This window comes from Spongiivirga citrea, from assembly GCF_010671565.1.
Lineage (GTDB): Bacteria > Bacteroidota > Bacteroidia > Flavobacteriales > Flavobacteriaceae > Spongiivirga > Spongiivirga citrea.
In genome coordinates this window covers 1-57,671 of sequence record NZ_JAABOQ010000008.1, presented here as the reverse complement: position 1 = coordinate 57,671, position 57,671 = coordinate 1, and the positions used below count along the sequence as shown (strand labels likewise).

General features: G+C 35.0%; 47 protein-coding genes and 3 tRNA genes (1 of these 50 running past the window's edge). 13 read left to right on the top strand and 37 right to left on the bottom strand.

Features of this window, described 5'->3' with window-relative positions; genetic code table 11:
* The 6 genes from porW to GWK10_RS17075 form a co-directional block, all read right to left on the bottom strand.
* Nucleotides 1-1,737 carry the 5' portion of a type IX secretion system periplasmic lipoprotein PorW/SprE gene (gene porW, locus GWK10_RS17100; protein ID WP_204263166.1) on the bottom strand. The gene continues 813 nt to the left of window position 1, outside the view, so 1,737 of the gene's 2,550 nt are visible here — the first part of the coding sequence; its start codon is at nt 1,735-1,737; its stop codon lies beyond the left edge, outside the window.
* A 310-nt stretch (nt 1,738-2,047) separates the two neighbouring features.
* A complete protein-coding gene (locus GWK10_RS17095) occupies nt 2,048-2,743 on the bottom strand; it encodes an ABC transporter ATP-binding protein (RefSeq protein ID WP_164033619.1) in 696 nt (231 codons plus the stop codon).
* A gap of 7 nt (nt 2,744-2,750) precedes the next feature.
* Nucleotides 2,751-4,217, bottom strand: a complete 1,467-nt coding sequence (locus tag GWK10_RS17090) for a DUF5687 family protein (RefSeq protein WP_164033618.1) — start codon at nt 4,215-4,217, stop codon at nt 2,751-2,753.
* A 65-nt stretch (nt 4,218-4,282) separates the two neighbouring features.
* Complete coding sequence (locus GWK10_RS17085) at nt 4,283-5,026, bottom strand: hypothetical protein (RefSeq protein WP_164033617.1); 744 nt, start codon at nt 5,024-5,026, stop codon at nt 4,283-4,285.
* A 1-nt stretch (nt 5,027) separates the two neighbouring features.
* Nucleotides 5,028-5,750 (bottom strand): hypothetical protein, encoded by a 723-nt coding sequence (locus tag GWK10_RS17080; protein WP_164033616.1) that lies wholly within the window; start codon nt 5,748-5,750, stop codon nt 5,028-5,030.
* A 2-nt stretch (nt 5,751-5,752) separates the two neighbouring features.
* Nucleotides 5,753-6,091, bottom strand: coding sequence for a PadR family transcriptional regulator (locus GWK10_RS17075; RefSeq protein ID WP_164033706.1), 339 nt, complete (start codon nt 6,089-6,091; stop codon nt 5,753-5,755).
* Nucleotides 6,092-6,350: 259 nt separating this feature from the next.
* On the opposite strand from GWK10_RS17075, the gene GWK10_RS18715 reads away from it, so the two are divergent.
* Nucleotides 6,351-7,400 (top strand): ferredoxin--NADP reductase, encoded by a 1,050-nt coding sequence (locus GWK10_RS18715; RefSeq protein ID WP_164033615.1) that lies wholly within the window; start codon nt 6,351-6,353, stop codon nt 7,398-7,400.
* Between the two features lie 30 nt (nt 7,401-7,430).
* Here the strand turns inward: GWK10_RS18715 and GWK10_RS17065 are convergent, their stop codons facing one another.
* From GWK10_RS17065 to GWK10_RS17055, 3 genes are all read right to left on the bottom strand, one after another.
* On the bottom strand, nt 7,431-8,483 hold the full coding sequence (locus GWK10_RS17065) for a glycosyltransferase family 9 protein (RefSeq protein WP_239540789.1): 1,053 nt from the start codon (nt 8,481-8,483) through the stop codon (nt 7,431-7,433).
* The gene (locus GWK10_RS17060; RefSeq protein WP_164033614.1) at nt 8,484-9,329 is read right to left on the bottom strand and encodes a TolB-like translocation protein; all 846 of its coding nucleotides are present in this window, start codon (nt 9,327-9,329) and stop codon (nt 8,484-8,486) included.
* Between the two features lie 64 nt (nt 9,330-9,393).
* Nucleotides 9,394-9,996 (bottom strand): DUF4254 domain-containing protein, encoded by a 603-nt coding sequence (locus GWK10_RS17055; protein ID WP_164033613.1) that lies wholly within the window; start codon nt 9,994-9,996, stop codon nt 9,394-9,396.
* Between the two features lie 79 nt (nt 9,997-10,075).
* Here GWK10_RS17055 and upp point away from each other — a divergent pair, with 79 nt between their 5' ends.
* Entirely contained in the window at nt 10,076-10,735 is a 660-nt protein-coding gene (gene upp, locus GWK10_RS17050; RefSeq protein ID WP_164033612.1) for a uracil phosphoribosyltransferase, read from the top strand.
* Here upp and GWK10_RS17045 read toward each other — a convergent pair.
* Nucleotides 10,724-11,653 carry a DUF6427 family protein gene (locus GWK10_RS17045; protein ID WP_262886667.1) on the bottom strand — a complete coding sequence of 310 codons (930 nt, stop codon included), beginning with the start codon at nt 11,651-11,653 and terminating at the stop codon, nt 10,724-10,726. The genes upp and GWK10_RS17045 overlap by 12 nt on opposite strands.
* A gap of 52 nt (nt 11,654-11,705) precedes the next feature.
* On the opposite strand from GWK10_RS17045, the gene GWK10_RS17040 reads away from it, so the two are divergent.
* Complete coding sequence (locus tag GWK10_RS17040) at nt 11,706-11,933, top strand: DUF6341 family protein (protein WP_164033610.1); 228 nt, start codon at nt 11,706-11,708, stop codon at nt 11,931-11,933.
* Between the two features lie 158 nt (nt 11,934-12,091).
* Here the strand turns inward: GWK10_RS17040 and purD are convergent, their stop codons facing one another.
* The 6 genes from purD to GWK10_RS17010 form a co-directional block, all read right to left on the bottom strand.
* Nucleotides 12,092-13,363 carry a phosphoribosylamine--glycine ligase gene (purD, locus tag GWK10_RS17035; protein WP_164033609.1) on the bottom strand — a complete coding sequence of 424 codons (1,272 nt, stop codon included), beginning with the start codon at nt 13,361-13,363 and terminating at the stop codon, nt 12,092-12,094.
* A 111-nt stretch (nt 13,364-13,474) separates the two neighbouring features.
* Nucleotides 13,475-14,734 (bottom strand): O-antigen ligase family protein, encoded by a 1,260-nt coding sequence (locus tag GWK10_RS18670; protein WP_164033608.1) that lies wholly within the window; start codon nt 14,732-14,734, stop codon nt 13,475-13,477.
* A 63-nt stretch (nt 14,735-14,797) separates the two neighbouring features.
* A complete protein-coding gene (locus tag GWK10_RS17025) occupies nt 14,798-15,781 on the bottom strand; it encodes a UDP-glucuronic acid decarboxylase family protein (RefSeq protein ID WP_164033607.1) in 984 nt (327 codons plus the stop codon).
* On the bottom strand, nt 15,778-17,091 hold the full coding sequence (locus tag GWK10_RS17020; RefSeq protein ID WP_164033606.1) for a UDP-glucose dehydrogenase family protein: 1,314 nt from the start codon (nt 17,089-17,091) through the stop codon (nt 15,778-15,780). The genes GWK10_RS17025 and GWK10_RS17020 overlap by 4 nt, the downstream gene beginning before the upstream one ends.
* Nucleotides 17,092-17,122: 31 nt before the next feature.
* Nucleotides 17,123-18,481, bottom strand: coding sequence for an exopolysaccharide biosynthesis polyprenyl glycosylphosphotransferase (locus GWK10_RS17015; RefSeq protein ID WP_164033605.1), 1,359 nt, complete (start codon nt 18,479-18,481; stop codon nt 17,123-17,125).
* Between the two features lie 36 nt (nt 18,482-18,517).
* Complete coding sequence (locus tag GWK10_RS17010; protein ID WP_164033604.1) at nt 18,518-19,702, bottom strand: O-antigen ligase family protein; 1,185 nt, start codon at nt 19,700-19,702, stop codon at nt 18,518-18,520.
* A gap of 52 nt (nt 19,703-19,754) precedes the next feature.
* Between GWK10_RS17010 and GWK10_RS17005 the strand changes: the two genes are divergently transcribed.
* From GWK10_RS17005 to GWK10_RS16990, 4 genes are all read left to right on the top strand, one after another.
* Nucleotides 19,755-20,675 (top strand): SDR family oxidoreductase, encoded by a 921-nt coding sequence (locus tag GWK10_RS17005; RefSeq protein WP_164033603.1) that lies wholly within the window; start codon nt 19,755-19,757, stop codon nt 20,673-20,675.
* Nucleotides 20,672-21,778 (top strand): DUF1972 domain-containing protein, encoded by a 1,107-nt coding sequence (locus GWK10_RS17000; RefSeq protein ID WP_164033602.1) that lies wholly within the window; start codon nt 20,672-20,674, stop codon nt 21,776-21,778. The genes GWK10_RS17005 and GWK10_RS17000 overlap by 4 nt, the downstream gene beginning before the upstream one ends.
* A gap of 61 nt (nt 21,779-21,839) precedes the next feature.
* On the top strand, nt 21,840-22,550 hold the full coding sequence (locus GWK10_RS16995; protein ID WP_164033601.1) for an FkbM family methyltransferase: 711 nt from the start codon (nt 21,840-21,842) through the stop codon (nt 22,548-22,550).
* Nucleotides 22,551-22,609: 59 nt separating this feature from the next.
* Nucleotides 22,610-23,809, top strand: coding sequence for a hypothetical protein (locus tag GWK10_RS16990; RefSeq protein ID WP_164033600.1), 1,200 nt, complete (start codon nt 22,610-22,612; stop codon nt 23,807-23,809).
* A gap of 20 nt (nt 23,810-23,829) precedes the next feature.
* Here the strand turns inward: GWK10_RS16990 and GWK10_RS16985 are convergent, their stop codons facing one another.
* The 15 genes from GWK10_RS16985 to GWK10_RS16915 form a co-directional block, all read right to left on the bottom strand.
* Nucleotides 23,830-24,465 (bottom strand): DNRLRE domain-containing protein, encoded by a 636-nt coding sequence (locus tag GWK10_RS16985; protein WP_164033599.1) that lies wholly within the window; start codon nt 24,463-24,465, stop codon nt 23,830-23,832.
* Nucleotides 24,449-25,147 carry an acyltransferase gene (locus tag GWK10_RS16980; RefSeq protein WP_164033598.1) on the bottom strand — a complete coding sequence of 233 codons (699 nt, stop codon included), beginning with the start codon at nt 25,145-25,147 and terminating at the stop codon, nt 24,449-24,451. Before GWK10_RS16980 ends, GWK10_RS16985 begins: the two co-directional genes overlap by 17 nt.
* Nucleotides 25,141-26,325 carry a glycosyltransferase family 4 protein gene (locus GWK10_RS16975; RefSeq protein WP_164033597.1) on the bottom strand — a complete coding sequence of 395 codons (1,185 nt, stop codon included), beginning with the start codon at nt 26,323-26,325 and terminating at the stop codon, nt 25,141-25,143. The genes GWK10_RS16980 and GWK10_RS16975 overlap by 7 nt, the downstream gene beginning before the upstream one ends.
* Entirely contained in the window at nt 26,306-27,493 is a 1,188-nt protein-coding gene (locus GWK10_RS16970; protein WP_164033596.1) for an oligosaccharide flippase family protein, read from the bottom strand. The genes GWK10_RS16975 and GWK10_RS16970 overlap by 20 nt, the downstream gene beginning before the upstream one ends.
* A gap of 85 nt (nt 27,494-27,578) precedes the next feature.
* Nucleotides 27,579-28,685 (bottom strand): glycosyltransferase, encoded by a 1,107-nt coding sequence (locus tag GWK10_RS16965; protein WP_164033595.1) that lies wholly within the window; start codon nt 28,683-28,685, stop codon nt 27,579-27,581.
* 12 nt (nt 28,686-28,697) lie between these two features.
* Nucleotides 28,698-29,912 carry a UDP-N-acetyl-D-mannosamine dehydrogenase gene (gene wecC, locus GWK10_RS16960; protein ID WP_164033594.1) on the bottom strand — a complete coding sequence of 405 codons (1,215 nt, stop codon included), beginning with the start codon at nt 29,910-29,912 and terminating at the stop codon, nt 28,698-28,700.
* Nucleotides 29,905-31,044: a non-hydrolyzing UDP-N-acetylglucosamine 2-epimerase gene (gene wecB / locus GWK10_RS16955; RefSeq protein ID WP_164033593.1), complete on the bottom strand. Its 1,140-nt coding sequence runs from the start codon at nt 31,042-31,044 to the stop codon at nt 29,905-29,907. The genes wecC and wecB overlap by 8 nt, the downstream gene beginning before the upstream one ends.
* Nucleotides 31,031-31,900, bottom strand: coding sequence for a dTDP-4-dehydrorhamnose reductase (rfbD, locus tag GWK10_RS16950; protein ID WP_164033592.1), 870 nt, complete (start codon nt 31,898-31,900; stop codon nt 31,031-31,033). Before rfbD ends, wecB begins: the two co-directional genes overlap by 14 nt.
* On the bottom strand, nt 31,897-32,442 hold the full coding sequence (rfbC, locus tag GWK10_RS16945) for a dTDP-4-dehydrorhamnose 3,5-epimerase (protein WP_164033591.1): 546 nt from the start codon (nt 32,440-32,442) through the stop codon (nt 31,897-31,899). Before rfbC ends, rfbD begins: the two co-directional genes overlap by 4 nt.
* Nucleotide 32,443: 1 nt before the next feature.
* Nucleotides 32,444-33,307: a glucose-1-phosphate thymidylyltransferase RfbA gene (rfbA, locus tag GWK10_RS16940; RefSeq protein WP_164033590.1), complete on the bottom strand. Its 864-nt coding sequence runs from the start codon at nt 33,305-33,307 to the stop codon at nt 32,444-32,446.
* Between the two features lie 18 nt (nt 33,308-33,325).
* The gene (gene rfbB, locus GWK10_RS16935; protein WP_204263165.1) at nt 33,326-34,384 is read right to left on the bottom strand and encodes a dTDP-glucose 4,6-dehydratase; all 1,059 of its coding nucleotides are present in this window, start codon (nt 34,382-34,384) and stop codon (nt 33,326-33,328) included.
* A 2-nt stretch (nt 34,385-34,386) separates the two neighbouring features.
* On the bottom strand, nt 34,387-35,448 hold the full coding sequence (locus tag GWK10_RS16930; protein ID WP_164033589.1) for a hypothetical protein: 1,062 nt from the start codon (nt 35,446-35,448) through the stop codon (nt 34,387-34,389).
* A gap of 6 nt (nt 35,449-35,454) precedes the next feature.
* Entirely contained in the window at nt 35,455-37,137 is a 1,683-nt protein-coding gene (locus GWK10_RS16925) for a DUF6909 family protein (protein ID WP_164033588.1), read from the bottom strand.
* Nucleotides 37,138-37,270: 133 nt separating this feature from the next.
* A complete protein-coding gene (locus tag GWK10_RS16920; protein WP_164033587.1) occupies nt 37,271-38,758 on the bottom strand; it encodes a GH3 auxin-responsive promoter family protein in 1,488 nt (495 codons plus the stop codon).
* 27 nt (nt 38,759-38,785) lie between these two features.
* Nucleotides 38,786-39,655, bottom strand: coding sequence for a M23 family metallopeptidase (locus tag GWK10_RS16915; RefSeq protein ID WP_164033586.1), 870 nt, complete (start codon nt 39,653-39,655; stop codon nt 38,786-38,788).
* Between the two features lie 154 nt (nt 39,656-39,809).
* Here GWK10_RS16915 and GWK10_RS16910 point away from each other — a divergent pair, with 154 nt between their 5' ends.
* Complete coding sequence (locus GWK10_RS16910) at nt 39,810-39,992, top strand: twin-arginine translocase TatA/TatE family subunit (RefSeq protein WP_164033585.1); 183 nt, start codon at nt 39,810-39,812, stop codon at nt 39,990-39,992.
* Nucleotides 39,993-40,157: 165 nt separating this feature from the next.
* Here GWK10_RS16910 and GWK10_RS16905 read toward each other — a convergent pair whose 3' ends face one another.
* Together GWK10_RS16905 and GWK10_RS16900 are read right to left on the bottom strand one after the other, a co-directional pair.
* Nucleotides 40,158-41,138 carry a DUF4837 family protein gene (locus GWK10_RS16905; RefSeq protein WP_164033584.1) on the bottom strand — a complete coding sequence of 327 codons (981 nt, stop codon included), beginning with the start codon at nt 41,136-41,138 and terminating at the stop codon, nt 40,158-40,160.
* Nucleotides 41,139-41,147: 9 nt separating this feature from the next.
* Nucleotides 41,148-42,716: a LysM peptidoglycan-binding domain-containing protein gene (locus GWK10_RS16900; protein ID WP_164033583.1), complete on the bottom strand. Its 1,569-nt coding sequence runs from the start codon at nt 42,714-42,716 to the stop codon at nt 41,148-41,150.
* Between the two features lie 193 nt (nt 42,717-42,909).
* On the opposite strand from GWK10_RS16900, the gene GWK10_RS16895 reads away from it, so the two are divergent.
* Nucleotides 42,910-43,584, top strand: coding sequence for a head GIN domain-containing protein (locus GWK10_RS16895; RefSeq protein ID WP_164033582.1), 675 nt, complete (start codon nt 42,910-42,912; stop codon nt 43,582-43,584).
* Nucleotides 43,585-43,674: 90 nt separating this feature from the next.
* Nucleotides 43,675-44,370, top strand: coding sequence for a LysE family translocator (locus GWK10_RS16890; RefSeq protein ID WP_164033581.1), 696 nt, complete (start codon nt 43,675-43,677; stop codon nt 44,368-44,370).
* 57 nt (nt 44,371-44,427) lie between these two features.
* On the opposite strand, the gene GWK10_RS16885 is transcribed toward GWK10_RS16890, so the two are convergent.
* The 4 genes from GWK10_RS16885 to folB all read right to left on the bottom strand — a co-directional run bounded on the left by GWK10_RS16885 (nt 44,428) and on the right by folB (nt 45,370).
* Nucleotides 44,428-44,500 (bottom strand) — tRNA-Cys (locus tag GWK10_RS16885).
* Between the two features lie 139 nt (nt 44,501-44,639).
* Nucleotides 44,640-44,711, bottom strand: a tRNA-Ala gene (locus GWK10_RS16880).
* Nucleotides 44,712-44,775: 64 nt separating this feature from the next.
* A tRNA-Cys gene (locus tag GWK10_RS16875) sits at nt 44,776-44,849 on the bottom strand.
* Nucleotides 44,850-45,007: 158 nt separating this feature from the next.
* Nucleotides 45,008-45,370: a dihydroneopterin aldolase gene (gene folB, locus GWK10_RS16870; RefSeq protein ID WP_164033580.1), complete on the bottom strand. Its 363-nt coding sequence runs from the start codon at nt 45,368-45,370 to the stop codon at nt 45,008-45,010.
* 215 nt (nt 45,371-45,585) lie between these two features.
* Here folB and GWK10_RS16865 point away from each other — a divergent pair, with 215 nt between their 5' ends.
* The 3 genes from GWK10_RS16865 to GWK10_RS16855 form a co-directional block, all read left to right on the top strand.
* Nucleotides 45,586-46,329 carry an alpha/beta fold hydrolase gene (locus tag GWK10_RS16865; RefSeq protein WP_164033579.1) on the top strand — a complete coding sequence of 248 codons (744 nt, stop codon included), beginning with the start codon at nt 45,586-45,588 and terminating at the stop codon, nt 46,327-46,329.
* A 391-nt stretch (nt 46,330-46,720) separates the two neighbouring features.
* Nucleotides 46,721-57,478 carry a T9SS type B sorting domain-containing protein gene (locus GWK10_RS16860; protein ID WP_204263164.1) on the top strand — a complete coding sequence of 3,586 codons (10,758 nt, stop codon included), beginning with the start codon at nt 46,721-46,723 and terminating at the stop codon, nt 57,476-57,478.
* A gap of 3 nt (nt 57,479-57,481) precedes the next feature.
* On the top strand, nt 57,482-57,671 hold a 190-nt coding region (locus GWK10_RS16855; protein WP_239540788.1), incomplete at its 3' end, for a type IX secretion system membrane protein PorP/SprF.

Genomic DNA, 57,671 nt, shown 5'->3' with positions numbered 1-57,671 from the left:
AAGTACTTTTTCTAATTTTTCAGCGGAAAGTTCATATTCTCTAAACTTCTCCTTGTATATAAGTCCTAGTTGATAGTTGGCAAAATTGCTCCCATTAAATATGCTATCTATTGCTTTAGGATCTACTGGAATTTTAGCTAAATAGAACTTAGGATCATACTTTTCCTGATCGGTAATGACTTCTTCTTCCGCAACAGCGAGATTCTCTATATCATTATTAGATCCCACCGAAGCTTTGCTCGACAGTCGCCAGTTGTCTTCTAACTTACGATCACCCCAAATACGTCTAAACTCATTTTTACCATAAGCTGTTATGGTCGTATTATAAAAGTAGAATTGAGTACTCGCATTTTGACCGCTCCCTGTTAAATTAGAAAGTGCCGCTCCTGCTTCTCCTCTGGCTGCTCTTTCTTCAGCTTGTTTTAAAGCTTCAGCATCTGCTTTTAGCCCTTCTATATACTTATTTACATAAGCCTCCTGTTCTTGTTCAGTCATATTTACCAAGGTCAGGATACTATCACTTTCCTTAACTATAGTTTCGTACTTAATAACATCTTGTAGGTTATCTCGTTTGCGTTTTATCGTTCGGAACTTTTTAGTGCTTTCGACCAAATTCAATAAGGTACTATCGTAATAGGCCCCAGCATCGATGTATGCGCGATCATCAAAGTTAATAGTCCCTAGATCTTCGTAGTTCATTGCTAGAAGAATCTTATCGTTATTCGTTTTCCTGATAGACTTATTCAAGTAATCAACTCCACCTTCAATTGAATCCGTCTTTAGATAAAACTCCGCTATTTGTCGGTATATCTTATCGAGATACGGTCGGTTTTCACGGCTTTCTTCCATTCGGGTAAGAAATTCACGTAGCTCTACCAAATCAGCTTCTTTTAAATCGACATTACGAACCTTTTGTAAATAAGCATTGATCAAATAGTTTCTTGGAATTTTTCTATTTAAATCAATTACACGGCCGAATGCCATATTCGCGGTGTCCTTATGGCCTAGCTCATTATATAATTGGCCTACAATGAAATTATATCGGCCTTTCTCTTCATTAATTTCGGTTAAGTTGGCTGCAAGTTTTAACGCTTGAACTGCACTGTCCTTATATTGTAAATTCACATAAGCTTCCGCTTGCGCAGCCTTACCATTTGCATATACTTGATTACTAAGATTTCCCGATTTAAAAAGTAGTTTCAAGTTTTCGATTGCTAGTTCGTGATAGCCAAGTCGCATATTGGTTTTTTCTCTCCAAACACGAGCTATGGGGAAATTATCACTTTCAGGATATTTATAAAGAATATAGTTGAAAGCCTCTAATGCAGGCACAAAGCGCTGATCGAAATATCTAGCCTTACCCAGTAACATATATGCATCGTCAATTTGCTTATTGCGTTGACGACCATTGATATTCATATTGTGTTTCTGAATAGCCTTTACTGCCTTTTCCTCGGCTCGAACAAAATTCGGATTGTTGTCTTCACTTTCAAGCTTTACCTCATCCTTTACTTCCATGCGTTCTACCGGAAGTAAATCCCAAAAATTTTCTTGGTATTGGGCAGCTAAAGTCGCTCGTCCTTCTGTTAGTGCATTGGTACCATTAAACAGCACATTATACTTGGTATTTACACTATGAAAACTTCGGTTCAGAAATTTGTCTTTCTTAGTTGAACAGCTATTCAACCCCAAAACGAAAACAATAGTAAGTAAGCAATATGTAGATATCCTATTCAAGGGCCAGTAATTACAGTATTTGATTAACTAAAATAGCAGTGATTTAGTATCTAAAACACTATAAAATTTTAACTAATGGCTAAAAATAAGATAGATTTTGGGAACTAGCGTGTGAAATTCTAAAAAAACAAAATTCCGATTTTTTCACAATTGTCAGATCGAGTGGTTTTCGACCGAAGTATGAGGACGAAAATTGTATCGAGATCCGATTTGTTAGCAATAAGCATCTCGATACAATTTTCATTTTCTCCCGAGTTCTCGGGATCAAATAAAAATCACTCGATGTGACATTTCTCTTTTGTCGCTCAAATCAAACCGTAAAAAACGCCTCTAACTCCTTTAGAGTCTCAGGTGTAGTTTTAATATCTTTTACCATTTCGCCTTTATTCAACACCACGATGCGCTCGCATACATCAGTAACATGCATTAAGTCATGACTAGATACTAAAACAGTAACATCTTTGTCAGCAGCAAGATCTTTTATAATACCTTTTAATCGTATTTGAGTAGTGGGATCTAAATTCGCAAACGGCTCATCTAAAATCACTACTTCAGGATTGCCTATAAACGAGGCAACAATGCCAACTTTTTTCTGATTTCCCTTTGACAAATCTCGTAGGTATTTCTTCTGTCCCAAAATTTCTCCATGGAAAAAATCATAAAAATTAGATAATAATGAATCAACGTCAGCTTTATTTTGATTTCTGATATCGCCGATAAAATAGAAATACTCTTCGGGAGTAAGATAACCCACCAAAAAGCTTTCATCGATGAAGGATGAAGTAAAGGGTTTCCAATCCTCACTTTCATCAACTCTAATTTCGTTGCTGGTAATATGCCCCGCAGTTGGCTTTATCAAATCTAAAAGCAAACTGAATAATGTCGTTTTTCCAGCTCCATTATTTCCTACAAGACCAAAACTTTCGCCCTTATTAATTGTAAGTGAATCGATATCTAAAACGGTTTTGCTTCCGTATGCTTTTTTTATGTTGTTTACTTGTATCATAGTTGTCTTAGTCTTTTTGTTGAAATCCGTGTACCATGGCGTATTTTTTCTTGCGATATAGCTCGGTAATAACTGTCATTAATTTTTCGCGAAGTAATAAGCCTGTTATACCAAGCACCACAAATACGATATTGGCTACCATCATCGAAGTTGTATAGTATAAAATGGCATATAATACCATAGGAAATATCATAAGAGGTATACCAACTAACCACTGGGCAGCACCCATACCCTGCATATTGCCTATGGAGCTTTTTACCAAGTCAATTCGTTTCTTGTTCATAGACCCAAAGAATAGGACGATGGGAATATTAATACCGGCATTATAAACTGCACAAGACAGGTTTACCATGAGCACATCCCAACCAAAATATACATAAGGAGTTGTGATTACTGCCATAAAAACCACACTCGCCATCATAAGGCCAGCTTTAGAATCGAGGTAGCGACGTAGCGGAATATTTTGTGCCATGATCATATTGTAATAGGCGCTATCCCAAGCGGGTATAAACTGCCCAAAATTGATCATAAAAATTCCAGTCATTAAAATGCCAATTAGCACCAGCATAACGGGCAGTTCTCTATTCATACCCGTCGTATACATAAATAGCCCATACAATGCAAAAGCAAAACACATTATTGCTTGTGTTCTTGGACGCTTATTTCTCCAAATAAGGCGAAGATCCATTTGAAGGAATGGTGCTATACTTCCAAAACGCTTTGTCCAGCTTAAATCGACAGTTTTGGCTTCTTTGGTTTTCTTTTTAAGCGTTTGATCTAGATATAATCTGCTTATTAAGTACTTAAAATTGATTCGATAAGTGATAAATACCAAGGCTGCAGGAATCAATACAAAAAGCGGATTTTCATACAACGCATAAAAATAGGGCGCAGTCAACTTCGGGATATCGACAACCTCAAAATATTGCAGCCCGATAATGGATGCAACAACAACCAAAACAATAATAAATGCCTTATCATTTTTATTAATAATAAAGTTGATGAAGTTGAGGGTTAATATGATAAAAACGATTGCAACAAACCACAACAGCACATTCAAAGCCGGATAGCCTTGAAAAAGTAGCACAACCGTAAACGGAATAAAAGCAAATAAGGGTAAGAAATTAAAAAACGAAAAAGCCGATTTCCCAAGAATGTAATTCGTGATTTTTTTATCAGAAATTGGCAGGACCAGAAAGGGTTTGATGTTTAGAACTGGTAGTTTTTGCATGAAATAACGCAGTAGCATTTCATACAGCACCCAATAGATCAGGAATTCTGACACCTTTAAAACGGGATTGATATCAGGAAATTGATCTTCTAGAATATAGAACAGTGCTACTCCTAATGAGATGAAGGAGATGGCCATATAAAATGCCATAAACACCATAAAGATTTTCATAGCGACATTCTTGCCAAAGCTTGCCGATCTAAAAAAGGATTTCCATTCTAGCGATAGAAAATGCTTTATCATTTGTAGTTAGTTTGATGTATAGGTAGTAAAGTTGATTGTTTTGTTACAAATGAAAACCAACTTGCTTAGTTCAATTCTAGTTTTTTAAGAAGGTTATTGCATTTGCTCAACTCATTTTTATAAACTATAAAACCTGACCAGCTTATTAGAACAGAAACTAAGATTATTAAAATCAATAAGAAAATCGGGTAAGCTGCTATTTCTATTGAAAATAGGTATTGTGGTATTGTTAATAAAGGATAACCAATCCATAATCCATTTACAGAAAGTAACATTGCCATTTCAAAATACAGTGATCGTTTATGTCTTTTTCTTACAAATCTAAATTGATGTATGTACATTAAAAGAGTTGGCAAGAAAACTAACAGTGCGGTAATAGCGTAACTAGCTTTTCCTGGTAGGATTGTAAAAATCAGATACAAAAGCGCGACAAGAGATACTAAAAACAAAACCTTAGAAGGAGACTTAATCCAGTTAATCGCTGTCCTGTTAATTTGTCTATTGTATTGTTTATGAAGCTCTTTTCGCTTAACGCCCAATAATTTTTGATAGCCAAAATTATCCACGTAAATGCCATTTTCCTTATTCCAACCACTAAAATCTTGTGCCAATACATACTTAGAAACTTTGTTTCCAAAGCTTTTATGAACCTCTAAAAAACTTTCGTCATAGCTCAAACCAGATCCCATTTTTTCTTCAATAGCATTTATAAAATGATCGGCTAATTCTAAGCGAATATCCCAATACTTTACTCCGCTTTTTATGAGGAACTTGTCAATGTTTTGTATTTGCTCCTGGCTTAGTTTCATTTTAGACATTTAAAAGTCGATATTCTTCGTATTCATTGCTTAAAAACTCATGTGCACGACCTGGCAGTACAATATGAACTATGTATAATAACACAATAAACAAGACCGTGATTATTGAAATAACAAGTATTATAGAACTGCTGGTTAAAGTGCTACCATGACCAAATATTAAGTTTGGCAATTGTACTAAACTTATACCAATAAAACCGACATTACCCGTTTTTGAAATAATATCTTCTAAAAGAAAAATAGGTTTTTTTACAACTTTATTATTTGCAATCATTGTCTTCCTCCTTCTCATACTTTTAATTAGAAAAACAAATCCAGTAAGCACCAAAATCATATAACAAATAACAATAGCATCAATTCTATACGGTGCTGAAATAATATTTAAACCACTAAATACTAAGGCGGTAAACAGGATTAAGACAATCACTTTTGGCCAAGAAAAATACGACTTAAAAAAAATCCAAATCAATTTGTAATATCGTTTATTCATCGCCTTAGTTTTCTCTGCAACAACATCAGCAAAACCGCAAACACCAAATTTTTTAAACTCGACTTGCAAAGCATTTTCAAAACTCAAATTGGGATTTCCTTGCCATTGCAACTCAATGCCATTCGCCAAATGATCAACCAATTCTGTCTGCACATCAAAATGCTCAACATAATGTTTGCTTGTAAAGTGGTATAGGTGATCGATATGTCGTTTAGTAAGTTTCATTTTTACTCAATACTCCATTTAGGATTCAACAATGTTTCCATATTCCTGATATATTCCTCTAACTCGCTGAGCCGATTGACAGTTTCCTTCTCACCACTTTCCGTAAGCTTATAATATTTGCGTACACGATTATCCACCTTTGCCATTTCGACATCTAGTAAACCTTCAGCTTCCAGCTTATGCAACGCGGGATACAAAGCACCTTCGGTAATGGTCAATTCTCCTTTGGTGAGTTCCTTTACTTTTTGAGTAATCTCATAACCGTACATCTTGTCAGTCCCTTCTAGCAACTTTAAGATGATGGTATTCAAACTGCCTTTATATAATTTAGAATTTCCCATGGCGATTGATTGATTTCTTAGTGCCAATATATACATAATTTTCTTATGCATAAAATTCTTAGGTATTATTTTTTGAGATTTGAGATTTTAGTATTAAGATTAGAAATCATCCATACTGGGAATACCCCTCACCCTAACCCTCTCCCCTAGGAGAGGGAACAAAATTCCTGACTTTCCACTTTAATCTTTCATCCTTTTCCTCTTCTAAACCTTTCCACTTCATCAAGCCGTTTCTTACTTTTGCATAAAATTGCATTGTATGAGTCAGTTTCACTCGTTAAGAGTTCAAGAAGTGCGTCGCGAGACACCTAGTTCTGTTTCTATTTTATTTGAAGTACCTGCGGAATTAAAGTCCGATTTCGATTTTAAAGCAGGTCAATATATTACCATAAAACATACTATTAATAATGAAGAAGTACGTCGTGCGTACTCGATTTGCAGCACTCCGCATAGTGGTGAGTTGCGAGTAGCGGTAAAAGAAGTTGCGGATGGAACTTTCTCAAAATATGCCAATAATCAACTTCAAGCTGGCGACAACTTAAAAGTAATGTTACCCGATGGACGATTCATTTTTGAACCATCTAGTGCTAGCAGAAATATTGCTGCCTTTGCCGCAGGAAGTGGAATCACTCCCATATTAAGTATTGCCAAAAGCGTTCTTGAAAAAGAATCAGAAAGTAATTTTGTGTTGGTTTACGGGAACAAAACTCCAGAAGAAACGATATTTCATAACGAATTGCAGCGATTAAAAGAACAATTTCCTGACCGCTTTTTTCTTCACCTTATCTATAGTAAAGCAAATGAGGAAAATGCCCTTAAAGGCCGTATAGAGAGCTCTACCGTTAATTATGTGCTGAAAAATAAGTATAAAGACATCACTTTTGATGCATTTTATTTGTGCGGACCCGAGCCGATGATTAACACTGTTTCTGAAAAATTGAAAGAAAATAATATCGCTGAAGAAAAGATATTTTTTGAGCTGTTTACGGAATCTACAGATACAGAAACCATAGAAGTTGCTGAAGATGGTATGACACAGGTTACGGTTTTAGTTGATGATGAAGAAACTTCATTTAGTATGGAGCAAACCAAAACTATATTAGAAGTTGCTCTTGAAAATGATGTTGATGCACCCTACTCCTGTCAAGGCGGCGTTTGTAGCAGCTGTATAGGACGAATCACTGAAGGAAAAGCCGAAATGCGTCAAAATAATATTCTTACGGATAGCGAAGTTGCTGAAGGTTTAATTTTAACTTGCCAGGCACAGCCGACAACTGCGGTTGTGAAGGTTGATTATGATGATGTTTAGTCAAATTCCAAGCACCACCAAAGCAAAGTTTTAGTTTAGTAGACTCACTATCTTATTCACCACATCACTAGGTTTAATACTAGCAATTGCCTTTTCGTAACCAGTAGGAAACTTATTGCCATAAATAGAGGTTGGAATTAACGGATATTGCGCTCTATCTGCTAACAACGTATTGCCTCTATCTTGACCAAAAGGTGCAAAACCTGCAAATGGATGTGTCACGCCCCAAAGTGTTATAGTAGGGACTCCGTACATAGCAGCAAGGTGGCCATTTCCTGAATCCATTGACAACATGAGGTCTAGATTGGAAATGAGTTGAAGTTCTTCTTGAAAACTTAATTTGCCAACTACATTAACTGCGTTTCCATATTTACTTGCAATATTATTGAGCAAATCAGCTTCTTTCTTACCGCCACCAAATAACAATAGCTTGTATTTCCTGGTTTCAGAAAGTGATGCGATTACCTGCATGAGTTGTTCCAGCGGATATGATTTTGATTCGTATTGTGCGAAAGGTGCAATTCCAATCCACTGTTTTCCATCATGACCAGCTAAATCTTGAATCGTAGGATTCAATTCCATTTTAGTTGGAAACTCATGTTTTGAAAGGTCCGCATGCAATCCTAGTTTACGAAATACATCGGCATAGCGTTCGTGGGTAGTTTTTAGTTGTTTAAAGGCTGAGATATTTCCGCTGGTCAACGCTTTTTTATCCGATCTCCCTTTATCTATTTGGACTACTTTGGTGAAGTATATTTTGAAAAATAGTTTTAGAATATTCGACCTAAGTACGTTGTGTAAATCTGCTACCGCGTCGAAACGAAGTAATCGTAATTCTTTCGAAAGTTTGAATAATCCCAAAAAACCTTTATGCCTTCCTTTTACATCTACTTCAATAAAAGAAACATTGGGAATCTCATTAAAAAAAGGTTTAAAAAACGCTCTGGATAGCACGGTAATTTGTACTTCAGGATTTTGCTGCACCACGCAACGAATAACCGGAACTGTCATAGCAACATCACCCATTGCCGATAGGCGAATGATCAGGATGTTTTTAGGTGGTTTTACAACAGATAATTTCATTTAAAAGAGCGCTTTGTTATTCTTTAATTCAGATTCTATATCAACCCATTTAACACTCCAATTATCTTTCGAATATTCGCCAGTAGTATAAAACAAAAATTTATTGTCGTTTGTTACATATGGATTTCCTTGCCCGGTATTATTGATTTTATTGTTCAGTTTTTTGGTATTTATCCATCCCCCATTTCCGTCATTATAGCTTACCATTAAGTCAAGCTGTTTTCCTATTGAAGCAAAAATCAGATAGTCCTCTTGAGGAGAAACGTAAGGTGTGCATTTTCCAGTTTGTGAATTCATCCAAATGGATGATTTTTCTGCGTCTTGAAACATACCATTCACTTGTTTTGAGTGATAAATATCCATTTCACTATAGTCCAAATTACTCATGTGAAAATATAATGTTCCTGAATTAGTAATGGTAGGATGAGAAACTAGTTTTTTTCTCAAATTAGGAATGTCTACAAAAGTTGGCTCTTTCCATTCTCCATTGACTTTATTTGATTTCCAGATATGCCAGGTTTCTGTAATGCCTTCAATATTTGTTGGTCGGGTTGAACTAAAATAAATTGAATTTCCATCGGGAGAAAAACTCATTCCGTGTTCATTATACTGGCTATTGAAAAAAGCCTTTTGAGGTTTAGTCCAACTTCCATTTAATTTTTTAATAGTATAAATATCGAATTGCTCAAATTTCGTATCAGATAAAGTATAATAATATGCTTCCAAGTCGGGGCTAAATATCCCTTTATGAATGAGTTTATCTTTAGGAGTTAAGCTTTCTTTAAAGTCAATGGGAGAATCAACAGGAACTATCCCCGTCAAAAACCGTATTTTGTTATTCTCCATTTCATTTTTGCAACTCAATAAGCAAACTAAAACTAGTATTATAATATTGAGTTTCCTCATTGCTTTACTTCTGTCCTCTAAGTACTGGATTTAGCTCATCGTCATTATACATCTTCATCTGCTTATAGACTTTCATATATTTATTTCCCACTTCGATATCGGCTAATAGTTGGTCGATTGCTGTTGAAAGGTCAACACGCTGTTCCAATAACACATCCAATTTTTTCTGACATGCAGCTTTATGCTCTGCAGAAGCATCCGTCCTGTTTACCTCTTCTTGCATATGGTAAATTTTTAATGCAAGAATCGAAAGACGATCGATCGCCCATGCTGGACTTTCAGAATTTATAGTTGCATCACTTTTAGTAGCAACATCTTTGTATTGATCAAGAAAATAACTGTCTATATACTCTACCATATCGGTTCGATCTTGATTTGAAGCATCGATCTGGCGTTTTAATTTCAACGCTCCAACCGGATCGATTTCTGGATCGCGAATAATATCTTCATAATGCCATTGTACAGTGTCTATCCAGCATTTTCTGTATAATAAATGTTCGATTGTATTAGCTGAAAACGGGTTTTCAAAAGGTTGATCAACAGAATCAATCTCGTGATATTTATCAATTACTTGTACAAAGGTATTATTAGCAAGTTCAGTAAACATAATATGGTATTTTCTTGGGTCAAAGATACTTTTAATTCTGTAATTTTAAGCGGACCATGCATCAACTTAAACCATCGCTATGATCGTTCATAATTTATCGGAGACTCCATCAATATTAAACACTTTTTTATCTGAATTAAGAGATACAGCTATTCAAACCGACAGGATGCGTTTTCGACGAAATATCGAACGAGTAGGTGAGATCATGGCGTATGAAATAAGTAAAACAATTTCGTATTCAAATCAAGCTACTACAACTCCTTTAGGTATATCAAATAGTAAGTTGCCTGATGAAGAAATTGTTATTGCCAATGTCTTGCGTGCTGGTTTGCCGTTACATCAAGGCATTCTAAACTATTTTGATAAGGCCGACAACTCCTTTATCTCCGCCTACCGTCATCATGAAGAAGATCCTTCAAAATTTGAAATTATTGTAGAATATCTAGCCTCACCATCATTAAAAAACAAAACATTAATCCTAGCCGACCCAATGTTGGCTAGTGGTAAGTCAATGGTTAATGTTCATAACGCATTATTGAAAATAGGAAAGGCCAAATCAATTCATCTAGCAGCTGTCGTTGCCGCCCCTGAAGGAATCGAATACATTAGCAAGCATTTTGATAGTAATACCCATTTGTGGGTTGCCGCGATCGATGAAAAATTGAATGATTATGGTTATATCATTCCTGGTTTAGGTGATGCTGGCGATCTTTCGTTCGGCACAAAATTACAGCACTAATAATACAATTGGTAGTATGACCATTAACCACAAAATCCCTTCTTGAAGCCAAATTCGTTTAAGGTTCTCTAAATAATTGGTCACAAAAACAGCTAGAGGAAAAATCATAAAAATAAGTTCTGATCCGTTTTTATCTGGTGCTACTAACGCAATCATAATCGCAATTGTAAACGAAACAAGAATCAAGAAAATTGAGTTTTGAATTTGATAGGTTTTTTTTCGTTGCTGTTTTAAATAAACTAATAAGGAAGCAGTAAATAACAAGACTAAAAATGCAAGTCCGATTGTGATATTTAAATTTGACAAATAAGGTGAAAAGTCAAAATTCTTTCGGTTGCCTAATAAGGTATCTATCAACTCTAAATTATTGCTTAAAAAAAGGATGGTGAAAATTAAAAAAGAGGTGAGCAGGACAGTCAATGGTGGCACCAACCAATTTTTATAGTCTTCAGAAACGTATAATAAAATGGTAATGAAAACAAGTAGCAGAAAAAGAATGCTCCAAAAATAAATAAGTGTTGCAAGTACAATCCAGAAAGTCGCATCAAACAACCTGCGCTTTACATCACTAAGGGATCTAATACTTATAGTACGACGAATTGCTAGAATGATTAAGATATTCGAAAGGATGACACGCCAATCCAAGAAAATAGATGGAAATAAAGCGATAAACAGCAAAAACAGTAAAATCACATAGGAGTTTTGTTTAGTAAGCGAATTACGCTTTGAGATAAAATCAATCAAGAAAATAGCAAATAACAAAGCCAAAAGTCCAACTGTCCATTGTAGTATTATTTGTGGTGTGACCAGCGTATCTAATAAAAAGATATTATATGACAGATGACCCAAGCCAATAAATACCAACACCAAGACAAAATTTATGGGTTTCGATTTACTAAATATGCTTGATATCAACATGTGTTTTTGTACTTTTGCAGGGTAAATATAGGTAAACCCTAATTTTAAAAGAATGAAAGATTTTTTTTACGCGATAGCTGACTTTTTTGTTGATTATGGTTTCGCACCTTACGATGCCTTGCGCGCTATGGAACTTGAAAACTGGTGGACAGCTAATATGTTTAGCTGGTTGTTTACGATTATTGGTTTCGCGGCATTCATTTATTGGATGAAAGAGTTAAAAACCTTTAATGATAATAACGAAGAAGATAAATCAGTTTCGGCTCACTCTTTTTTGTGAAATAATTTAAACTTTTTCTTTTACCTACGAACTTAACATTTTGCGCCTTAATTTTGCCATTTTTAAATACCGTAGCTGTGGCTATGCTATTAAAAAATGTCTTCATTAAAACACAAAAGCCAAAATTCTCGGTTTAAAATAAAAAATTGAAATTACTTCTATAAGTCAAAACCGATATCCTTACGATAATACATCTTATCAAATGATAGTTTTTCTAGATTTTGATAAGATTTTTTTATGGCTTGTTTGAAATCATCTCCAAAAGAAGTGACTGCAATTACACGACCGCCATTGGTTACAACCTTACCATCTTTTATTGTTGTTCCTGCTTGAAAAACAAGTGAATCTTCAATAGTGTCGATTCCCCTTATTTCTTTTCCTTTTTCATATGCGTCAGGATAGCCGCCTGATACAGCCATAATAGTTGAAGTAGAACGCTCATCAATATCTAACTTAATAGTTTCCAGTTTTTGATTAGCAACAGCTTCAAATAATTCTAATAGATCATTTTTTACTCTTGGTAAAACGGCCTCAGTTTCCGGATCACCCATTCGCACATTATATTCAATTACAAATGGATCATTCCCAACCTTGATCAAACCAATAAAAATGAATCCTTTGTAGGGAATATTGTCTTTTTGGAGTCCGTTTACAGTTGGTTTAATGATTCTTTCTTCAATCTTATGCATGAAATCAGAATCCGCAAATGGAACGGGAGAAATAGCACCCATACCGCCAGTATTTAATCCAGTATCGCCTTCACCAATTCGCTTATAATCTTTTGCTGTTGGAAGGGTCAAATAATTTTTCCCATCAGTTAAAACAAAAACAGAAAGTTCAATTCCATCTAAAAATTCTTCAATAACAACAGTTTGGCTTGCGTTTCCGAATTTTTGATCAATTAACATCGATCTAAATTCTTTTTTAGCTTCTTCTAAATTTTCGATTATTAAAACTCCCTTACCAGCTGCGAGTCCATCAGCTTTTAAAACGTATGGTGACTTTAAAGTTTCAAGAAAAGCACATCCCTGTTCGACAGTTTCTCTAGTAAAGCTTTGATATTCTGCAGTGGGAATTTCATGTCTAGTCATAAACTCTTTAGCAAACTCCTTACTTCCTTCTAGCGTTGCGCCAAGCTTTTTAGGTCCAATAACCGCGATATGCTTTAGCTCCAAATCAGCCAGAAAAAAATCATGAACACCTTGTACTAAGGGATCCTCAGGCCCCACTACAACCATTGAAATATCCTCACCTAAAACCAACCTCTTTATGGCATCAAAATCAGTTGGAGAAATTGCAACATTAGTTGCCACGTCTTTAGTACCAGCATTACCTGGAGCCACATAAAGATTAGTGCATTTTGCACTTTGGGCAATTTTATAAGCGAAGGTATGTTCGCGACCGCCTGAGCCTAAAATTAGGATGTTCATTGAAATTGAATTTATTGGCGTAAAAGTAACAGTTTATAAAAGTAAGTTCAAGTTACATCCCTTTAAATCTACCTTCAAAGAGATACTTTTTTATTTATTTCATTAAACCGCTTAATTCCTGATGATACGACTACTTAAAATACTCCGCTTTTTGAGTAATAGCGGGATGATAATCGAGAGAAAAACAATTCCGTTAAATCGCACCAACATCGACTCAAAAAACAATGAGGTAAATAAGATTAGAAATACGGCAAATTCATTTTTACTACGCCTTAAACGCCTTCCCAAAAGGAAGAAAATTGCGATTAACACTCCAGCGCCCAGAATTCCTGTTTGCAGCATAGTTTGAAGAAATTGATTATGGGCATTGTACTTTTCCATTTCATTTCTTTGATAACCAAGCTCTCGATATTTTTTAATCAGCATTGTGTTCGCATCTCCTAGTCCATACCCAAAAAGAGGTTGCTCTTTAATTAACCGTATACTTGCATCCCATGATTGTATTCTAGCCTTCTCAGAGGCTACCTCCTGATACATTTCTGTTTGATCATACTCCTTTATTCGTTGATAAAAATCAAATATTCTTGGGTTACTTAAGAACACAACTAATCCCAAAATCAAGATTACCGTAGCCATGTATTTCTGATTCTTGTCTTCAATCTTAATGATGAATAATACTGACATTATGGTCAACATTAGGTAGGCTGTTTTGGACGCTAAAAGAAATAGGTAAAGAAATAGAATAATAAGAACAGTAAGCCTTAGACCAGATTCAATTTTGTTTTTAAGATAATAACCTAGTACTAACAAGATATATAGTGACAAATAACTAGGGTTGACCAAACTCGAAAACTGTGCACCAATGAAGTTATCAAGCCCTTTTACAATGCTATCTATAAATCCATAAACACTATTGTAATTAACTTTATCAAGATCTTCCAATGATCCTTGTAATGCAATCCCAATATTGACGAAAAAGGAAATTACAAGGCCTACCAACAGGAAATCGAATAGCTTCTTTACTGATGATGCATCTTCTTTTACGAATAAAAAAATGATAGGGAAAAATAACAATGACAGCGACCTTATTAACAAATCAAATCCAGAAGAAAGATCCCTTGTATAAAACAAACTGATTGCAATTAATAAGAAGTATAGCGGTAGTAATAAAAGGGCTTTATTATCGGCCACAAAATCAGTTTTTGATTGAAAAATGTTCACAACACCAAGTATAATTGCCGCAACAAAGAATGGCGTAGGTAGATTAATTCCTAATGGCAATAAAAGAAAAGCAACATATAGGCTATTCCAAAATATAGTGCGAACCCAATTATTTTTTTCAAAATAGAATATGTCGGTTAGGTTGGGCACTAATAAAATTTATTATTTTATTCATGACAATTTCGGAATTGAATTCCGAAACTGCCATATTTTCTATCTAGAATATTTCTCAAAATCCTTATGCTCTTTTTTATTAAGTTCTTCGGAAGTGAGAGTTCTAAAATATTCAAAAGTCTTTTTCATTCCCTCTGCACGATCTACTTTAGGCTCCCATCCAAGAATTTCTCTTGCTTTTGAAATATCTGGTTGTCTTTGTAGTGGATCGTTTTGAGGAAGTGGTCTATAAGTAAGCTTTTGATCTGTACCCGTTAATTTAATGATTTCCTCGGCAAAATCCTTGATCGTAATTTCATTAGGGTTTCCAATATTAACCGGCAATACATAATCACTTAATAACAATCGATAAATCCCCTCAACCTGATCATCAACATAGCAGAATGATCTAGTTTGAGAGCCATCACCAAAAATAGTCAAATCTTCCCCTCTTAAAGCCTGTCCCATAAAAGCAGGTATTACTCGACCATCATTCAAGCGCATTCGTGGCCCGTATGTATTAAAAATACGAACGATGCGCGTTTCCAATCCATGATATCGGTGGTATGCCATTGTAATCGATTCTTGAAATCGCTTAGCTTCATCATATACACCGCGTGGACCAATAGTATTCACATTGCCATAATACTCCTCAGTCTGAGGATGAACTAGCGGATCTCCATAGACCTCTGATGTTGACGCAATTAAAATTCGAGCACCTTTTGCTCGCGCCAATCCGAGTAAATTATGAGTCCCTAAAGATCCTACTTTCAAGGTTTGAATTGGTATTTTTAAATAATCAATCGGACTTGCAGGTGATGCAAAGTGTAAAATATAGTCTAACCTTCCTGGGACATGAACAAAGGTGGAAACATCATGATGATAGAATTCAAAATGTTCATTCTTAAAAAGGTGCTCTAAATTTTTAAGGTCTCCTGTAATCAAATTATCCATCCCGATTACTTGGTAGCCTTCTTTAAGAAATCGATCGCATAAGTGAGATCCTAGAAACCCTGCTGCGCCTGTTATTAGTATTTTCTTCATGCTTTTATATCCTTTCTACCAATCGAATAATAGGTGAACCCTTCTTTTGATACATCATCTAGATCATACAGATTTCTGCCGTCAAAAATTAATGGATCTTTTAAATTATCTTTTAGCTTTTTAAAACTTGGTGTTCTGAAAATACTCCACTCCGTGCAGATCAATAAAGCATCAGCACTTTCCGTAGCCTCATACATATTTTCTGCAAAGGAAATTTTGTCTCCTAAAAGCCGCTTTACATTATCCATTGCTTCAGGATCGAAGGCAGTTACTTTTGCTCCAAAATTGAGCAACTCATCTATCATATATAGAGAAGGAGCTTCGCGAATATCATCCGTTTCTGGTTTAAATGCTAATCCCCATAAAGCTATCTTTTTGCCTTTTAAATTGCCATCAAAATGGTCTTCTATTTTAGGAAACAAAGCAGTTTTTTGAGATTGATTCACATTAACAACTGCATCCAAAATTGCAAAATCATAGTCACTATCCTTTGCTGATTTATAAAGTGCCTTTACATCTTTTGGAAAGCAGGAACCTCCGTAACCAATGCCTGGAAATAAGAATCGTTTTCCGATGCGTGAATCAGTTCCCATTCCTCTTCTTACCATATCGACATCGGCACCAACTTTCTCGCAAAAGTTAGCAATCTCATTCATGAAGGTGATTTTAGTCGCTAAGAAAGAGTTTGCAGCATATTTTGTGAGTTCTGCCGATTTTTCGTCCATCACAATGATTGGGTTACCAGAGCGCACGTAAGGTTTATATAGTTTTTCCATAAGGTCAATAGCCCTTTCAGAGCTTGACCCAATAACGATACGTTCTGGTTTCAGGAAATCATCAACAGCAAAGCCTTCACGAAGAAATTCTGGATTAGATACTACATCAAATTCAATATCAGTATTTTTTGATATAGCGGCCTCAACTTTTTCCGCGGTTCCCACCGGGACAGTACTTTTATCAACAATTACTTTATAATCTGTAATTATCTTCCCTATGTCATCTGCGACTCCTAGCACATATTTAAGATCTGCAGAGCCATCTTCGTCTTCAGGTGTTGGTAATGCTAAAAAAACAATTTCTCCATGATCTAAACCGTCTTTTAGCGAAGTGGTAAATTTTAACCTTCCTGCTTTAATATTTCTTTCAAAGAGTACATCTAGATGAGGCTCATAAATAGGAACCTCTCCATTTTGCATTTTTCTTACCTTACTCTCGTCAATATCCACACAAATAACTTCGTTGCCTGTTTCTGCTAAACATGTTCCTGTTACTAAGCCTACGTAACCTGTTCCTATTACTGCTATTTTCATTTAATAAATTATTCTAATTTCCATTTTGTTTTCAATAAGCTTTGTCTTCACCTTGAAAGATATTTAATACTGTTTGTATAATAATTCGAAAATCTAGGATTAAAGACCAGTTTTCAATATAAAAAATATCATATCTAATACGATTAATAATATCCTCGCTCCTTTCAATTTCTCCTCTGAAACCTCTTGTTTGGGCAAGCCCAGTTATTCCTGGTTTCACATAATGTCTTAACATATACTTTTTCACTTCCTCTCCATACTCCATATTCTGACGCCATAAATGAGGCCTTGGCCCCACTACCGACATGTCTCCCAACAGAACATTTATAAATTGAGGGAGTTCATCTAGGCTTGTTTTCCTCAAAAATGCCCCCACTTTGGTAATACGAGGATCGTTCCTAATAGCAGATTGTTCAGTAGATTTATTAGCCCTCATTGACCTAAATTTATAACAGTTAAATCCTTTCTCCTTAAATCCCGGTCTACTTTGCTTAAAAAATATTGGACCTTGAGAGTCCAGATAAATTATTAAACCGATTAACGGCATCAGCCAAGAAAGAAGACATACAAAAACTAATACCGAAAAAATGATATCAAAAGTACGTTTAATAAACCCGTTTATTGCATCATCCATAGGGATTTCGCGAAGGGACAAAATTGGTAGTACATCATAGTACTCAAATCGAAGTTTTCTGGTAAAAAGAACTCCGTTATCAGGAATAAATTTCAGTACTTTTATATTTATATCAGCAAAATCAATTAGTTGGCGCTGTTGATTAGCGGAAGTCCCATCAATAGAAACATAAATTTCATCGATATTATTAGAAATAACAAAATCAAATAAACCATCAATACTTTCAGCGGACTCTCCCTTAAGGATAAATTGTTTTTTAAAATTAAACCCAAAATCCTCTTTTGTTTTGAATATTTGAATAAGTTGTTTAGCCTTATTCCCCTTCCCAACTACTATTACGTTACGAATATTTCTTCTAAAAACTTGTCTATACTTTATTAATAAAAACCTAAATGCAAACTTAACCAGGATAATTAATAAGAAAACTGTAAGACAAAATGAAGCAAGATTTAGTCTACTAAGATCAAATTCTTTAAAAAAACCTATAAATCCATATAATCCAATAAAAAAGATGGAAAATTGTCGAATTATTAATGATAAAATCGATGTGATTTTTGAAAATCTGTAGACTTCATAAAATCTGTTTTTTACCGAAATAACAACCCACAAAATAATAATATATACGTAAAACAACTCGGGATTTCTAAGACTAAGTCCAAGTGGAAAAAAAACCGCAACAAGATTCAATATTGCTAAATCAATAGTAAATAGAAACGGTCTTATATACTTAGCATATCCTCCTCTTACCTGATTCATTTCAACGTTTTTAAATGATGCATATGAAATTCACAATTATCTTTCAACCATATTCAAAGACCTATTTACATTATTGAAAACAAAAAGACTTAGAAAAACTGAATAAAATAGAATCCCATACTGGCGTTCAAAAATACTTTCTGTAATCCCGAATAAAAAAATTATTATCATTAAAAATTTTAAAAAATATCCTTTTGATCTAATTGCTTCCCTAAAAACCAAAAATTGTGTGATAAAATATGTTATTAGACCAAATAATCCGCTTACAAGCCATATCTCTAAATATAGATTATGTGTATTGAATCCTTCCAAAGAAAATTTATATAACTCACTATAATAACAATAGTCTAATTTAGTTTGAAAATCCCCAATGGGAGTGAAATTAATATATGAATTTAATGATATTTGTTCCCAAACGCATTTCCAGATTACTAGTCGAGGTTCATCTCCTCCCATAAAATCTGAAAACCTAGCTAAAAAAGCTGGGAAAAAATTAAATATCAAAGAGCTTAGGATCAAAATTAAAACAAAGATTACAAAAGAGGCTTTTCGAAAACTAAATTTCAAGTAAAAAAAAAGAATCAGACTAATAACCAGAATTCCTAAGGCCATTTTAGAAGAAAGGAGGAGGAAACTAACCATATTAATAATATTAACTAGTACAATTATGGTTTTTAGGTTTTTCATTTGAAATGAAGAATAATAAAACAACGATCCAAAAAGAACAAAAACATTAAACGTAGCTAGATATACATGCTGTATTGTATAGAAATAAAATAGGTGATTTGGGTCAAAAAATGAGCCGGTCCTAAAAGAAAATATTATCCCATTAATAATTCCATACAGATTTGCAAATGAGCATCCAACTCCAAAGAAAAATAAAAGATGGACTAACTTTATTTTTGTCAAACTCCCGCATTGAATCACAATGAAAGGAACTAATAATAGAGGAACTCTTTTAACAACTTGCTTAGTGCTCGTAGCAATATCATATGAAAAAAAAGAACTGAAAAGTATTAATAAGAAAGGTGTGGATATTAGTCCCCAATAAAACAGATTTTTATAAGTAAACTTTCTGTAATCAAAAATAACCAATGACATCAACAAAGCGGCAGCTAAAAACATTGAGCTTAAAAAAAAAGAAAACATAACAGCTATTAGAGATGCAACCAACATAAATGGTGTTACTTCAGAAACTTTTTTTTTAAATTTCGCTTTCAATAGAATATAAATTATAGTTTTACATCGACAAAAATATAAATATATTAAGTAAATGAATTTTAATATTTCTAACACAACAAAAGTATATATAGCAGGTTGTGGTGGTATGCTGGGAGATGCTGTCTATGAGCTTTTTAATTCAAAAGCAATAGTAAAAGCGACAGATATTAATCTAACTGAAGAATGGCTGGAATACGCCGATGTTAGTAATTATAATGAGATTAGAAAATCTATAGTTGATTTTAATCCAGATCTAATAATCAATTTAGCTGCATTAACAGACCTAGAATATTGCGAAAAAAATCAAGAGCAAACATGGCTTTATAATGCTTTAGGTCCTGAAAACATAGGCTTAATTGCTAACCAGTTAGATGTGCCCTTAGTATATATAAGTACAGCAGGAATCGTGGACGGACAACAGGATGTTTATAATGATTTTGATAAGCCTAACCCTTTAAGTATTTATGCCAAGGCAAAATATCATGGTGAGCTATTTACTCAATCACATGTAAATAAATATTATGTGTTCCGAGCGGGTTGGATGATGGGTGGAGGTCCTTTGAAGGATAAGAAATTTATAAATAAAATATATAAACAGATAAAATCTGGAAAAAAAGAACTTTTTGTGGTTGATGATAAATTGGGAACACCAACTTATACAAAAAGTTTTGCAAGTGGGATTTTTCACGTGGTTCAATCGGGTCTTTATGGCGTTTACAATCAAGTGTGTAATGGTGATTGTAGCAGGTATGACGTAGCAAAGGAGTTTGTAAAACTTTTAGGATTAGAGGGTGACATACGAGTATCAAAAGTAGATTCAGATCATTTCAAATCGGAGTATTTTGCTCCAAGACCATTCTCAGAGAAACTTACCAATCTGAAATTGAATACAAGAGGTTTAAATGTAATGCCAGATTGGAAAGAGGCATTAGAGGATTATTCAAAACAATTTGTTAAAGACTTAGCCAATTGAAAATAGCCGTAATCGGTATTCGAGGGCTTCCCGCAGGCTATAGTGGCTTTGAAACTTGTGCCGAACATACCTGTAAACATTGGGTCTCAAAAGGTCATTCTGTTCTAGTTTATTGCAGAGGTCATTTGTATCAAAAAAAAGTACATAAGACCGATACAGGAGTTGAATTGAATTATTTGCCCGCACTAAAAATAAAATCTTTAGAAACATTATCACACACTTTTTTAGCATGCTTGCACTTATGTTTTTTTAAGAGATCATATAAGATTATACATTTATACAATTGCGGAAACGGAATTTTTGTTCCGCTGTTAAAACTGTTTGGCAAAAAAGTTTTTGTTTCCGTTGATGGCTTAGAATGGAAGCGGAAAAAATGGGGGTTTGTAGCTAAGAATATTTATAAATTTGGTGCTTTTATCTCAGTTAAATTTGCAGACCAAATAATTGTTGATAATAAAATAGTTGAAGACTTTTATCATGCACGTTTTGGGAAGGAAACAAAATTAATTGCTTATGGGGCAAAAATTTTTAGAGAGCATGATGTAGAAAATAACTCAATTCTTGAGAAACATGCGTTACGGAAAAAAAAGTATTTCATTTTTGTAGGGCGTTTTGTAAAAGAAAAAGGGGTTAAAAATCTAATTGAAAGCTATCTAAAATTAAATACAAACTATCCTTTGATAGTGGTTGGAGATGATGTTGAAGGAAATGAATATCGTGACACTATTTTTGATAGGTACAAGAATCATCCTAAAGTAAGGCTTCTAGGATATAAGTTCGGTGAGGAATATGAAACATTGTTGCGTAATGCTTTAATGTATGTCTCCGCAAGTGAACTAGAAGGAACATCACCATCTTTATTAGCAGCAATGGGTGCAAAAGTTTGTGTTTTAGTAAACGGAATTGAGGAAAATATAGCAACCCTTGGTAATTCAGGAAATGTATTCAAAAAAAATGATTTAGAAAGTCTGATCAATCACTGGCAACAATTTGTAAATTCTCCAACGAGTATTGAAAAATCAGCAAAAATAGGATACGACTATGTTATAGAACATTATAGTTGGTCAAGTATCTCTAATAAGTATTTGTCTATATTTAACTAAATATTAGTTTTACTATTGCCCGCCAAACTATGAATAGCTACTTAACCAAGTAATTATGAGTATGAAAAAAATCAAAAAAAAAATTAAGAAGGCTCTTATTAAATTGACTTATCCCGTTAGTCATTTAAAAAGAAGAGTTTATTGCCCTAATAAATGGTACGGAAATGATTATGCGGGCTTTTATGTTAACCCGAATATAATAAATGACAAATCGATTGTATACTCATTTGGAATAGGAGAAGATATTTCTTTTGATAAAGCCATGATCAATAATCATAATTGCCAGGTTTTCGGTTTTGACCCTACTCCAAAATCAATCAATTGGGTAAAGAATCAAAATATACCTAGTAATTTTAATTTTAATGACTTTGGTATAGGGGTTACCACCGAAGATACGGTCTTCTATCTTCCTCTAAATGAAGAACATGTTTCAGGAAGTGTTGAAAAACATATTAATGTAACAGAAAGAAGAAAAGTAAAGGTTCATATGAAATCTTTTGAAGACATTACCACTGTCTTAGGTCATCAAAAAGTTGATGTACTTAAAATGGATATAGAAGGATCTGAATATGATACCATCGCAGGAATTTTGGCTAGTAATGTAATCATCGACCAAATTTTGATAGAGTTTCATGATAGGTTTTTTGACACTAAGACCGCAAAATCGATTAAATCAGTTAATCAACTAAAAGAAGGAGGATATGAGATTTTCGCTGTTTCCGATTCGTACGAAGAAGTTTCTTTTATTAGAAAAGAATTAATTGCAGATTAAGTTCTTTATGTTTTGAGAGATAATTCATAAATTAAATAGCACTAAGCGGAACAAAAAATATGATGAAAGTATTTTATTCAATCCTATTATTTTTGATTTGCTTTGTTGCTTCTACACAACTTATTGCTAAATATTGGAGTCCTTATTTATATTTTGATGACATTCTTTTTCTACTGTCCTCTATTGTCTGTTTAATTGATTTAATTTTTTATAATAAATTTTCTCGTACCAATGTAGCTGCAGCGGTTCTTTTATTTAGTTTTATTGGAATTTCTTTTATATTTAATTTCTATAGTCTAAATGCATTTATAGCTAAATTATTCTATTACTTCAAACCCTTATTTGTTTTCGTTTTTATAAGCTATCTGGCAAATAAATATATGCTTACTAGATATAAACAATATCTGTATAATTTTTTCATTTTAGTCTGTCTATTCTCTATCATAGAATTTTATTGGGTTCAATATGTAGATAGTAACGCTATTCACTATTTTTCATTTAGTATTAGGAGTGGTTTCTATAGAGCGTCGAGTGTCACTTGGCACCCTATCTCATTGGCATTACTTGCTTTTTTCTCAATAATAATAGGTATAGAAGTGCTTCATGATACACGAAAATGGCCTTATTTAATTTTTATAACATCTGTTATTTTATCTGGAACGAGATTTGTAATGCTACTAACTGCTCTTTATTTTCTATACCGATATTTACAACATAGAAGATTGGTTATTAAAAACTTCAATCTTCATGGAAAACATATTTATGTTTTCTTATATCCATTAATTTTCTTCTTTATTCTAGGTTTATCTACGTACTTAAACGTAAAAGATCATAGCAGTTTAAGAAGTGTTACTTTTAGGACTGGTGTCCCCTTGTTAACAGATCCAAAGGTCGTCGGACTTGGTACGGGAATTGGTAGTTTTGGTAGTTATGAGTCGGTGGTAAACGAATCAGCAGTGTATGATAAAATTAATTTTTCCGAACATTACAAGGGTGTGATGTCTGGCGCAAATAAAAGATCCGGGACAGAAAACTTTTTCTTTATGGCTCTTATTGAATTTGGGGTAATTGGCCTGTTTCTTTATTTCTGTGTGCTTTTAAGAATTACTAGCTTAAAAGTAACCTATTTTTTTTCATTTTATGTATTAGTAATTATATGTATCACGTTTGTATATCCCATAAACTCATTACCCTTTATGTATCTGGTAAATATCTTTTTCCCTTATGGAAAAGGAATTCCTATTCACAAAAATGATTAGCTACATCATTAGAATTAATTTTATTTATTAGCATATATCTTCAATTTTGGAGAACTGTTTATTTTTTTACTTTCTCTACTACAAACATGGATATAATTTCCTATTTCTTCACTTGCCAATCTAACCAATAGACCATGTGTTTTCTTCAGTTTTTTGTTGCTGGACACAAAAAGATTGGTCACATTAAGCCTAAAGTCTTGGTCAGTAACTTTATGTGGCTCAAAATTCAATTTTTTAGGTCCTATTTTGGGATACTTTTTCCAAGTAATCGAATCCTCATTCCAGGGTTCTTCAATATTCTCAACAATTAAAATTGTATTTCCAGAATGGCCTGACTTTTTAATTTTATAAAACCCTGATTTATCGTTAAAATAGAGCTGTAGAAAAACACTGTCTATTTTGGCATTTTGGGGCACTCTTGTTAAATCAAAATACAAGGCTGCTCTATTTATGTATTTAATTCCATTAATCGTATCACAGTAAATATTTAATTCGGTTTCATTTCCGTAATTGTTAACAGAATTAGGTAAATTTAAAATAGCATCTTTACCGCTTCTATTAATGTCGATCACATAAACAATGTTTCCCGCTTTTCGACAAGAAAAGTTACTTAATAATAAAAGTCCAAAAAATATAGGTCTAATTATCTTTCTCATTTCTTTTTTTAACGATCTTGGCGGGCACTCCCACAACCACAGAGTCCTTTTGAGTATCTTTAGTAACCACAGCTCCGGATCCGACAATGCTCCCGCTTTTTATGGTCACACCAGGCATTATAATAACGTTTGCTCCTATCCACACATCATCCTCAATTACCGTTTTATAACGTGTTTCGCCTTGTTCTTTGATTGGAACATCGGTTAGATTAAAATTATGATTTTCTGAAAGTACCGTGACCCTTGGTCCAAAGATTACATTATCGCCAATAACTATTTCTCCTCGTACGCCAATAAAACAATGATGATTAATGCCTACGTTATTTCCTATGGTAAGTCCTTCACCTACTCCACGTAGTACCCCAGTACATTCAATAATAGAAAAGTCACCAATAGTAAAATTATCTCCAATTTTAACACCATTTACGCTTAGTGCATTTATCAAACTGTATCTTCCCATATTTAAGTTCCTGCCGAAAGATACTTTTCCTGAAAAAATAACGTTTGCTCCTTTTGCAGCAAATACAAGCCCTTTTGTACTAGCCTTAATCTTTACTTTAACAAAGCCCCTTAAAATCTGTATTGCTTTATCAAATAATATGCGTATAGTTTCTCTAGCACTAAAATCATAGGTGATTGTGTAATCCTCTTTCTTTAATCGTGATATTAACTTTCCTAACATAGCAAATCATTGTAAATCTTTGATATTTTTACAAAATGATCCTCTTCATTATATTTCTTTTCGGCCTCAATTGCAATTTGTTCGTTGTCTAGATATTTATTTTCTAATACAATTCTTTTTAATTCATCATAAATCTCATCAGATTTAAAATCAACTAAATATCCATTTACATCATTTGCCATCTCCTGAAAACCACTGTGATTAGATGCAATAACAGGTGTGCCAAGCATTAAAGACTCTAAAACAGACATTGGAAAATTATCATACCAAATTGATGGGTGGATAGTAAATTTGGCGTTTGCAACCAGGTCTATAAGCTCTGATCCATATTTTGGACCTAAAACCTCAATGTTATCTGACGGTTGAATAGCCAAATCTCCTTTTCCAACGACCTTTAGCTTATAATTCATTTTGTTGAATAAATCAACAATCTTTTCTAGACCTTTCTCTTTAGAAACTCTACCAAAATAAAGAACATAATCTTTTCGTTCAGTTATTGTTTTAAAGTCTTGTTTAGGCACACAATATGGTAGCCTTGTAATTTCCTTATCCAATTTTGGTTGTATTATATTTTTAAAGAAATTACTAGGGCTTATAATTGCGTCAAAATATTTATTATATGAATTTAAAATGTTATGATGTAAATATGATTCTGCCATGCCGATAACGCTTTTCGAAAATGACTGGTCAAAACACTTATTGATTGATGCATGATAATATTTGCCATGTAAACATTTAGTACATACTTTGTTCTTATGAGGAATATACAATCTATGATTTGGACAGGCTAATTGCGAATCGTGTATTGTATACACTATTTTAATGTCTCTTTTCTTGATCTCAGATAAAATCGATGGCGTCAGCTGAAAATTAAAGTTATGAATATGAACTATGTCAGGTTTGAACTCATCAAGTATTATCGAGAGCCTTCTTTTGTTTTGTTTGGAGTATATTACGTTTGTAGATTCTTTTACTTTGGATTTAAGTCCTTTCGTTGTCTTAAAATCGATTCCTCTCGCAAAACAATTATGTGTGTCTGGAACTTTATTATTGTCATCTTCCATACCCCAAAACTCGACTTCAATGCCTTTTTTGGCAAGAACACTTGCCAAATTAAACATGTAAGTTTCAGCCCCGCCTACGATTTTCATGTATTTATTAACTTGAAGTATTCTCATTGTTTTTTCTAAATTTATGCATTCCAAATATTAACAAAAAAATAATTGCCTCAAACGTAGCAAAAACAATTGCCACAAAATAAAGGCTGCTAGCATTCAAGACAAAATATATAAGTATTTTTAAACAAAAGGCTATTGCAAACACAATTACCGTGTTTAAAGTTCTATTCTTATAATTATTATGAAAAAGTTTTAATTGATACCCTGCATAAAACGGCAAAGCAAGTCCAATAATTGCAAGAATCGAAGAACCTAACTCATAATCTTTTGGATAAATAATTGTGTACAAGTTTTTTAGATAATTATTATAGACAATAATCAAAATTATATTTACTGCCAGAAAGAGTAAGAAGTATTTAAACCTAATTTTAGAAAATAGTGACTTAAGATTAACTGTAATGTAAGCTAAAACGAATAAAGTAGCTGCATTATAGAGATTATACGCTGAATAAAAATAAGCCACTTGCTTAAAGTCGAAGTATTTTTCTAAAAAGAAAATGTCCATTCTACCAATTCCTACTTGAAAAAATTGATATAAAAAATAATACTTGGTCTTACCTATTAGTGAAATATAATCCTTTAAGGGTGGTATGAATAATTTAAAATTTAATTTTTTTAAGTTAATGGCCAAAAAAATAATTGTTAATACGAGTCCTATTAAACTGAATCCAACACATACTTGTAATAAGGTAACTTCGATTTTAAAAACATACAAAACAATCATTAAAACTAACCTTGCTAAAGGTTCTGAACTTACCAAGATAATATCATTTCTGCTTTCTTCTAAACCTCTAAACATGGTTTGTAAAAATTTTACAAAGCCTGTATTCAGAAAAAAGAATGTAACCAGAAATGTGATCAAAAAAGAATTAGTAGTTCCAAAAAATAATAATGGAATTACAAATAAGACAAAAAGAGATTGAAATAACCTTGAATTTATAGATAAGTCTAATAAGGAAGAATCCTTTTTTACTGCATTATTAAAGGCATACCAGCCGACACCCATATCCGCAAAAACAGTAAACCAACTTGCTATAGCAATTGAAAAACTATAAACACCATAATCTTCAACGGAAATTATTCGAGTCAATAAGATAATAACAACAAAAGAAATTGCCTTAGCTCCCATTTCAAAAATTGGTACAAGAAATCGAGATATATATGACATTTTCAAATAGATAAACTTATTTACTGTTGTACTCCTAATAATGTACAACTGGCCTGAATATACTAAACCGTCTAGTTGTTGTATTTTATTTCAATTGACTCACAAGATTTTCAATCCAGAGTTCTGAGGATACCTTATTAAGGTAATTTTTGTATGGCGTTTTATCAACAGAAGAAATACTTTTAAGTCGATCAAATATTTCTTCTGTTGAAGATAAAATATAATCCTTATTGTCAATATAATCCAATTCAGTGCCATCCGCTCCTTCTATGCATAGCACTGGCAAGCCGTATAACAAAGATTGTAAGATCGCTAGCCCCCCATCTCCAGGAAGGACAAACAAATCACTTTTGAAATAATAATTTTTAAGCTTTGACTTATCATAAATGGGACCTTGGAATTTTATACTCTTACTAGAATATTTCTTTTTCAAAAAATCAAGTTGATTACCTCCTCCAATAACATTAAGAAAAAATCGGTCAGAATCAAACTCTTTATTCAAATTGTTAACATGAATTATTAATTCTTCTATTTTTTTCCGTTTTTCAACCACACCAACATAAAGCAGATTAATTAATTCTTTATCAAAAGAATAGACATCTATATTTTTATTTATTTCATTTTGAATGGGCTTAAAATAATTTGTGTTTATAGTATTCAAATTGGTGAAGCAATTCTTTGCACCCATATAATTTTTGAGGTATTTTTCACCGGTTGAAGAATAGGACATTTGGATATGACTTAATCTAACGAAGGGTTTTAAAATAGCATCAATTAATTTTCGCCTTTTACTTCTTACCAGTCTAGAATATCCAGGATCCCACCAAATAATTTTTTTATTAAAAATTCTTGAAATAGGAACTAAATAAAAATTATTAATAAGATTAGTAACTCCTTCTAGCAAAAGAATATCATATTTAAGTGCCTTGAATATAACTTGCGGATAGAAAAAGAAGGAGGTGCTTCTTGATTCTCCTGTATACGGGATTTTTAATGATTTAAGTTTGTAAATCCTTAAATTATTATGTTTTTCTAAATACTTTTTGTAAGGTGCTAACCTAAGAGCTCCAGTTGCTTCTCCTTTTGAAGTAATAATGCCCACTTCTTTAAACCTATGGCATAATTCTGCAAACAATTCCAAACGATAAGGCGTAATAACCCTTTGAACAATTAATATTTTTTTTGCAATCAATATCTTTTGTTTTTAATTTAATACACCGCAAAAATCCAAAACAATTTTTTCTGTTGGGATGTTGTATTGCTTAAATTCGTTATGCCCTACCAAAAAAACAATTATATCAGCATTCTGGATAGCTTCTTGATAAGGGGTTAACTTAAAAACCTTGTGTTCTTTTATATTCGGCTCTACAATATAATACTCCTCATCATTAGCATTTTGTAAAACCTTTTGAGCTATATATTTTGCTGGAGATTCTCGCAAGTCATCAATATTCGGTTTAAAAGCTAATCCCATAATCGCAATACTAGGCTTTCTTCCATTCCGAATCTCAAATTCCAGTTTTGCATTTTTTACTTTCTCCGCACACCAGAAAGACTTATAATTGTTAATCTCCCGAGCTTTCCCTATTATTTGTGACTCCATAGGATAGTCTGCAACAATAAAATAAGGATCAACCGCTATACAATGACCACCAACTCCACAACCAGGTTGAAGTATATTTACCCTTGGATGCTTATTGGCCAAATTAATTAATTCCCAAACATTAATATTTGCTTTATCACAAATAAGAGAAAGTTCATTGGCAAATGCAATTTGAACATCTCTCGAGGAGTTTTCTACAAGCTTACACATTTCTGCTGTTCGAGCATTGGTTTTATGTAATTCCCCTTTTATAAATTGGTGGTAAAAATTTACTGCTTTATCAGTGGATTTTGAGTCAATTCCCCCAATTACTCGATCATTATGAACTAATTCATACATTACATTGCCCGGTAAAACTCTTTCGGGGCAATAAGCAATATTTACTAATCCTTTCAGTTCGGGACGCTCAGTATAAATTAATTCCATCATCTTTTCGGTTGTTCCAATTGGGGATGTGGATTCTATAATATAAAGATCACCTTCCTTTAAAAAAGGAATAATTGCTTTGGTCGCTGCTTCTACAAAAGAAATATCGGGCTCATTTTTGCCTTTAAAAGGTGTTGGAACTACTACTAAATAAGTATTTGCTTCTGTCGGTGTTACAGATGCTTTTAGATAACCATCTTTAACGGCATTAGCAACAGCCTTATCTAATTCTGGTTCAATAATATGAATCTTACCTGCATTAATAGTCTCGACTACCTTTGGATCAATATCCACTCCATGCACACAAACCTTGTTTTCAGCTATCAAAGCTGCGGTTGGGAGGCCAATATATCCCAAACCTATCATTACCACGCTTGGTTTATTATTCATTATAATTTTTTGAAATAAATTCTACTATTCTTTGACAAGCTTTCCCATCTCCATAAGGATTATGGAGATGACTCATGTTTTCATAGGATAAGTTATCCTTTAAAAGATTCTCTGTTTCCCATATTATTTTAATCTTATCTGTTCCTACTAAAATTACAGTTCCTGCATCTACTGCTTCAGGTCTTTCCGTTGTATCTCTCATAACTAAAACGGGCTTCCCTAGACTTGGTGCCTCTTCTTGAACTCCTCCACTATCAGTAATAATCAAATACGATTGATTCATTAACCATACAAAAGCAGGATAAGAAAGTGGTGCAATTAAACTAATGTTTTCAATATTACTTAGTAACTCATAAACTGGTTTCTGTACCTTTGGATTCAAATGAACTGGGTAAACAATTTGTACGTCGGGGTTATTCGTTGCAATTTGGTTTAGAGCTTCACAAATATTAATGAACCCTTGTCCATGATTTTCTCTTCTATGCCCAGTAACAAGTATTAATTTTTTGTCCTCTTCAAGAAGTTTTTTTAACTCTTCAACTTCTTCATCCATATATTCATTAGCTTGAACCTTTTTAACACTAAACTGAAGAGCATCTATAACTGTATTACCCGTTATTAATATTGAATCCGCAGGTTTATTTTCATTTCTAAGGTTTTGTTTAGAAGTTTCAGTAGGAGCAAAATGAATATTAGAGGTTACTCCCGTTACACGTCTATTCATTTCCTCTGGAAAAGGAGATTTCATGTTGAAGGTCCTCAAACCAGCCTCCACATGACATATCTGAGCTCCAGAATAAAATGCAGCAATACTTGATGCCATTGTAGTTGTGGTGTCTCCATGAACATACACAAAATCGGGTTTAAATTCGTCCAAAATAGGTTTTAGCTTAGTTATAATATCTGCTGTCAGTGTAAATAAATTCTGATTAGGCTTCATTAGGTTTAAATCATATTCAGGAAGAATTTCAAAAAAAGATAATACCTGATCCAACATTTCACGATGTTGTGCTGTAATACACACTTTAGTATCAAATGTATCAGCATTTTTTTGAAACTCTTTTACCAAAGGAGCCATTTTAATTGCTTCAGGCCTTGTTCCAAAGATTATTAGATTTTTAAGCTTTTTCATTTATGATACTATTAATGCATTTTTTTAAACTTTCTTGCCAGTTAGGAATTGTACTTTTCAATTGATTGCTAATCTTAGCTTTATCAAGAGCACTATTTTTAGGCCTCTTGGCATGTGTAATATAATCAGCTGAAGAAACTGGAAAAACATCAGTCTGGATGTTTGAATACTCAAATATCTTTTTTGTAAAATCAAACCAACTAATTACTCCACCATTACTATAATGATAAAGACCATACTCGGTATACTCTGATTTAACAATTTCTATGATTACAGCTGCAAGATCTTTGGCATAAGTTGGAGAACCCACTTGATCATTAACAACATTAATTTGGTCTCTTTCTTTACCAAGCCTAAGCATCGTTTTTACAAAGTTATGTCCATACTCCGAATATACCCATGAAGTTCGGATAATAAAAAAATGCTCTAAAATCCCTTGAATATACTGCTCGCCTTTTAATTTTGATGCCCCATACATGTTTAGTGGACTGGCTGTATCTTCTTCAGTATACGCTTTGTCATTTGTTCCATCAAAAACAAAGTCAGTGGATATATGTACTAACTTAGTATCATTAATCTTACATGTTTCCGCCAAATATTTTACAGCTTCCGCGTTTATCAAAAAAGCTTTTTCCTTCTCGGATTCTGCTCTGTCAACTGCTGTATATGCTGCGCAATTGACTAAATAGTCAAACTCATTCTCATCAAAAAGCTTCAGAACACATTTCTGATCAGTAATATCCAATTCTTCAGAAGTCTTAAAAACCCATTCTAAATCACGGTGTTTTTGAATCACAATGTCTTGGAGGCATTTTCCTAACTGTCCATTAGCTCCTGTAACCAACACAGAAATCATAGTCGTGCATTTCTAAAATTTGGTAATATCTTATCTTTATCTGAGACTATCATATCTTTTTCATCTAATTTCCAATCGATATTTAGCTCTTTGTCATTGTAAATGATCCCTCCTTCGGATTCTTTATTATAAAAATTATCGCATTTATAAAAGAACTCCGCAGTATTACTAAGAACTATAAAACCATGAGCAAAACCTCTGGGTATAAATAACTGTAGGCTATTTTGATCAGATAGTTCCACTGCAATATGTTTCCCAAAGGTTTCAGAATCCTTTCTCAAGTCAACAGCCACATCAAGTACTGCTCCCTTCAATACCCTTACAAGTTTGGCCTGAGCATATTCACCTGTTTGATAGTGCAGTGCTCTTATGACTCCTTTTCTTGAATATGATTGATTATCTTGAACGAAATTTATTTCTCGTCCAATAAGTTCATTGAACTTACTTCTATTATAACTTTCAAAAAAATACCCTCTCTCATCTTCAAATACTCGAGGTTCAAGTATAACGCACCCTTTCAGCCCAGTTTCTTTTACTATCATATTAATTTTCTAAGACACTTAGTAGATGTTTGCCATAACCACTTTTTATTAAAGGTTCTGTTATTTTTTTTAATTGTGTGGCATCAATATATCTCATTCTATAGGCTACTTCTTCAATAGCGCCTATTTTGAGCCCTTGACGCTCCTCTATTACTTCCACGAACTGTGATGCTTGCATTAAAGACTGAAAAGTACCAGTATCAAGCCATGCGGTACCTCGATCTAGTATACTTACTTGTAGTTTACCTCTTTTTAGATATTCTTTATTCACATCAGTTATTTCAAGTTCACCTCGCTTACTTGGTTTAATATTTTCTGCAATACTGGTCACTTCATTATCATAAAAGTAGATTCCTGGTACGGCAAAGCTTGATTTAGGGTTTTCTGGTTTTTCTTCTATTGAAATAACCTTTCCTTTCTCATCGAACTCAACAACACCATATCTTTCTGGATCATGAACATGGTATGCATAAATAACGCCACCATTTGGATCATTGTTTGACTGCAATAGTTTTGCTAATCCCGTGCCATAAAATATATTATCTCCTAAAATTAGTGCAACCTTATCATTACCTATAAACTCTTTACCAATAATAAATGCCTCAGCTAATCCATTTGGTGCCTCCTGAACAGCATATTCAAATTTGCATCCAAACTTCGAACCATCTCCCAAAAGTTTTCTGAACAAAGGAAGATCATGGGGCGTAGAAATAATTAAAATTTCTCTTATTCCAGACCACATTAAAGTAGAGAGCGGATAATATATCATCGGTTTATCATAAATTGGCATTAGTTGTTTACTAACAGCCAATGTCAATGGATGAAGTCTTGTTCCAGATCCACCTGCGAGGATAATTCCTTTCATTTAATATAAATTTGTCTTTTACTTATACTGATTTTGGTAATATTCTTGATATGCTCCCGAAGTGACATGATCTAACCACTCTTTATTATTCAAGAACCATACAACCGTTTTTTCCAAACCTTCTTCAAAAGTGACAGATGGCTCCCATCCCAATTCTTTATTGATTTTTGAGGCATCAATCGCATATCTTAAATCATGGCCTGGTCGATCTTTAACAAAAGTGATCAGTTTTTCAGAGGTTCCTTTCTCCCTACCTAACTTCTTATCCATTATATTACAAAGCAGTCGAACCAAATCAATGTTTTTCCATTCATTAAAACCACCAATGTTATAAGTATTATGATTTTCTCCTTTGTGAAATAATAAGTCTATTGCTGCTGCATGGTCTTCAACATAAAGCCAATCTCTGGTATAATTCCCATCTCCATAAACAGGTAATGGTTTGCTATTTATGATATTATTAATGAAAAGAGGAATCAATTTTTCTGGAAAATGATTCGGACCATAGTTATTGGAGCAATTTGATATTATATAAGGCAACTCGTAAGTTTCACCATAAGCTCGTACAAAATGATCTGAACTTGCTTTTGATGCCGAGTAAGGAGAGTTTGGAGCATATGCCGTAGACTCTGTAAAGAATCCTTCTTCTCCTAATGATCCATATACTTCATCAGTGCTAATGTGGTAAAATCGCTTATTTTCAAAATCATCTTTCCAAACAGATTTAGCGGCATTCAATAAATTCATCGTTCCTATTACGTTGGTCCTTACGAAGGATAAAGGGTCAGAAATTGATCGGTCTACATGAGATTCAGCTGCCAAATGAATCACTCCATCAAAATCATACTTGCCAAACAAATCTATTATGAATTCCTGACTTACAATATTTCCTTTTATAAAATTATAATTTGTACTGTTCTGAATATCTTTCAGGTTTTCAAGATTTCCTGCGTAGGTTAAAGCATCTAAATTAAAAATATTGTAATAAGGATATTTTTGAACAAATCTCCTTACTACATGTGATCCTATAAACCCGGCACCGCCAGTAACTAAAATATTTCTACTTAATTTTTCCAATCTCACTTATTTTCTTTAATCACATTCAAATACCTATTCAACTCCATCAACAGTAAAAAGAATAACACCAATCCAACTAATAAAATAGGCAACAAAACTTTCTTCTTCTTCCAAAAATCATTAATCTCAACCCCTTTATTTGGAAAATCGGAAATAACGTTAATCGTACTTCTGGTATTTGCCTTTTCTTCATTAAGCCTTATCAGACTATTTTTAATTTGCTCCTCTTGCTTTATCAACTCTAGTTCATCTGATTCTTTTTGTTGCGCATCACCACCCAAACTAATACTTGTAGAAGCTTGCTCCTTAGAAGCTTCTTTCAATTTTATTTCTCGATAGAACTTCTGTAATGTGTCAATTTCTGTAAGTTGAGCTTGATACAAAGAATCACTTAATTGAATATTTTCATCATTAATCTTCTTTTGCAGTTTAAAATAGTCATTAACCTGAATTGACAGAACAATTGGCGCTTGCAGCTTCTTCGCCACCCGATTGTCTTCCGTCTCTATTATAATTCGATGAAACTGCGCATTGATATTATTAAAATTCCTTAAATAATCCTCAAAATCAACTTGTTTTTGTGAAATTGTATCTAAACTTTCAATGAACTGACTAAACTGTTTGATCTTTTGTGATTGATCAGAAAAAGATTCAATTTCAAAACTCTTTATTGTCGCAGCCTCTTCATTAGTTAATGCAGGAAAAGTTTCCTTTAATGCCTCATATTCTTCTTGTTCAGCTAGTTCATTGTAAAACTCAATATTATTATACAACTGCTGCGCACTATTAAAATTAGGCTCTACTACCATTGATGATCTGTATACATCTGGAGAAGTATAATCCCAATACCAACCTCCTGCAATACCAATAATTCCAGCAATAGAAAACTTAATAAAGTGCTTTTGTACAAATAATAAAAAGGCAATCAATAAATTGAAAAAGCCTTTAAAAATGCTTCCAATGAAATTGAAAAAGCGATTAAAAGCATCGCCTATTAACTTAAATAATTGACCTAAGTCGATTTCCTCACTTTGGGGAGCGTTGTTGTTATTTTGCTCACTCATATTGTCCTACGAATTAAATATTTGTTCTAAGATTTTTTGTGTAATTAAATAGGTCGGGCGCACTCCTGTGGTACCTAAACCTCCTGATGCCAAGGTGCTTCCTGTTTCTAGTGGATTATCCGATGCATAATATGCATACCGTACTTGCACATCTTCCGAAATACTACTGCGAATTCTACTCGCCGATTGAATGGCTTTTTGGTAATGTGCTCCTTCCATTTCTAGTCCGATGACATTCCAAGTAGAGTCATGGAAGAACTTCAATATGTCTTTATTTTGAAGCGATGTCCCCAATACCGTAACCATTGATCCCTCAAAAACTTCTAGGCCATTTCCTTCTAGGTCCTCTTTGGTTAGCTCATTTTTAAACGGGTAATTATCAGCTGTTCCTTCGAAAACATGAGCAGATGGTATCATAATATCGCCTTTCCCTCCTTCTAAGATACCGGCTTTCCCCATAATGGAAACAGAGCGAACATCTAAAAAGTGTTTATCGCTGTTTGGACTGTATGGTTTTAAAAATTCATCAATGGTTTCATAAGCTTGCTCTCCAAATGCATAATCCATCACGAATAAAACGGGATAACCATCTGTATTTTTTACATTTTCAATACTAAAATCGGTCTTCTTGAAGTCGATTTTAGCTGTATCGACTATTTGTACATTAATATTAGTGCCAGATTCGTCTTTTATGTATGTCAATCCATTTTTAAGCGCTTCTTTTTCCACGTTGGAGCGAATAGCATTGCTATCTGACTGACTCAATGCCTCAAAAACATCCATAGTATCCTTTTCTTTCGATCCGGAAGCGTAGTGAAAAATAGAATTCATCACACTGTGCATATTAGCACTTATAATATGAATAGGGCGATGCAGTAAGTTCTTTTCTTTAAGTACCTTTTTGATATTGTTTGCCCAAATCTCTCCATGAATATGATGACCTAATCGCTCTCTTAAAACTGGCGAGAACGTAACGGTTCGCTTTTCTCCTTTTACAGTCTCATTAATAGCAAGCTTTCCAAGATTATAGATGATTTCTAGAAATCGATTCGGATTTTCTTTTGTCTTGAAAAGTTGATACACGGCCAACACTTCTTCAAATGTTCGGCCAAGAATATTAGCAGCATGCGTGATTGCTATTTCACATTCGCCTTGATTAAGCTTTCTTCCTTTCGTAACAGCAGCTTCTAGCTTCTCCCAATCGCGGATAGTTTCACCATTTTCATTGATCAATACGCGTTTGCATATTTTATGCGATTCAATAAAAAGAAAGGTCAAATGGGTTAGTATGTCATAAATATCTGATCGCCCTCGGGTAATCTCGATATTCATTTGCTCATCGTCAATACGATAACAATTACGTCTTCTCTTTGGTGGAACGATCGCCTTGAAATGCGATTTTCCATAGCCTTCGTCCGATGTCAGGTTGATAAAACGACATTCTTCAATACCAATTGGCAAACGATCAATTACGTATTGTAATCCGTTTATTTCAGCTTTTTCTTCTGCAATCGCCCCATAGATTTCAGGCCGAAGCAATAGTAATGCCTCTCGCAATGTTTCACCTGAAATGCCCATCGGCTTGTAAAACCCACGATTAAATAAATGACGCATGGTAATATACAACCGCTCTATCGCGCTTGAAGATTCTTGCGCTCTAGTTCTTCCTTTTAATTTGGCGTTGTTCATTAACTGTTTTTGGCGTTCAAAGATAGTACTTTTAAAGATGAATTATTGACACCTATTATTAGATAATTAACAATGTAATTAAAGGACCTTTCACGTTATAGGTAGTAACTTGCCGCAACTAGAAATTATAGTACTATTCTGTTATTAGCTTATCAGCTATTTTACGATCATTCGACAGTCTGGGAATCTTGTTTTGTCCGCCTAGCTTGCCCACGGATTTCATATAATCATTGAATCCGCCTTTGTGGACCTTACTTATTTGAAGTGTTTTCAAAATTTTTCCATCAATTAAGTCGAAATAATAGCTGTTTTGTTGTTGAAGCGCCTGATCGATCTTCTGGGCGAAGTTATTCATATCATCCGGCTCATTTTCAAACTCAACAAACCATTCATGATATGGCAATCCATCTTTTGGCGTAATTTGTGGAGCTACCGTGAATTCATTTATCCTAATATCAGTTCCTTCAACCGCATCCTTCATCGCTTGCTCGACTTCTTTCCCTATAACATGTTCTCCAAAGGCTGAAATAAAGTGTTTTATTCTTCCCGACACAATAACTCGGTATGGCTTGGTTGATGTAAATTGCACTGTATCACCAATATTGTAAGCCCAAAGCCCAGCATTTGTTGAGATAATAATAACATAGTTCACTCCAATTTCAACATCTTTTAAAGTAATTCGTTTCGGATTCTCATCAAAAAACTCATCCGCTTTTACGAACTCATAAAAAATACCCGAGTCCAGTTGCAGCAACATTCCTTTCTCTTTTTGAGAATCTTGAAATGCAAAAAAACCTTCAGATGCAGGATACAACTCAATACTATCAACCTTGCGGCCAATCATATTTTCGAACTTTGCTCGATAGGGTTCAAAGTTCACTCCACCGTAAATAAAAAGGTTGAAATTTTCGAATAGGTCTCCTACTTTTTTATTAGAACGTTCCATTAACCTTTCAAAATACATCTGAACCCAAGACGGAATTCCACTAATAACTGCCATGTCCTCATTTATGGTTTCATCAACAACGGCTTCGACCTTTGTTTCCCAATCATCAATGCAGTTGGTTTCCCAACTTGGCAGGCGGTTTTTTTGAAGATATTTAGGCACGTAATGAGCTGCAATTCCAGAAAGTCTCCCCAATTTCACTCCGTTTTTATCTGAAAGCTCCGGGCTGCCTTGTAAAAAGATCATTTTTCCATCGACAAAATTGGCATTTCCAGTTTCAGCGATATATAGAAGAATAGCATTTCTGGCCGCATCAATGTGACTTGGCATTGAATCTTTTGTTATAGGAATATATTTTGCTCCAGAAGTTGTACCAGATGTTTTTGCAAAGTAAAGTGGTTTTCCTGGCCAAAGAATATCGGCTTCGCCATCAACCACAAGATCTGCATATGGTCTTAATGCCTCGTAATCTCTAATAGGCACTCGTTGTACAAAATCTTCATGATTGTTAATACTTATAAAATCATGATCTTGGCCAAAAGAAGTTGCTGCTCCAGTTGAAATCAACTCTTGGAAAACCGCTTTCTGCGTTTGTTCAGGCTGCGATGCCCATTTTTGAATTTTCTTCTGAATCCGTTTAGCGAAGATCTTGGCTGCTATAGATTTAAGTGACATTAAGGCTAGTCTAATTAAATTTTAAACTTATTCAAAATCTATAAAGTTAGTTGGATTCATAGGATATCCATCACTCCATAATTCAAAATGCAAATGTGGACCAGTTGTTAATTCTCCTGTAGATCCTGATGCCGCAATTACCTCGCCAGCTTTTACTAATTCACCTTGCTGCTTAGTTAATGATTTGTTGTGCTTATATACCGACAATAAGCTGTTTGCGTGTTCAATAATCATTACATAACCTGTATCAGTGGTCCATCCTGCAAAAATCACGGTTCCATCAGCCACCGATTTAATTGGGGTTCCTTCTTTGACTACCACATCTACTGCATAATGCTTTTCTTTTGGATTATAGCCTTGTGATATACTTCCAGATACAGGGGTAAACGGCACAAAACCAACTTTAGAGGTGGCAGAATCAAACAAATTGAATTTATCTTCTCTTGAAACCTGTTCTCTCAAGATAGAATCTTCTTTAATTGGAGTAAGATCGACCTTCATATTATCGACATTAAACTCTTCAAATAAAGAATCTTTGTTTACCTCATCGCTAGAGATGTCTCCCGTCAATACCTTTCTAACAGAATTTAAGTATTGATTATTACGAGATATGATATGTTCTAATGAGTCGGTTTTATAAGTAAGTAATGTTGCTTTTTCCTTTAATGCAGTTGATGAATAACCCGGGATATATTCGCGAATTGGCGTAAATGCTATTAAAATAACAGTAAGTGCTATTAATAACAAAGAACAAAGCGTGCCAACTACAAATACGTTAAGTCGTGTTAGCTTAAAAGAAAAACGCTCCTCAAAAGTCTCTTCATTCAAAACCACCATGCGGTATTGATGCAGTAATTTGCGTTTAAATTGCTCTCTTTTTTCCTTCTTTTTCGCCATAATTCAAAGCAAATATAAATATTACCCATTTATACCTAATAGTATTTTACCAGGATTATGAAAATTAGGTGTTACTGACTTTGTTAATTGATAACTCCTTTGATTTGGTTTATATTGTTTTTTACTACCTTTGTTTATCTAAATTAATAAGAACATGACTTTTTTAAATATTCCACTGGTAATAGGACCTTGGCAAATAGCCATTATAGTAGGTGTTGTATTACTATTATTCGGAGGTAAAAAAATCCCTGAATTAATGCGTGGCCTTGGTAGTGGCATCAAAGAATTTAAAGATGCAACTAAAGAAGATGAAGACACTAAAAAAGTAGAGGAATAAGAATTTTCTTTTACTGCTTTAAAATATAAGACGCACTTTTAAAGGTTGCGTCTTTTTTGTGTCTGAAAATCTGATAAAAGAAAGGTATATAAAGAGGCATCGATACTATCCTTCATGATTCGGGATCACTCGCCCTGAAAGATGAAATTTATCGACTGAATCTTTTTACTTCCTAATCCTAACCGATCGGAGTATTGCTTCTAGCTCGAGCATAAAATTGCGCTTCTCTACAGAAGGCGCAAACACAAAACCCTCTAACACCAATTGACGATTGTTAATGTCATCATGTATAATATAGTTTAAGAAAGGTCCCGCCATAAAATCACCTTTCACTTCCCAAGTTCCTCTAGTTTCTATGGTAGGTTTGTTATCTAATATCGCATCAAAAACATATGGTGCATAAGCCTCTTCAGTGATCATGTGTGTATTTTCAAGTCGACCCGGAATGAAAGAAAATCCGATAGAATCACGCATTCTAATAATTTCTCCTACTGCTGCTGAGTCTTTATATTGAATAAAGCCTTTTGGCAACTCGTAAATTAAAATATTCTGGCTACCTTCTTTTATTTCTTTTTGAAGCCACATGAAATTATCCTCTTTTCGCTTTGTTTCATAAAGAGAAGTCAACAGCATATCAATATTAAATGTCTCCGAAACATCCGATTTTTCATAAGGAGTCCCTCTAAAGCGACCCCAACTTTCTTTTACATCATTCTCTTTAAAAGTTTCAATGATCTTTTTCTGTTGTGCTTTTAAATTTTCAATAATCTTTGCCTCAGTCGTATCAATTACATAAACCAATTTTTGAGGAGAGGCATTTTTATCTTCGCTAATACCAAAGGTGACATTCTCTCCTTTTTTAATGATTAGTGCATTGCGGTAATTTTTGGTATAACCAGTAAATGCACTACTTGGCATTTGCAAGATTGAAAAAACAGGTTCTACCTGAGGAAGTCCAATTGCTTCGGCAGCAAAAATATCGCGAACCACATCTCCTACTTTCCCTTTCCAAAGGTCGTTCTCAATAACAACTGCTAACGAGCCCATTCTCCCATACGAATTTGGTAATAAATCCTTCTTATCCGTTTTACTAACACATCCTGAACATATGATTAGGGATAGTACTGCAAGTCCGATTTTTTTCATCTGTATAAGTTAAGGTTTTCCACCAGAAATCTTCAATTTCATCCCTGGTTGCAAATTGCTACCACTAATATCGTTCCAATCTTTAATATTTTGGATAGAAACTCCTGGAAATTTTTGAGAGATGGTCCAAAGAGAGTCTCCTTCTTCAACAACATAAGTAGTCAGATTAGTAGGGTCTATTGGTTTAGACTTTTTTCGTGTCTCTGGCTTAACAGCAGCAAATCCAGGTTTTCTAGGAAAAATGGTAAGGCGTTGTCCTATTTTTAGATTGTTGCTTCGCATTCCGTTCCAACGTTTAATATCTCGAATACGGACACCGTATAAATTTGCAATTTTACCTAAATAATCTCCATTTCTAACCCGATAGCGAATACGTTTATTTAGTTCCTGTAATTTTGGTAAGGGTTTTTCTCGCTTTGCATTTTCTGCTTTTGCATAGGAATAAATAGAATCTTCATTGGCTACAAATCTCCCAGAAGCATGTTTTGGTAATCTCAAATAGTAATTCTTGCCTTTAACAACAGGAATAATATCCAATTTATAAGATGGATTGAAAAACTGAAGTTCTTCCTCGGGAATATCAGTCACTGCTTCAATTTGATCGAAGGTTATAAGTTGCTTTATATGAAGTGTATCAGTTTCGAAATAAGGTGTGGTTAATTTCTGAGGTTGAATTCCATGCACATCGGCATATTCAAAAATATACATCATTGCTAAAAAAGCAGGAACGTAACCAGCCGTTTCCCTAGGTAGATATCCCCTTAAATTCCAATAGTTAGTTCGACCTCCCGATCGACGTATTGCTCTTGATACATTACCTGGGCCCGAGTTGTAAGCGGCAAGTGCTAAATCCCAATCATCAAATGTCTTGTTTAGTGCTTTTAAATACTTACATGCAGCCTCCGTCGCCATAATAGGATCACGGCGTTCATCAACATAACTATTTACATCTAGTCCAAACTGCCGACCTGTAGGATACATAAATTGCCAAAGTCCTGTAGCTCCAACTCGAGATCGTGCTCTCGGATTCAAAGCCGATTCTACAATTGCCAGATATTTCATTTCTAATGGAATATCATAATTATCCAATTGCTGCTCGAACATTGGGAAATAAAACTGACTCTTAGTAAGCATTCGTTGTAAAAAATCGGATTTCTTGGTCAGAAAAGTATTGATTACCCTCTCAAGACCTGGGTTGTATTCTACATTAAAAGGTGTTCGCTCATTTAATAATGCGAGTCGATGTTTTAAAGTATCGGTTGGCAAATTAGGATTGACTACACTGTTTTCATCTTTAGAAATCACATCAACTAACTGGTAATAATCCGATTCTCGTTGTAATTGCAGCCAAAGGCTATCATATTGATATGCCTTTTCATAATCGCGAAATCCGGCAATACTCTTGGTAGTAATAACCTTTTTATCAATGGTTAATACCTCAAGTTTTTCCTTGTTTTGAAGTAAAGAATCAACTGAGCTTTCAATTTTTATGGTTTCTGGTTTTGTGGGAATGGAATCTTGCTGACCAAGGCTTAAAGAACAGCTTAACAGGGTCAACACATAACATAAATACTTCATCTACACGCTTCTTTTTTAATCATCATTATTATGCTCGTAGTTTTACTAACGCTCATTAAGGCTAAAATCGTGTTTTTTAAGTAAATTTTAAAATCACTTATTGTTAAATGCCATTATTTTTGAAGAAAGGTGTAACAATCGTCTTTTCAGTTCATCTTTACAGTATCAATTAAACAAAAAACGAATAGAACTTATGAAAAAAATAACAACCATTGCCTTTAGTCTAATTACCCTAGGCTTATTTGCACAAAACCCTAAAGAGAAAAATGTAGGTGACTTTTATGATGTAAAAGTGTTTGATCGCATTGAGGTGAACTTGGTAAAATCGGATGAAGAAAAAGTAGTTATTTCTGGGCGGGATGCTGATGATGTTGAAGTGATTAACAAAAATGGAAAGCTAAAGATCAGAATGCAGTTTGAAAAGATCTTTGATGGTGCAAATACTTTTGTAGAAGTACACTATAAAGACATTGAAATAATAGATGCAAATGAAGGCGCGGTTATCGTTTCTAATGAATTAATAGAACAGTCGTTTGTTCATTTAAAAGCGCAAGAAGGCGGAAAAATAAAGGTTGGTCTTGACGTCGATCGCGTTGAGGTTAGATCGGTTACTGGAGGAATTATTGAAACCTCAGGCACCTCTAAAACCCAAGAAGTTACTTTAAATACAGGTGGTGTATATGAAGGTAGGGATCTAAGAACAAAAAAAACTAAAATTACTATTAGAGCGGCGGGAGAAGGTACAGTAAACGCAAGTGATGTTGTTGATGTTAAAGTACGAGCTGGTGGTGATGTTGATATTTATGGCAATCCAGAAACTGTAAATAAAAGCACTTTTTTAGGAGGCCGTGTTCGCGTGAGAAGTTAATGTAACATCGCTTGATATTTTCAAATATTATACTAATAAGGTGTAGTTTTAGACAAATGACTTATTTTCGTTTAAAACTACACCTTTTGCATGGTTGATGATATTTTAGCAGCGATTCCTTGGGGGATTTTATTGGCTTTTACAATAGGGCCAGTATTTTTTGTGCTGCTAGAAACGAGCGCTATAAGAGGATTTAGAGCAGCCTTGGTTTTTGACATCGGGGTTATTTTTGCTGATATTGTATTTATTTTAGTTGCTTATTTAAGTACCAATCAAATTCTTGAAAAATTAAAGGATGATCCGGCTTTATTCATTTTTGGTGGAATATTGTTATTGGCATACGGTGTTATCTCCTTTATAAAACTGAATAAGGATTATAAAAAAGCGGAAGATGAAACCGCTATAAAGATTGATAAAACCAATTATTTTAGTCTTTTTTTCAAAGGCTTTCTACTCAACTTCATAAACATTGGTGTACTAGGGTTCTGGCTTGGAGTTATCATCGTATTCGGGCCTAAATTGAATATGGATTCTAATCGAATCATCACCTTTTTCGCCACTATTCTTCTATCATACCTGGCTATCGATATCCTAAAAATTCTGTTGGCAAAGCAACTTAAAAACAAACTCACCAGTCATCGCATATATAGGGTGAAAAAAGTCATCAGTATTATACTGGCTATTTTCGGTATTGTATTGATAAGTCAAGGCTTATTTCCTGGTAAGAAAGAACAAATGCAACATCTTATCGAGGAGAAGATTATTGATCCAATTAAAAATAACTAAGCGGTATTCAGTAAAAAAAGAAAACCACCAGATAATTATCTGATGGTTTTGTTCTTGAGGCGCCGAGTGGATTCGAACCACTGTGTAAACTCTTGCGGAGTTTAGCCTATCCTATTTCAGCCACAACGCCTTATTTTTATTGCAAATATCCTTATTTAAAACGTTAAAAACCATATTTAAAAACTGAAACTTAAAAATGGCTTTTTCGCTTACATATATAAAACAACTAGGAGTGAAAATACCCTACCTAAATTATTATAAAAATTTTGAGGCGCCGAGTGGATTCGAACCACTATGTAAGTTCTTGCGAAACTAAGCCTAGCCAATTCAGCCACAGCGCCATTAAAATTGGAACATTTAACACATAAAAAAACCTTCAAGTATTGAACACTTAAAGGTTTTTATTGGAGGCGTCAAGCGGATTCGAACCGCTGTAAAAGCTTTTGCAGAGCTCCGCCTAGCCACTCGGCCATGACGCCCTTACAAGGGCTGCAAATGTAATATAAAATCCCAAAATGTACAATAAACCTAAACTTCAAATAAATGAAGTTTTCAATATTCGGTAAATGGAAGGTATACAGGTTTGTTTTATAGGTTGAAGATATAGTACAAAAGATGTAGTCTCTAAAAAATTCCGTTAAATTTCACGTTTCTTAGTCATTTTTATTGTGACCTTTTCAACATTCCCTCCAATAGGTGGGTTGATTTTTGATACCCAAACAGTCGCCTTTTTAACTAAGTCGCTCTCATTCAAAATTCTAACTAAAATTCTATTAGCAACTTCTTCTAATAATTTAGAGCGTATTGCCATTTCATCTTTTACAATTTGATTTAGTAATACATAGTCTACTGTATCTTTTAAATTATCTGATTGGGCTGAAGTACTCAAATCGGCCTCTACTTCAAGATCTACTCTATAGTCCGATCCTATTTTGCCTTCCTCGACCAAACAGCCATGATATGCATATACTTTTATGTTGGTAACTTCAATTACACCCATTCTTCAATTTTAGTTTTCAAAAGTACGAAGACCAAAGCTTAATTGTATATATAGAATTAGTATGCTTTATCCCTAATCTTCAATCTAAAAAGAATTTACACAGTCATCTAAGCCAGAATTATCTTAATTTCGATAAAAAAGATTTGAATACTTTTCTAATCAGAATTGCTTGTTTTTTAGCCCCATCTTATGTGCTTAAAATGGCCTATAAAAAAATGGCATTCCCCCAGATTAAAAAACTACGCCCACATGAAGTCGAGGTCTTATCAAAGTCAGATCAGCAGATAGTTAATTTCAATGGTATTGCCCTTAAAACGTATCGCTATCCCAATTCAGGCCCAAAAATTTTCTTAGTGCATGGCTGGGAAGGTCATGGAGGTAATTTTTCTGATATTATTGAAAAATTAGTTCTTAAAAATTATCACATTTTTACTTTCGATGCACCTTCACATGGGAGCAGTTCTGCTTCAAAAAATTCCATATTCGATTTCCCTGAATCGGTTCAATTTTTACTTGAAAAAGAACGTCCTGATCATATTGTTAGCCATTCTTTCGGCGCAGTGGCAACAACCTTTGCTTTAAACAATAAGCCTGAAATATCCATTAAAAAATATGTGCTACTCAGCAATCCAGATCGATTTATTGATCGCATTAATTTTGTTGCTGAGCAAGCTGGTATCACCGAGCGCTTAAAAAATAAATTGATAAAGAAGGTTGCAAATGAAACTGGTCAAGATTTAAAGTTATTGAGTGTAAGCAATTTTGTGCAAAATGTTTCAGTTGAAAAAGCCCTGATCATTCACGATAAAAATGACAAAATTCAACCACAGCGCGATCCTGAAAATGTCAATAAAGTTTGGGACATTTCTAGTTTGGAGATTATTGAGGGAACTGGTCATTTTAGAATGTTACGTACTCAATTTGTAATTGATAGAATAATTATCTTTATCCAAGAATAGACTTTTTCTACAATGTTAAAGTTTTCATAGCTGTTAGGGATTTCTTGTATTGAGTTGTTCTAGTAGTAGAAAAGCCTAGTGTTTATGCGGTATTTGTGCAGTTCATCCGTTTTTATTAACGTTGACCGAAACCGCAAAACGAAAATTGTAGTATTAGCGTTGTTAACGTAATTTTAACGAGCTTATTAACGTCCCCAAGTAAATGAAAATTAGCCCCTTGTCATTTTTTGGTGTTTTAAGGCATTTTTGTCATGCTATAAAACATTCAAAAATTTTAAAATACACAGCTTTTTTGTTGTGTGTTTTCTTTGTATCCCAGGGTTTTTCCTTAAAAAAAACAAACACTACAACCAAATTAGATAAACCAGTTGCATCAACTACAATGATGTTTATGTGTCCGGATGACGCTGACTGTGATGGTGTTTTAGACGGTGTCGATATTGATGATGATAATGATGGGGTTCCTGATACTGAAGAGTGCGGAACCTTCCTTTGTTCTCAACCAATTATTAATGAAAGTTTTGATATTCAAAACCCTCCGCTGGCAACACGCTGGCGACCATATCAGGAATCTCAAATTCCTGGTTGGTTAACTACAGCATCTGACGGGCGCATTGAAATATGGGTTGATGGATTTTTAGGAGTTCCTGCCTCTGATGGAACTCATTTAGCCGAATTAAATGCCAATCGCCCCGGGGCTTTATATCAAGAATTATGTTTAACTCCTGGGACTGTTCTTGACTGGTCTGTTGATCATAGAGGACGAGCTGGAACCGACGTGGCAAGAGTACGAATCGGAGCTACTTTAGCCACGGCAACTACTCAAGTTGTTATGACAAGTCCACGTGGAAGCTGGACTTCATATAACGGCACATATACCGTACCCGCGGGCCAAAATACTACCTTTTTCTTATTTGAAGCTGTTAGTACCGCAACAGGTTCGTTATCGGTAGGTAATCTTATTGATAACGTTCAAGTTAATGTTACAAGTACACCAGTTTGTGATGATGACGATAAGGACGGAATACCTAACAGCTTAGATATTGATGCCGATAATGACGGTATCATGGATATTGTTGAAGCTGGTGGCGTAGATGCTAATAATGATGGTCGAGTAGATTATCCAATACCAGGAGACCCTACAAGTATGATTGATGCTGATGGTGACGGACTAGCAGATGCTTTCGACAACGTTGATAGCGGATCAGGAGCTGGTGAAGTAACCTCTGGCACCCCATTACCAAGTCCTGATAGTGATCTAGATGGATTGGATGATTTATATGATATAGATTCTGACAATGACGGAATTATTGATAATATTGAAGCTCAAACAACTGCAGGTTACGTTCCGCCAACCGGCTTAGATGCTGACGGAGATGGACTTGATAATGCATACGACATTGATTCTGGAAACCCAGTATTAAATCCCGTGAATACTGGAGGTAGCTCGCTACCCGATTATCAAGACACTAATAGTGACGGTGATATTGAAAATGATAATATTGAGGGCTACGATACCAACAACGATGGTGTTTCTGATACTGTTTTATCTGGAAATGATTCTGATAATGATGGCTTGGATGATTCATTTGATACAGTAGATTTAAATATCACAGGAGTCAATAATGGAAATAACGGTGGCACAGTCCCTACTGATTTTCCTGATGTTGACACCCCAGGAAATGACCGCGATTGGCGGGAGTATATTGTAAGTCTCGAATTATTAAAACGGGATATTTTTAATGATGAAAATGGTGATGGTCGCGCTCAAGCGGGTGAAACTATCAGCTACATTTTTACTGTCGCTAATACAGGGGATATTGAAATCACAGATATTTCAATTACTGACCCCATTGTAACAGTAATGGGAGGTCCTTTAGCTTCTCTAAATGGCCAGACAGTTGATAATACTACGTTTAATGCAACATACACAATTACAACTGCTGATTTGGCTAATGGAAATGTTACCAATACGGCAACATTAAATGCTACTGGTCCTGTTGGAGAAGTATTAAGTGACGCCTCTGATGATCCCGATGAACCAGCAAACATAGACCCTGATACTGATGGTGAACCTGATGATCCCACGGTTTTTACAATTGATTCATTTGAGCCAGAAATAAGAATGATAAAAACGGCAGAAAATACTGCGGGGACTATAAATCTAGATGGTGGAAGTGTAAATTTAGGAGATCAATTCAATTATGTTATACGCTTACAAAACATCGGAAATAATAATGCAAATAATATAATGCTAAATGATGTCCTTCCTGTTGGATTGGACTTTGTTTCATCTAGCTTTCCGGCTACTACCTACAATAGTGCAACGCGAACAGTTAGTGTTAATGTTAATGCAGCAACGATGCAGGTAGGAGACCCAGAGTTGGTAATTTATCTTACTGTACAAGCATCATCTGAATGTACCGATTTTAGAGATGCATGTGCCGCTGTTTTAGAAAATCAATCCTTTATTTCATATAGGGGGCAAGGTACTTCGTTTGAAGTAATAAATCAGGGTAGTGCACCCAGTCTTGCAGCCTACAATACAAACTCTCTAGGTCCAGTATCAGTAAATGTCGACCTAGCATCATGTACTTTTGAAAGAGATGAGATTATTTGTAACAACAGCTTAACTATTTCTGCTGGTAACGGGTTTACAAATTACGAATGGCGTGATGCAAGTAATATGGTTGTCGGAACAACACAATCCATTACCGTAACCGCACCTGGTCAATTTACAGTCACTAAAACGAATACGCCACCAAATACATGTCCTAATGATACGGAGGTGGTTAATGTAATTCCTTTTGGCAGTGATCCTCATCCCCTCGCTGCTTTTGTATCTGATTCTGATATCGATGTCAAAACATGTGCTAACGATGGCTCTCAAAAATATGAAGTGTACTTATGTGGTGCTTCAGCAACAAGGTTACTAGAAACAAATTTTGTAAATATTCAAAGTATTCAATGGCAACAATTAGATGAAACAAGCTGTACTGCAAATACAAGTCAAGGTTGTGCTACTTTGGATTCTTCTTGTACCTGGAATACACTTGCGAGCACAGCCAATTTTACAGTAAGTAACGAAGGCCAATACAGAATGTTGGTTACTTACCCAAATGGTTGTTTTAGGTTTTTCTACTTTGATGTTTTTAAAAATCCGTTAGATCCTAATCCAGTTTCTGAAAATATTATTTGTGGTAATCCTGGTAGTATCACCATAAATGGTGTAGGCACCAATTACGAATTTAGTATCGATGGCGGAACCAACTGGCAAACAAGTAATACATTCTCTATTGCTACAGCAGGAACCTATGATGTATTAATAAGGCAAATAACTGCTCCTATTTTTGGTTGTGAATTTGAGGAAAGAGACATAATCATTATTGAAGAAGATATTAGTGTAGACACTTTCATTACTGATGAAGTTTGTAATACAAATGGAAATATTCGTTTTCAAGTAAACGGAATAAGTCCTACCTATATATATACACTTTCTCAGGGCGGAAGTACTGTTGGAACATTTGGCCCAACATCTGACAACGATCACACCTTTGCCAACTTGGCTCCTGGAGATTACGATGTAGTTATTACAAACGCGGATGGCTGTTCGTACAACAATCCGAATCCGATTACGGTAGCCGATTACCCAAATTTCAGTGTGTCAGCTGCAACAACACAAAATATTACCTGTCAAGATGGGGAAATAACGGCAACAATTACTGGCGGTGTAGGTCCTTATAATTACAGTATCGATGGTGGCACTACTCAGCAAATAGGAAATACATTCCCAATTAACACTGCTGGAAATTATACAATTACTGTCGAAGATGATAATGGCTGTATTGCGACTAGTAATGTAGTTAACGTTCAACAGCTAGCGCTGCCAACGGTAAGTTTCACAAATAGCGATGTGGAATGTTTTGGACAAAACACAGGAGTGATACAAGTAGATATAGCTGCAGCCAATGGCTATTCATTAGATTATAGTATTGATAATGGTGCAACATATCAGGCTAGTAATATTTTTCCAGGATTATCTGCTGGGAATTATACGATAATAGTAAGAGCATCTAACGGCACTGCACAATGTCCACAGACATTTATGCAAACAATAAATCAGCCAGCAAGTGCCATTACTGGCTTAGCTTCTGTTACACAGCAATTAGATTGTGATACTGGTACCAACGATGCTATTATAGAAATTCAAGCTGCGACTGGTGGCACGGCACCCTTACAATATAGTATAGATGGTGTAACTTTTGGGAACAATCCAATTTTTGAAAATCTTGGTGCAAGCACTTATAGCAACATCACTATTAGAGATGCAAACGACTGTAGTGTTGTGCTAAATTCGGTTACAATTAACCCAAAAAGCGAAATAACAGATATTGACTATACCATTTCGGCCCCTCAATGTAATGGGTTAAATGTTATTGATTATGATATTACAATAACTAACGTAACAGGTGGTTCTGCTTTTGTAGATACGCCACCAGTTGGTTCAACACTTCCACCTATCCCAGATCATTTTAATTATGAAATAATAGCTGGTCCTTCGGGAGTTGGTACAATATTAACAGGTGGAGATAACGTATTTACTGATTTACCATCGGGTACATACACCATTAGAACTACCGATGCGAATAGTTGCTTCTACGATGAAAATATTACCATTGTTAATACCCCGCAAATAAGTCTTACCACAACTAAAACGAACGATATAACTTGTCTTGGTAGTGCAGATGGAGCATTCAACTTTACTGTTAGTAATTCGACTCAATATGACTACACAGTTACTGGCGGTCCAACTGCTGTTACCCCAGGAAATGATATAACAACCAATACTCCTATTAATGTAAACACATTAGAAGCTGGCACATATACAATTAATGTTTCTGATGATGCAACAGGTTGTACTACATCGACAAGTGTGACGATTGATAGTCCTCCTGCTATATTAGAATTTGATCCTACGACTCCCGTAGTTACAACCCCAATTACTTGTTTTGCCCCTAACAATGGTGGTACTGCCAACATCAACGTACAAGGCGGTTGGGGAGCTTATCAATATACGCTTACCTATCCCGATCTTACTACGGTAGTTGGGCCACAATCTAGTAATTTATTTACGGATTTAGATCAAGTTGGAACCTATCGTATAACTGTTTCTGACGCTAATAGTTGCATCATTTTAAGAACTTTTGACCTAGATCCAGCCGTAATTCCTACAATAAATATTGATCCTACTTCAGATCTTTGTTATGATGGGATGAATCAGGCATCGATAACTGTAAATGCGACCTCAACAAGAGCCGGAGCAACTTTTACTTTTAGAGAAGGTACAGATCCTTTTGCAACCGGGACGACAGCAACAAGTAATACCTTTAGCAATCTTGCTCCTGGTGCTTATACATTCTTTGTACAAGACGATTTAGGCTGCGAAAGCAGTGTGAGCTTTACAATTGAACCTCAATTAACAGCAATAGCGGTATTGACAAAAGACTTAGATTGTACCGCTAGTCCTGATGCGCTTATTACCGTTACCATTGCAAACGGATATCCAGACGGAGGAGGAAATTACTTATACGATGTGATTCGTGATCCTTCGGGTACTGCTACCGTCGTAACTGACGATGCTACATCTGCAGGGACAAATATCGTAGCTAGTTTAGGTGCTTCGGGAGAATATAGAATTGACATTTTTGATGCTCAAGGCTGTGTAGCTCAAAGCAACTTAGTAACTGTAACACCAAATAGCCCCCCAACTTTTAACACCCCGGTTGCAACAATTACAGATGTAGCTTGTAATGGAGAAAATACAGGAGTCTTAGAAGTAAACCCAATGACGGGAAATGGTCCTTTTGAGTATCAACTTGATAATGTTGCTGCAACTTTTAATAGGCCTTTCCAAAATAGTAATACATTTAGCGCACTGCCTGCCGATGATTATATTATAACAGTTAGGGATGCGAAGCAATGTATTGTTGCCTCTGCCACTCAAACTGTAGGCGCAAATACTGCAATTGCTTCAAATAGCGCATTTACTGATATTACATGTAATATTTCAGGAAATGTTCTAGGTACAATAAGTGTCGATGCAACAGGAGGTAATACAGGAACCGAGTATATATACACCATTACTGAGCCTGTTTCTGGAACCAGCGATACACATGATACCACTACAACTCCAATTGGAGATAATACACATACTTTTCCAAATTTAACATTTGGAACCTATACACTTAGAGTTACAGATGATTTAGGTTGCGAATTCACGGAAACAATTACGATTGGAACTGTCCCAAATGTATTGGTAACGACATCTGGTGCTGCTGGTTGTTTACCAGGAAGCGGCAGCATGTTAGTACAGGCTGATGCTCTTGGCGGAACCATTGGTTCGGGGCCCTATTTTTTCTCTCTTTATCCAAATCCAAATCCTGTTCCAGGAGCTGGGTGGAACGCAGGAGTGCCTGGGCTTTTGGTAACAGATGGTATAACCCCAACTGAAGAGTTCAACTTTACGGGGTTAGATCCTGGAGTAACTTATACATTCATAATATCCGATGTCAATGGGTGTCAATATTTTGAGACTGCCACAGTTCCTGTTTCTACGACTTCAGGAATTACGGTGAACCCAATTATTGCAGCAACTGATATAACCAATGTAAGTTGTTTCGGTTCAAGTACAGGTTCAGTTGAAATTACATTAGGAGGAGTTTATGCAGGCAATACAACATATCAAGTATTTAATTCATTTACCGGAGCTCCAGTTATAGGCTTAACGAATACAGTGGTAAGTCCGGGAACATTCACAATAAACAACATTCCGACAGGTGAATTTTATGTTCAATTTACAGAAGATGCCTCTGTTCCTGCTTGTGTTACTGCCTCAGAGAATTTCATAATAAATGGCCCCGCAGCACTTTTAGAAGTATCAGGGACAGTAACCTCCAACGATGATACTTGTTCAGCTACCGAGCAAGGGCAAATTACCGTACAAGGACAGTTCGGTATTGGGCCTTATGAATATATTATTGAAGCGGATCCTTCACCAGCACCAATTGTAACCCCTTTGGATACTGATGTGCGTTGGAACACACAAACAATATGGGATAATTTAATTGGTGGAGACTATGTGGTTTGGGTAAAGGATGCCTCAAATTGTATTCAGCAAGCCGCAGCATTAGTAAATGTGCCTACTGATCTTGCTCCTGTAATCAATCCTACCATTGTTAACGCCTGTGCCATCGAAGGTAATTTTGCTATTAATGTTGCATTGACTACGGCTGGAATTCCACCATACCAAGTAAGTTTAAACGGAGGAACATTCCAAAATCAAACAATACCATATAATATTACCAATCTTTCTTCAGGCGCTTACACAGTAAATCTTAGAGATGCGAACGGTTGTGAAACTGGTAATATTCCTGTAAATATTATAAGACCACTTGCACATCGTGCTGAAGTAACGCAACAGCCATCATGTACCAATCCAGGGAATTTACCGGTTTTAGATGATGGTGTCATTACAATGGTTCCTGATGGAGGCTCTGGAGCACAAACATATGAATTATGGGATGCTGCCAATACAACACAAATTGTGGCTGGTATTATTATTAACAATGTTGCCAATACCATTTCAAACGTATCTCCGGGAAGCTATACCGTACGGGTAATTGATGCAGCTGTACCTAATTGCACTCAACCTATACCAGTAACATTAGAATCTCCAGAAATACCATCATTAAATGCATCGGTTGTAACCAATGTATTATGTAATGGTGAGTTAACAGGAAGTATTACGGCTCTGCTTAATTTTGCACCACCGGCACGATTAAATCCCGGATATCAATATGAATTATACGATTCTGAAGCAACCTTCAATTCTGCTTTACAGACTTTAAGAACAGGACCTCAAAATAGTCCGACTTTTTCCGGACTGCCAGCTGGTTTTTACCGAGTGCGTATTGTTTCAGGGCGAGGTTGTGAAGCATATGATAACATTCAAATTACAGAAACTAGTCCGATCACAGCAGGAGTTACTGTTTCTCCATTTGTATGTAATGCGGCTAATGACCCCGGGCTTTCAACGGTTACCGTAACGGGTGCTGCTGGAGGGACGGCCTTTACTCCAGGAAACACATACTTATATAGTTTTAATGGAAGTAGCTTTAGTTCGTCAAATACTTTTGACATTCCTTTTGCAACCGCCGCACAAGAAATTGTTGTTTTAGTGCGCGATGTGAATGGTTGCGAACTTATAGTCGACGATGGCGATGCAGATGGTACTGTGGAAATTCCTCCACTACAAAAAGTGAGCGCGACAATTGCCAACCCAACGGCGAGTCAATTAAGTTGTACAGCTACAGAAGATATTGTTATAACCATTGCAGATGGTAGCGGAAACTACACAGTAACTGAGCAACCTTCAGGAACTATTATTGGCACACCCGGAAATATTCAATTAAATAATCCAGGCTTATATACCTATTTAATAGCAGATAATACAACAGGTTGTACTGACGTTGTTTCTTATACAGTTAACCCATTTGATGAAGGAACTGTAACCGCAACTACACTAGACAATGTAAGTTGTGACGGATTTGCCGATGGCGATATTCAAATTGATGTTCAGGGATATGCTGGCAACTATAACTTCACAGTAGTTGATAATATGAGTGGAATACCAGTGGCATCACCAAATGCAACAGGTGCAGGTGTTGCACCAGGAACAAGAGATATTTTAGATTTACCGGCTGGTTCGTATCGTGTGGAAATAGCGCAGACTGGATTCCCAAATTGTAATCCAGTGAGCTCGGGCTTGGTTAGCATTGCTCCACCACCAGCACCATTATCAGTAAATGCCACTAGAACTAATGATCCTAGTTGTGTACCTGGTAACGATGGGCAAATTACAGCAACACCAAGAGGTGGTTGGGGAATGTATGAGCTTCAACTAGAAGATCCTGCTACTCCAAACGTAGCCGTTTTTGGTTATGATTTCGCATCAAACGGAAATAACCTTGTATTTTCTAATCTTCCTTCTGGTGATTATGTTGTGCGGGTTCGTGATGCTAACGGATGTACTGAACCACCTAGCAACATTGTTAACATCCCGGTAGTAAATACAATCACTGCTTCAGGATCTGTAACAAGTCCTCTTGTATGTTTTAACGATACCAATGCACAAATAACAATTACAGCTAGTGGCGGAATCGGTACACCATTCAATTATATTTTAAATAATGTTGATACTGGAGTAAGCCAAGCTGCACAAAGCAGTAATATATTTAATGATCTTATACCAGGTAATTATACAGTAACGGTAACTGATGGTTTTGGTTGCGATGCAACCACAGCTATAATACTTGTAGCTAACCCTATAGAGGTTACTTCGACCTTGATTACACTAGATCAGGTTACCTGCTTAACACAAGGGCAAGTAAGACTTTCTGCGTTTGGTGGTACCGCTCCTTATGGGTATAGCACTAACTCAACTGGTCCATTTACCCCAATGACAGGAAATCAGGTAGATATTAATGTATCTGCAGGAACCTATCAATATTACATTCAAGATACAAACAGCTGTGTTTCCAACGCATCAACTGAAATTACAATAGAACCAGTTACACCACTTGATGTAACACTTAATACTACCGAAAGCACTTTGTTTGTTAATTGCGTTGGGGAATCTACAGGAGTCATTAGTGTTGATGCTAGTGGCGGACTTGGTAACAATATGTTCGAGTTATATGATGTAGATCCCGCTACAGCTGGTGCAACTGCTATTCAGGGGCCGTTTACTCAAGGTGTCTTCAACACACTTCCTGCAGGTAATACCTATTACGTTAGAGGAATAAGTGGCGATTGTGAAAGTGTATTGGGTCCAATTGAAATTACAGAGCCATTAACTCCAATAATAGTTGATGATCTAATAGTAAACAATATTCAATGTAATGGTGATGCTGATGGATCTGCTGAAATTCAAGTTAGTGGAGGTACACCTCCTTATACCTACATCATTTCTTCTGATCCTTTAAGAACGGTAACGAATCCGCTTTTTGAGGGGTTATCACCAAATCTTGCGGGTCAACAATACACTATTATCGCTACAGATAGTCGAGGTTGTTTTGTGGAACGTTCCTTTACAATAACTGAGCCTGTAATTCTTGAAGCTGTACTAGTAATTGATAATCAAGAAATATGCGTTGAAGATGATAATGCATCAGTGACAGTAACTATAACTGGTGGTACTGCTCCATATAGTATTAGTGTAAATGACGAAAACGGAACCTATAGTCCAATTACAGGCAATACAGCAACGATCGACATGCAAGATGGAGATCAGTCTTTTACGATTTACGTACAGGATGTTAATTTGTGTAATGCTTTTAGCAATACCGTAACGCTAGATGCACCAGTAGATCTTACTACAAGTACAGTAATAACGAACTATAATTGTGATCAAACCTATGATTTGACTATTGATGTTGATCCACAGTACGCTAGTGATGTTATGTATTCTATTGATGGAGGCATCAATTTCCAAATGAGTAATTTATTTGCAAATGTTCCTTCTGGTAGCACTTATGCACTACAAGTATTACATGCATCTGGATGTGCTTATGGTGACGATGAAACTTTTGAAGTGACTTTAGATGTTTTTGCAGATCTTGACATAGCGGTTCAGCAAAGTGGTATTGATGAATTTGTAGCTCAAGGTATTGATGGCACTGCACCATTCGAATATAGTATAGATGGCATAACATTTGTGAGGGATAACGTATTTAATGTGACTAGTACTGGAAGCTATACTGTTTATGTTAGAGATGCTATTGGCTGCGAAGCGCAAACAACAATAGAATTTGAGTATATTGGTGTGATCGTTCCTAACTTCTTTACCCCCAATGGAGATGGACGAAATGATTACTGGATGCCAACTGGGTTGGAATTCTTCCCTAATGCCCAAATCAAAGTATTTGATCGCTACGGAAGATTAATGAACCAGTTTAGAGGTGACTTTAATCCTGGTTGGAATGGTATTTATGAAAATACAGAATTACCTTCAGGTGATTATTGGTATGTTATAACATTAAATGATGGTCTGCGCCCCGATATAAAAGGCCATTTTACATTATACAGATAGCAGATGATGAAGAAATTAACCTACATTATTTTATTAAGCGCACTTGGTTTCGCCTCCAAATCGAAAGCCCAAGAGTTCAACTTACCCTTAAACAATCAGTATCTAGCTGATAATCCTTATCTCATTTCAGCAGCCTTTGCGGGTATTGGTGATTGTTTTCAGGTACGACTTAATGGTGTAAGCCAATGGGTGG

Coding starts and splice junctions, on each gene's coding strand:
- GWK10_RS17095 (WP_164033619.1), bottom strand. CDS start 2,743: ATGATACAAGTAAACAACATAAAAAAAGCATACGGAAGCAAAACCGTT.
- GWK10_RS17090 (WP_164033618.1), bottom strand. CDS start 4,217: ATGATAAAGCATTTTCTATCGCTAGAATGGAAATCCTTTTTTAGATCG.
- GWK10_RS17085 (WP_164033617.1), bottom strand. CDS start 5,026: ATGAAACTAAGCCAGGAGCAAATACAAAACATTGACAAGTTCCTCATA.
- GWK10_RS17080 (WP_164033616.1), bottom strand. CDS start 5,750: ATGAAACTTACTAAACGACATATCGATCACCTATACCACTTTACAAGC.
- GWK10_RS17075 (WP_164033706.1), bottom strand. CDS start 6,091: ATGGGAAATTCTAAATTATATAAAGGCAGTTTGAATACCATCATCTTA.
- GWK10_RS18715 (WP_164033615.1), top strand. CDS start 6,351: ATGAGTCAGTTTCACTCGTTAAGAGTTCAAGAAGTGCGTCGCGAGACA.
- GWK10_RS17065 (WP_239540789.1), bottom strand. CDS start 8,483: ATGAAATTATCTGTTGTAAAACCACCTAAAAACATCCTGATCATTCGC.
- GWK10_RS17060 (WP_164033614.1), bottom strand. CDS start 9,329: ATGGAGAATAACAAAATACGGTTTTTGACGGGGATAGTTCCTGTTGAT.
- GWK10_RS17055 (WP_164033613.1), bottom strand. CDS start 9,996: ATGTTTACTGAACTTGCTAATAATACCTTTGTACAAGTAATTGATAAA.
- upp (WP_164033612.1), top strand. CDS start 10,076: ATGATCGTTCATAATTTATCGGAGACTCCATCAATATTAAACACTTTT.
- GWK10_RS17045 (WP_262886667.1), bottom strand. CDS start 11,653: ATGTTGATATCAAGCATATTTAGTAAATCGAAACCCATAAATTTTGTC.
- GWK10_RS17040 (WP_164033610.1), top strand. CDS start 11,706: ATGAAAGATTTTTTTTACGCGATAGCTGACTTTTTTGTTGATTATGGT.
- purD (WP_164033609.1), bottom strand. CDS start 13,363: ATGAACATCCTAATTTTAGGCTCAGGCGGTCGCGAACATACCTTCGCT.
- GWK10_RS17025 (WP_164033607.1), bottom strand. CDS start 15,781: ATGAAGAAAATACTAATAACAGGCGCAGCAGGGTTTCTAGGATCTCAC.
- GWK10_RS17020 (WP_164033606.1), bottom strand. CDS start 17,091: ATGAAAATAGCAGTAATAGGAACAGGTTACGTAGGCTTAGTAACAGGA.
- GWK10_RS17015 (WP_164033605.1), bottom strand. CDS start 18,481: ATGAATCAGGTAAGAGGAGGATATGCTAAGTATATAAGACCGTTTCTA.
- GWK10_RS17005 (WP_164033603.1), top strand. CDS start 19,755: ATGAATTTTAATATTTCTAACACAACAAAAGTATATATAGCAGGTTGT.
- GWK10_RS16995 (WP_164033601.1), top strand. CDS start 21,840: ATGAAAAAAATCAAAAAAAAAATTAAGAAGGCTCTTATTAAATTGACT.
- GWK10_RS16990 (WP_164033600.1), top strand. CDS start 22,610: ATGATGAAAGTATTTTATTCAATCCTATTATTTTTGATTTGCTTTGTT.
- GWK10_RS16985 (WP_164033599.1), bottom strand. CDS start 24,465: ATGAGAAAGATAATTAGACCTATATTTTTTGGACTTTTATTATTAAGT.
- GWK10_RS16980 (WP_164033598.1), bottom strand. CDS start 25,147: ATGTTAGGAAAGTTAATATCACGATTAAAGAAAGAGGATTACACAATC.
- GWK10_RS16975 (WP_164033597.1), bottom strand. CDS start 26,325: ATGAGAATACTTCAAGTTAATAAATACATGAAAATCGTAGGCGGGGCT.
- GWK10_RS16970 (WP_164033596.1), bottom strand. CDS start 27,493: ATGTCATATATATCTCGATTTCTTGTACCAATTTTTGAAATGGGAGCT.
- wecC (WP_164033594.1), bottom strand. CDS start 29,912: ATGAATAATAAACCAAGCGTGGTAATGATAGGTTTGGGATATATTGGC.
- wecB (WP_164033593.1), bottom strand. CDS start 31,044: ATGAAAAAGCTTAAAAATCTAATAATCTTTGGAACAAGGCCTGAAGCA.
- rfbD (WP_164033592.1), bottom strand. CDS start 31,900: ATGATTTCTGTGTTGGTTACAGGAGCTAATGGACAGTTAGGAAAATGC.
- rfbC (WP_164033591.1), bottom strand. CDS start 32,442: ATGATAGTAAAAGAAACTGGGCTGAAAGGGTGCGTTATACTTGAACCT.
- rfbA (WP_164033590.1), bottom strand. CDS start 33,307: ATGAAAGGAATTATCCTCGCAGGTGGATCTGGAACAAGACTTCATCCA.
- GWK10_RS16930 (WP_164033589.1), bottom strand. CDS start 35,448: ATGAGTGAGCAAAATAACAACAACGCTCCCCAAAGTGAGGAAATCGAC.
- GWK10_RS16925 (WP_164033588.1), bottom strand. CDS start 37,137: ATGAACAACGCCAAATTAAAAGGAAGAACTAGAGCGCAAGAATCTTCA.
- GWK10_RS16920 (WP_164033587.1), bottom strand. CDS start 38,758: ATGTCACTTAAATCTATAGCAGCCAAGATCTTCGCTAAACGGATTCAG.
- GWK10_RS16915 (WP_164033586.1), bottom strand. CDS start 39,655: ATGGCGAAAAAGAAGGAAAAAAGAGAGCAATTTAAACGCAAATTACTG.
- GWK10_RS16910 (WP_164033585.1), top strand. CDS start 39,810: ATGACTTTTTTAAATATTCCACTGGTAATAGGACCTTGGCAAATAGCC.
- GWK10_RS16905 (WP_164033584.1), bottom strand. CDS start 41,138: ATGAAAAAAATCGGACTTGCAGTACTATCCCTAATCATATGTTCAGGA.
- GWK10_RS16900 (WP_164033583.1), bottom strand. CDS start 42,716: ATGAAGTATTTATGTTATGTGTTGACCCTGTTAAGCTGTTCTTTAAGC.
- GWK10_RS16895 (WP_164033582.1), top strand. CDS start 42,910: ATGAAAAAAATAACAACCATTGCCTTTAGTCTAATTACCCTAGGCTTA.
- GWK10_RS16890 (WP_164033581.1), top strand. CDS start 43,675: ATGGTTGATGATATTTTAGCAGCGATTCCTTGGGGGATTTTATTGGCT.
- folB (WP_164033580.1), bottom strand. CDS start 45,370: ATGGGTGTAATTGAAGTTACCAACATAAAAGTATATGCATATCATGGC.
- GWK10_RS16865 (WP_164033579.1), top strand. CDS start 45,586: ATGGCATTCCCCCAGATTAAAAAACTACGCCCACATGAAGTCGAGGTC.
- GWK10_RS16860 (WP_204263164.1), top strand. CDS start 46,721: ATGTGTCCGGATGACGCTGACTGTGATGGTGTTTTAGACGGTGTCGAT.